The organism is Cryptosporangium arvum DSM 44712 (assembly GCF_000585375.1).
Classification (GTDB): Bacteria; Actinomycetota; Actinomycetes; order Mycobacteriales; family Cryptosporangiaceae; genus Cryptosporangium; species Cryptosporangium arvum.
Window position 1 is genome coordinate 5,476,067 of sequence record NZ_KK073874.1, and the last position, 56,445, is coordinate 5,532,511.

Consider the following 56,445-nt stretch of genomic DNA (forward strand, 5'->3'; position numbering starts at 1 on the left):
TCCGCCATCCGCCATCCGCCATCCGCGGTCACGATCGTCCGGATTGCGCTCGAGGCCGGGGACCGCGGCCGGGCGAGGCGTTGTGCGCGGCGCCGGGCTGCTCGCGGGCCCCGACCCGCGTGCGCGCTCGTCGCCGATCTCGTCGGCGGCGGGCTGCGCCGGAACCCCACCGCGCTTCGGCGGGCCGCCGCGTTCCACCAGCCCAGCCGCCGGCCCCGCAACCGCACCGGAGGACGCCGCGCGCCGCCGCCACCGGCTGGTTCTCCGAGGCGCCGACGATCACGGCGCCGCGCCCACCAGCGTCGGCTACACCAGCCGCGCGTGCCGGCCGCCACCACCGGGCCACCGCGGCGGCGCTCGAGCCCGAACAAGTTCGCGGTCACGCTGGCGAGCACCCCCTCGCAAACCACCGGCGGACGAGGGTGCGTCATGACGGCGCGGCCAAAAGGCTCGTCACCCCGGATCCGGACGGCGAGCCCACCTGGCGCACGGGCGTGGCCGCCACCGGCACATTCCACGAGGTCGCCGCACCCACCGCGCCCGCTCCATGCCGGCGGCGCTGATGCGCCACGAGGGCACCGACACGACGCAGCCCCACCCGCCCCAAATCGTGGCCACCCCCGGCCCGCCGTGCGGGAGAACCACTCGATAGTTCGCTCAGACGTCAGCGAGTGTTTGTCCGGTACACGCAGCACTTGCCCTTACTGTCCTCGGTGCACCTCCGTATCGCGTCGTGAAGGAGCTCCCCCCATGACCGAGGCAGTATCCCGCCGTTCCGCCCTGGCTCTGGGCACCGCCGGTGCCCTGGGCATCACGTTCGCCGGAAGCATCGACGCGATCGCGGGCACCGCTGCTACCGCCGCGGCGACGAGCCCGACCGGCACCGACGGCTACGGGCCGTTGGTAGCCGACCCGGCCGGCCTGCTGGCCCTGCCGAAGGGCTTCAAGTACACGATCGTCGCCGAGGCCGGGAAGACGAAGCTGGAGTCGGGTCAGCCGACGCCCAGCGACGCCGACGGCACCGCGAGTTTCCCCGGCCACCGCGGCCTGACGCTCGTCAACAACCACGAGAACGACGGCACCGAGCCCTACCCGGTGCCGGCGCTCGAGGGCCTCACGTACGACCCGGCGGCCAAGGGCGGCACGACGAACATCGACGTCGACCACCACGGCAAGCGGATCCGGGAGTACGTCAGCCTGGCCGGCACCCACAACAACTGCGCCGGCGGCAAGACGCCCTGGGGTACCTGGCTGACCTGTGAGGAGACCGAGCAGAAGGCGGTCGCCCCGTACACCAAGGACCACGGGTACGTCTTCGAGGTCGACCCGTTCGACCGGGCCGCCAACAAGAACCCGGTGCCGCTGAAGTTCCTCGGGCGGTACTCGCACGAGGCCGTCGCGGTCGACCCGCACAACCACACGATCTACCTCACCGAGGACGCGAACGAGCCGCACGGACTGTTCTACCGCTGGACCCCGCCGGAGGGCTTCCACGGCGGCAAGGGCGCGCTGCGCCGGCTGGCGGCCCGGGGCGACACCGCGGGTTCGCTCCGGGCGATGAGCTGCTCGCTGGACGGCAAACACGTCGCCGACCTGTCCCAGGCCACCAAGCCGGGCACGAAGTACAAGGTCACGTGGGTCGACGTTCCCGACCGGGACGCGAAGAGCGTGTCGGTGCGCAAGCAGTTCCGCGCCGGGCAGGTCACCGGTAGCCGCAAGCTCGAGGGCGCGTGGTGGGGCCACCACGGCGCGTACTTCGTCGCCAGCTACGCGCGGAAGACCGACGGCAGCGTCGCCGAGCACGACGGCCAGGTGTGGTTCTACGACCCGCGGTCGAGCACGGTGACGCTGGAGACGATCTTCGGGGTCAACAAGGCGCCGGAGAAGGACGGCGCGTTCGACGGGCCGGACAACATCACGGTGTCGCCCTACGGCGGCGTGATCATCGCCGAGGACGGCGAGGGCGTCCAGCACCTGGTCGGCGTCACCGACCGGGGTGCGTCGTACGCGCTGGCCCGCAACGACCTCAACGACAGCGAGTTCACCGGTCCGAACTTCAGCGCCGACGGCTCGATCCTGTTCGCGAACATCCAGTCGCCGGGCTACGTCCTGGCCATCACCGGCCCCTGGACCCGCGTCCGCTGATCCGAGCGGCCCGGCCGTCGTCGGACGGCCGGGCCGATCGGTCAGGGCCGGCCGGCGTGCGGGACGTCCACCGTGGTGGACAGGAGGACGGCTTCACGCACCGGCGCGCGCAGGTGCTCGTAGAAGTCCGGCGCCGCGCACATCAGCAGCGTCCGGCCGTCCTCCCCGCCGAGCATGCAGGCGTAGATGCCGAGCTCGTCCGGCGCGCGGATCTCGTCGACGATCGCCCCACCCGGCGCGACCCGGATCACCCGGCCGCCCACCGCGTCGGCGGCCCAGAGGTGGCCCTCGGCGTCCAGCGCGCACCCGTCGGGCGCCACGACGAGCTGCCCGAGCACCTCCTCGGTGGTGCTGCCGGTCGGTGCCGGCGCGAACGTGGCCCACTCGCGGCGGTTGCTCAGCGCTCCGTCGGCGGCCAGGTCGAACGCGGTGTAGCGGTTGCCGAGCGTCTCGCCGACGATGAGCGTCGAGCCGTCCGGCGTGATGACCGAGCCGTTCGGGAAGTACAGGCCGTCGGCGACGACGCTCACCGTGCCGTCGGGGTCGACGCGCTTGAGCCGCGCGGTCCGCAGGTCACCGCCGCCCATCAGGTCGAAGCCGAAGTCGCCGACGTAGATGCGCCCCGCCTCGTCGATCACCAGGTCGTTGAGGTGGCCGCCGCAGTGCGGGGACAGGTCGACGAGCTCGGTGAGCGCGCCGTCGGTCCACCGGAGGAGCCGCTGGTCCTTCATCGAGACGATGACCAGCGACCCGTCGGGCAACCAGCCCAGCCCGGACGGCTGCTGCTCCACCTCGGCGAGGACCGTTTCGTGTCCGTCCGGGGTGATCCGGCTGACCGTGTGCCGATAGAAGTCCGAGACCCACCAGGTGCCGTCACGCCACCTCGGCCCCTCGAAGAACCCGCCGCCGCTGAAGACCGTCCGAACGTCTCTGTCCGTCATGAGCAGCACGTTAACGGTGTGACTAGGTCGCGGCCAGAGTCAGCAGCAGTTCGTCGGCGATCGCCCGCATCCCGGCGGCGTTCGGGTGGAAGGCCGCCGACGAGCGCCGGAACCCGTTCACCCACTCCTCGGGCGTGCCGACGCCGTGGGCGGCGCTGAGCACCGACGCCTGGATCAGGTCGGCGCCGGTGTTCTGGGCGGCCAGCACGAACGCGCCGTTGACCCGGCGCCCGAGGGCTCGCAGCGCCCGGTGCTGGGCCTGGTCGAACGGCTCGGCGGTGATCTTCTCGTCGAAGATCGTGAGGTAGTCGACGAGCACCACCCGCGCCTCCGGGGCCCGGGCGCGGACGGCCTCCACGATCGCGCCGAGGCCGTCCACCACGACGTCGGTGTCGAGCACCGGCACCGGCCCGCGGGCGAGCCGGTTGCCCAGCGGCCGGGTCCACCAATGGCGCCGGAAGCGGTTCGCCCAGGCCAGCCGGAGCACGGACGCGAGATACCCGAGGTCGTTGCCGCCGGCGGTCAGGGTGACCAGGTCGGCGTCCGCCGGGACGCCGCTCACCTGCGGCGGATACGTCGTGCGGGCGACCCGCTGGGGCGTCTCGAGGATCGTCGCGGTGGTGGCGCCGGAGACCGTGAGGTCGGTCAGCCGCGCCCCCAGGCCCTCCGCGACGAGGTGGGCGTAGTTGTGGCCGGAGCGGCCCGCGACCCGGTCGACGACCGGCGGGATCCCCGGCCCGGCGGCGAACGAGCTGCCCAGCGCTACGACGTGTCGGTACGGCATGGGCCCCATCCGATCAGGTGCGGCCCGGTCACCGCACAGGAGGCCCCCGGTTGCGGGGCACGCGGCGACCTCATGCCGCAACCGAACGCGCCGACAGGACTCTCGTAGCCCACGAGACGAAAGGGGGCGCTTCAATGTCCCGTTCCACCGGCATGCTCCGTCGTAGCGTCCTCCTGCCCGCCGCCGCGCTCGTCGCGGCGATGATCGGCGGAGGGCTCGCGTCTCCGGCCGAGGCGGCCGCACCCACGGCCAACGCCACCGCGGTGTCGACGACCGGCATCAGCGTCTACGGCGCCGGCTTCGGTCACGGCCGGGGGCTGAGCCAGTACGGCGCGAAGGCCGCGGCCAAGCAGGGCCTCCCGGCGGCGAAGATCGCCGGCTTCTACTACCCCGGCGCGGCGCTGACCGCGAAGGGCAACCCGTCGCTGCGGGTCCGGCTCTCCGCGATCGACGGCGGGCACTTCACGTTCTCGCCCGTCACCGGCACGAGCGTGACCGGCGTCGTCGCCACCGCCGCGAACGGCAGGAAGGTGTCGCTCCCGGCGCAGCCCGGCTGGCACGTCGCCCGCAGCGGCGCGAACTACGTCGTCCAGAAGAAGGTCGGCACGGCCTGGAAGACCGCCTACACGCTCGCCGCCCCGGTGAGGTTCAGCGGGCCGAAGACGCTCAAGCTCACCTACAGCAAGGCCAAGTCCGACTGCCGCGGCGGGACGACGCTGACGTTCACCGGGTCGCTGACCGCGTCGGTGATCGAGGGTGCTCCGCGCTACGTCGCGACGATGCCGATGGACACCTACCTCCGTGGCGTGGTGGCGTCCGAGATGCCCTCCAGCTGGCCGGCCGCCGCCCTCCAGGCCCAGACGCTGTCCGCCCGCACCTACGCCACCGCGAAGATCTCCGCGTCGCGCTACTACGACGTCATCGACACCCAGCAGAACCAGTGCTGGGACGGCGCTCTCTCGGAGACCGCGGCCACCAACGCCGCGATCGCCGCGACCGCGGGCAAGGTGCTCACGGTCGGCGGCAAGGTCATCAGCGCCGAGTTCTCGTCCGACAGCGGCGGCTACACCGCCAGCGGCGGCGCCAGCTACCTGCCGACCAAGGCCGACCCGTTCTCCCTGGCCTCCGGTTCACCCGCGGTCAACTGGGTCAAGGCCGTCACCCCGGCGCAGCTGGCCGCGCTCGACGGCGCCGGTGGCCTGCTGAAGGTCACCGCGGTGAAGGTGACGAAGCGCTCGAGCGGCGGACGCTGGGGCGGACGCGTGGACTCGCTCGCGCTGACCGGAACGGTGGCCGGCGGCAAGACCAGGACGATCGCGATCACCGGCACCACGTTCCGCGTGAAGCTCGGCCTGAAGAGCACGTACCTCGGCTTCACGAAGTAGCCGAGCGCCTGCGACCGGTTCTCACCCCGGCTGGCTAGGGTGAGCAGACATGCGTGTTCCGTTGCGCGGGGTCTGGCGCCCCGTTCTGGTGGTCATCGTCCCGATCGCGCTGCTGACGATCGTCGGCATGGTGTTGCTCTGGCCATCGGGGGCGGGAACCGCCGCCGACGAGACGCAGTACGTGGACGCGACCGTGCGCACGGTCGTGCACGCACCCTGCGAGGCTTCCGACGAGGCGGCCCTGGCGGCGGGGCGGACCGACTGCGGCGCGGTCGTGCTCCGGGTCACCAGCGGCCCGGACGCCGGTCAGGACGTCACCACCGACGTCCCGGCCGGCCCCGGCGCACCGGAGGTCAGCGAGGGCGACGACGTCGTGCTGCTGTACCTGCCTGACACACCGGTGGGTGAGCCGTACCAGATCGCCGACCACCAGCGCGGCGACCAGCTCTGGGTGCTCGCGGCCGCGTTCGTGCTCGCGGTGGTCGCGTTCGGGCGCTGGCGCGGGCTGAGCGCGCTCGCCGGTCTCGCGGTGACGTTCGCGGTGCTGCTGCTGTTCGTGGTGCCGGCGATCCTGGACGGTCAGCCGCCGCTGCTGGTGGCGATCGTCGGTTCGGCGGCGATCATGCTCGCGGTGCTGTACCTGACCCACGGCGTCGGCACCTCCACGTCGGTGGCGGTGATCGGCACCCTGACCAGCCTCGCGCTCACCGGTGCGCTGTCCTGGCTCGCGGTGCGCGCGCTGCACCTGACCGGCGTCGCCGACGAGCAGGCCGGCTACCTCGGGGTCACCCACGACGTGAACCTCCAGGGGCTGCTGCTGGCCGGGATCCTGATCGGTTCGCTCGGCGTGCTCGACGACGTCACGGTGACCCAGGTGGCGACCGTCGACGAACTCGCGCGGGCCGACCCCGGGTACGGCTTCGCCCCGCTCTACCGGGCCGCGACCCGGGTCGGCCGGGCGCACATCGCCTCGGTCGTCAACACGATCATCCTGGCCTACGCCGGCGCGTCGCTGCCGCTGCTGATCCTGATCACCGACAGCGGCCAGAGCCTGGGGCGGGTGCTGACCAACCAGCTCGTCGCCCAGGAGCTGGTCCGCAGCGCGGTCGGCACGCTGGGCCTGATCTCGGCCGTGCCGATCACGACCGCGCTCGCCGCGCTCACCGCCCGCCGTCGCCACCCCACGGAACGACCCGAAAAGCCCGAAGCGCCCCCGGCGACGACGCCGAACACCGACCACCTCGCGGCCCTCGCGCGCGAAGACCACGACAGCGCGTGGTGACCCGCGTTAACCTGAGTCACAGTGGCGCCCCTCCTTCCCCGACGTAGTCCGAAATCGATGATGTGAGCATGAGACGTGTCCCCGCGGTGCTCGTACCGGTCTTCGCCGCTGCCTGCGGCCTGCCGGCCGCGTTCCGGCCGGGGAGTACGTTCGCCCACCTCTGCTATCTGATCGGTTTCGGCACGCTCGTCGCGCTCGGCTGGATGCGGCTGCGCACGCTCTCGGGGCCGCAGCGCCGGGGCTACGGGTACATCGTCGCCGCGCTGAGCGTCTGGCTCGTCGGGGACCTGCTGCAGGACCTGCTGCGGTGGATCTTCGACGGGACCAGGGACGTCTCCCCCGCCGATCTGCTGTGGATCAGCGGCTACCCGCTGCTCGGGATCGGGCTGCTGCGCCTGGTGCGGTTGCGCGCGCCCACCCGGTTACGCGAGGCCGTGCTCGACGCCCTGGCGATGGCCACCGTGATGGCCTGGCTGTGCTGGCAGTTCGTCATCCTGCCCGCGGTGGAGCACGAGCGGCTCTCACCGGCCGTCGTGGTCGGAGCGATCTATCCGCTGGGCGACGTCCTGCTGTTCGCCGCCGGTGCGATCCTGGTGCTGGCGCCCGGCTCGAAGCGCGGCCCCACGCGCTACCTGATCGCCGCGCTCGCGATCGCCCTGATCGGCGACATCGCGATCTCGATGCTCCCCACGCTCGTCGACGACCTGTCGCGGATCGTGCAGGCCGACCGCCTCGACGGCATCCTGCTGCTCTCGAACAGCCTCTACGTCGCCGCGGTGCTGCACCCCGACGCCGCGCGCATCGCCGAGCCCGACAGCTCCCGCGAGGAGCGGCTGCACCCGGCGCGCGTGATCTTCCTCGGCATCGCGCTGGCGGCGCTGCCGATGTTCGCCGGGCTCCAGGCGATCGACGGTGTCGCCGGGCGGGTGTCGCTGCTCGTCTCGATCGCCGTGCTGACCGCGTTGATCCTGGTCCGGTTCGTGCTCGTGGTCCGCGAGCAGGAGTCGGTCCGGGCGATGCTGGCCCATCAGGCCCACCACGACCAGCTCACCGGGCTGGCGAACCGGCAGGCTCTGCACGCCGCGCTCGACCTCGCGCTCAACCGGGCCCGCGACCTGCGCTCGCCCTACGCTCCGGTGCTGTTCTACCTCGACCTCGACGGGTTCAAGCAGGTCAACGACCGCTACGGCCACGCGGCCGGCGACTTCGTCCTGGCCGAGTTCGCCCGCCGGCTCAAAGGCGAACTGCGCACGGGCGACGTCGCGGCGCGGCTCGGCGGGGACGAGTTCGTCGTGCTCGCGGAGAACATCACCAGCGACGCCGAGGCGCAGGCGCTCGCCGACCGGCTGCGTGGCCTCACCGACGAGCCGGTGACCCGCTCGGACGACGAGGCGTACTCGATCGGGGTGAGCGTCGGCGTCGCCGCGGCGGGCACGGTCGACCCGGTGGACTCCGACACGCTGCTCGCCGCGGCCGACGGCAACATGTACACGCAGAAGAACCATCCCCGGCGCAGCTTCCCCCCGGATCTCGTGTCGGCCTGAGAACGGCGGTCACGATCCGCGCCCGGCCGGACATGGAGTAGTCGTGACCTCCGACGAGCGTTTCCGGCGGATCTACGCCGCGCACTTCGACGCGCTTCTCGCGTACGCGATCCGCCGCGTCGAGCAGCCCGAGGACGCGGCGGACGTCGTCGCCGAGGCATTCGTGGTGGTGTGGCGGCGCCGCGGCGACGTGCCACCGGACGACGAGGTGCGGATGTGGCTCTACGGGGTGGCCCGGCGGGTGCTGGCCAACCACCACCGGGGCCGGGCCCGCCGGGACCGTCTCGGCGAACGACTGCGCCAGCGGCTGCGTGCGGTCGTGCCCACCGACCCGGGGAGCGACGTGCCGCACCGCCTGGTGCTGCGGGCCGCGCTGGCGCGGCTGAGCGCGCTCGACCGCGAGGTCCTGATGCTGACGTTCTGGGAAGGGCTCGAGCCGCGCGAGATCGCCACCGTCCTGGGGCTGAGCGCGCCGACCGTGCGGGCGCGCCTGTCCCGGGCGCGTCGCCGGCTGCGCGAACTCGTCGGTCACGACCTCGGGCCACCCGGACATGAACTCGGTGTCAGGACAGGACGCACCCCCGAGGAGGGCAGATGACCGACGACCCGCTCGACCGGCTGATCCGCGACGCCGACCCCTACCGACCCGTCGCCGGTGAGCGGCTCGACGGGGCCGCGGAGGAACTTCTGGAGGAGATCGTGTCGGATCGAACCGTCCGGACCCGGCCCGCGCGGCGGCGGTTCGGGCCGCTGATCGGCGCCGGGGTCGCAGCGGCCGCGCTCGTCGGCGTCGTCGCGCTCACCGGCACGGACGCCCCGGAGCCCGCCGGCCGGCCGAGCGACGCCACGACGGTGACCTACTCGGCGCTGGCGTTGAAGGCGGCCGAGGAGAACCCGCGGCTGCTGATCGACGAGCCCGGCTGGACCGCGACCTACGTCAACGGCTTCGCCGCGAAGGAAGGGTCGATCACCTGGTCGAAGCAGGGCCGCGAGGTCGAGTTCACCTGGCGACCGGCGCAGTACTACGACTCCTACCAGCGGGACCGCGCGGACGTCAGCGCCGCGCAACCGGTCACGGTGGCCGGGCGGAGCGGGCAGCTGTTCACGTACGCCGCGAACGACTTCGCGGTGATGCTCCCGCCCAGCGGGTCGTCGTTCGTCGAGATGCGCGCCAGCGGTCCGTGGACGCGGGACACGTTCTCGGCGACGCTCGCGCACGTGGTCCAGGTCGGCGTTTCGCGGTGGTTGGCGGCGTTGCCGCCGGAGGTCGTGACGCCCGACCGGATCAGCGCGCGGGCCGAGGAGGTGCTGGCCGGGGTGCCGCTGCCGCCGGGGTTCGACCGGGCGGCGCTCGCCGGCCTCGGGACGAACGACGCGTACCAGTTCGGGGCGCAGGTGGCGTCCCGGGTCGGGTGCGGGTGGATCGCGGAGTGGGAGCGGGCCACCGGGGCCGGTGACACCGCGGCCGTCGCGCGTGCCGCCGACGCGTTGCGGGGCAGCCACGGGTGGAAGTTCCTGAACGACATGAACGCCGCCGGTGACTACCCGGAGGTGTTCTGGGAGATCGCCGACGAGGTCGTCGGGGGCTCGGTGCCCGAGGGGTACCGCGACTCGCTGGGCTGCTGATCCGCGGGGCCGCGCCCGGCCGATCGGCTGGGCGCGGCCCCGGGGCTCAGCCTGATCGGCGGCGCAGCAGGCGGAACAGCACCGCGAGCGCCACGACCACGGCCAGCGCCGGCTTCCAGTAGGCGCGGGCCAGCACCGGCAGCACGGTCGCCCCGAGGTCCAGGGCCTCCGGCTGCGGCGGAGCGGGCCGCACCGCCCGGGCCGGCGACTGCGACGCAGCCGCGGCCGGTGCGGCCGGTGCGGCCGCGGGTGCCGCCGCCGCCGGTGCAGCCGCGGGTGCCGCCGCCGCCGATCCGCCCCCGGCCGACACCGGGCCGTCCGACACCGGGCCGTCCGGCGCGGCACCGGCCGGGGCGCTCGGCGCGGACGACCCGGAGACCGGCGAAGCCGCCGGCTCCGGGGGCTCGTCGGCCTCGGGCCCGAGTTGCCGGCCCAGGCACTCGACGAACTGCCCCAGCAGCTTGTCGGACACGTCCTGGATCAGGCCGCGCCCGAACTGCGCCGGTTTCCCGGTGATGGCCAGGTCGGTCACCACCTCGACGTCGGTGCCGCCGCCCTCGGCCTCGGCCATCCGCAGCGTCGCGGTGGCCGATGCCGTGCCGTTGCCCCGTTTGTCCCGTCCCTTCGCTTCCACGACGAGCGTGTGCTTGCTCTCGTCACGCTGGGAGAACGAGCCGCTCCCGTTGTAGACGAGCGCGATCGGCCCGAGCTTCACCTTGCACGAGCCGGTGAACTCGTCCCCGTCGACCGACGTCACCTGCGCGCCGGGGAAGCACGTGGCCACTTCGGACACGTTCTGGAAGTGCGCCCAGGCCTCGTCGATCCCGGCGGGGACGTGGAAGTGGTGGGTCAGGTCCATCCGGTCACGCTCCCGCGGCGGCCAGCACAGCTCGCCTCGTGAGTACCCGCGCCAGGTGCTTGCGATACTCGGCGTCGCCGTTGAGATCCGACGGCGGGCTGGTGCCCTCCGCGGCCTGCTCGGCCGCCGCGCCCACCGCCTCGGCGGTGACCGCCGCTCCGGCCAGCGCGGACTCCACCGCGGACGCCCGCAGGGGCGTCGACCCCATGTTCGCCAGCGCGATCTTCGCTTCCTCGATGACGCCACCGGAGACCCGCACGGTCGCGGCCACCGCGACGATCGGCCACTGGTGCGCGATCCGCACGAACTTCGCGTGGTGGGCGCCCCAGCCGGTGTGCTTCGGGATCCGCACCTCGGTGAGGATCTCGTCGTCACCGATCGCGGTCTCGAACAGGCCGGTGAAGAACTCGGCGGCGGGTACCGTCCGGGTGCCGCCCGGCCCCGCGACGACGAACTCCCCGCCCAGCGCGAGCACCGGTCCGCCCAGGTCACCGGCCGGGTCGGCGTGGGCAAGCGCCCCGCCGAACGTTCCCCGGTGCCGGATCTGGGCGTCGGCCAGGTGCTCCACGGCCTTGCTGACGAGCCCCGCGTGTTCGGCCACCAGCGGGTCGGCGCCGACGACCGAGTGTTCGGTCATCGCCCCGATCACGATCGCGTCGCCCTCGTCGCGGACCCCGCGCAGCGACGGGATCTTGCCGAGGTCGATGAGCACCTCGGGAGCGTTCAGGCGCATCCGCAGGACCGGCAGCAGGCTCTGACCGCCGGCCAGGATCTTCGCGTCGTCGCCGTGCTGGGAGAGCGCGGCGACCGCTTCCTCCAGCGTGGCCGGTGCCAGGTAGTCGAACTGAACCGGAATCACTGGTCCACCCCTTCGGAAGCGTCGAAGTGCGGTGCCGCGGCTTCGACGGTCGGCGTGTGGGCCGACGCGCCGTTGATCGCCTTCCACACCCGCTCCGGCGTGCACGGCATCTGGATGTCGTGCACCCCGAGATGGCGCACGGCGTCGACCACCGCGTTCACCACCGCGGGCGTCGACGCGATCGTCCCGGCCTCGCCCACGCCCTTGGTGCCGAGCGTGTTGCTGGTCGCCGGCGTGATCGTGTGGTCGATGTCGAACGTGATCGTGTCCGCCGCGGTCGGCAGCAGGTAGTCGACGAACGAGCCGCTGACGAGCGTCCCGGCCTCGTCGTACACCGCCTCCTCCCAGAGCGCCTGGGCGATGCCCTGCACGAGCCCGCCGTGCACCTGCCCGGCGACGATCAGCGGGTTGATCACGGTGCCGATGTCGTCGCACGCGACGTACTTACGCATCTTCAGCGCACCGGTCTCGGTGTCGACCTCGATCGCGCACAGGTGGGTGCCGTGCGGGAAGCTGAAGTTGACCGGGTCGTAGGTCGCGTCGGAGTCCAGCGAGGGCTCGACGCCGTCCGGGAGGTTGTGCGCGGCGAACGTCGCCAGCGCCACCTCGGCGATCGAGACACCCTGGTCGGTGCCGCGGACCGAGAACCGGCCGCCGGTGAACTCCAGGTCGTCGGCCGAGGCCTCCAGCAGGTGCGCCGCGACGACCTTCGCCTTCTCGATCACCTTGTCGGCCGCGCGGACCACGGCCTCGCCGCCCACCACCAGCGACCGGGACCCGTAGGTGTCCAGCCCGCGGTGCGAGATCTGGGTGTCGCCGTGCAGCACCTCGATGTCGTCGAACGGCACCCCGAGACGGTCGGCGACGATCTGGCTGAACGCCGTCTCGTGGCCCTGCCCGTGCGGCGAGGCGCCGGTGACCACCTCCACCTTGCCGGTCGCGAGCATCCGCACCGACGCGTGTTCCCAGCCCCCGGCGCCGTAGTCGAGCGACCCCAGCACCCGGGAGGGTGCGAGCCCGCACATCTCGGTGAACGTCGAGATGCCGATGCCGAGCTGGACGGGGTCGTTCGACTCGCGTCGCTTGGCCTGTTCGGCACGTAGCTCGTCGTAGCCGAACATCTCCTTCGCGCGTGCGGTCGCGGCCTCGTAGTTGCCCGAGTCGTAGGTCAGCCCGGCCACCGTGGTGAACGGGAACTCCTCGTGGGTGATCCAGTTCTTCTCCCGGATCGCCAGCGGGTCGACGCCCACCTCGGCGGCGAGCTCGTCCATGATCCGCTCGATGCCGAACGTGGCCTCCGGGCGGCCGGCGCCGCGGTAGGCGTCGGTCCAGGTCTTGTTCGTGAGCACGGTCTGGCACGCGAAGTGGTACGCGGGGAACTTGTAGATCGCGTTGAACATGAACGCGCCCAGCACCGGCACGCCGCCGCCGACCAGCGCGACGTAGGAGCCGAGGTCGGCGAGCAGCTCGACCTTCAGCCCGGTCACGGTGCCGTCCGCGGTCGCCGCGAGCGTCAGCTTCTGCCACTGGTCGCGGCCGTGGTGGCCGGCGACGAGCGACTCCGAGCGCGTCTCGGTGTACTTCACCGGCTTGCCGAGCCGCCGGGCCAGCAGGAACGTGATGAACTCCTCCGGCGTCGACTGCAGCTTGCCGCCGAAGCCGCCGCCGACGTCGGGCGCGATCACCCGGACCTTCGACTCGGAGATGCCGGTCACCGCGGCCAGCAGGAACCGCAGGATGTGCGGGATCTGGGTGGCCGACCACATCGTGACCTGCTCGCCGGTGGGGTCGACGACGACCGACCGGGGCTCCATGAACGCCGGGATAAGCCGCTGCTGGCGGTACTCCCGCTCGAGCACGATGCCGCCGTCGCGGGCCGCGGCGATCGCGGCCTCCACGTCACCGCCGGTTCCGGCGGTGGCCGAGTCGAACACCCAGAGCGCCGACTTGTTCGTGCCGAGGTCGGGGTGGGCGAGGACGGCACCGTCCTCCACGGCCGCACGGAGGTCGAGCGCGGCCGGCAGCTCCTCGTACTCGACGTCGACGAGCTCGGCGGCGTCGCGGGCCGCCGCGGCCGTCCGGGCCGCCACGACCGCGACGACCTCGCCGGCGAACGTGGCCCGGTCGACCGCGATCGGCGGGTGCACCGGGGTGACCTGGTCGGGGGTGATCGGCCACGCGTTGGGCAGGCCGCCCTGCTCCTCGGCCACGTCCCGCCCGGTGATCACGCTGACGACGTTCGGCGCCCCGGCCGCCTCCGACGTGTCGACCGAGACGATCCGCGCGTGCGCGAACGGCGAGCGCACCATCGCCAGGTGCAGCATGCCGGGCAGCACGATGTTGTCGGTCCAGCGGGTACGGCCGGTGATCAGCCGCTGGTCTTCCTTCCGGCGCCGGTCACGTCCGATCTCGGCGGCGGGGGTGCTCGGGCGCTCCTCGACGGCGGTCACTTGTCACCACCGCCGTTGTCCGCCGCGTACTGCACGGCCTTCACGATGTTGTGGTAACCGGTGCAGCGGCAGAGGTTGCCCTCCAGCCCGAGGCGGATGTCCTCCTCGGTGGGGTTCGGGTTCTCACGCAGCAGGTCCACCGACTGCATGATCATTCCGGGCGTGCAGTAGCCGCACTGCAGGCCGTGGCACTCGCGGAAGGCCTCCTGGACCGGGTGCAGGCGCCCGTTCGTCGCCAGCCCCTCGATCGTCGTCACCTCGGAGCCGTCGGCCTGCACCGCGAGCACGTTGCAGGACTTCACGCTGCGGCCGTCGAGGTGGACCGTGCAGGCACCGCAGTTGCTCGTGTCGCAGCCGATGACGGTGCCGGTCTTGCCTAGCTGTTCGCGCAGGTAGTGCACCAGCAACGTACGGGGTTCGACATCGTCCGACACGTTCTGGCCGTCGACTTTGAGGCTGATCCGAGTCATCTGGAGAGCTCCCTCGGGTGTGGTGCGCATCACCCTAGGCACCGCGCGGTTGGCGGAAGGTTGGTAACAGTGTGACTACCGGCTCGCGACCGCCTGCCGCGCCTTGAGCAGCGGAATCGCCGGGTGCGGCGGCTCGAGCCGGTGCAGGCACGCGTCGACGACCTCCTGGTCGTAGGGCGCGAGCTCCTCGCTGTAGCGCAGCACGGCGTCGGGGCGCGGATCGGCGAGCAGGGCCTCGCGCAACGCGACCGCGACGTAGTCGGCGAGCTCGGAGAGCGCCGGGGAGTTCGTCCCCGGCAGCAGGTCTCCTCCGTACGCGTCGACGGCGGCCGAGACGTGGCCGGCGCGGATCAGCGAGAGCACGTGCTGGACGTCGGTCGCGGCCGGCATGAGCAGCCGGTACGGCCGGGACGCCAGCTGGCCGCCGAGCGCCCGGCGCAGGTGGCTGACCTCGGACTTCAGCGTCGAGAACGTGACGGCCTGGTCGCCGTAGACCATCGCGTGCAGCTGTTCGAGCGAGAGCCCCTCGGGGTGCAGGGCCAGCAGCGCGAGCACCTCGGTCTGGCGGCGGTTGAGCAGGAGCCGGTAGCCGTCGAGCCGGGTCTCGGCCGTGCCGAGCAGGGTCATGACCAGGCCGGGATCGTCGGTCTCGGGCTGCGCGGTCGGGTGCGACACCGAGTACGGGATGGCGGTCTCGATCAGCCGGGCCATCACCCGCGCGGTGGCCAGCCCGATCGGGTGCGTGCGGTCCCAGCTCGTCGAGAGGTCGAGCACCCCGAGCCGGCGGCCGGTGACCGGGTCGTGCACCGGCGCCGCCCAGCACACCCAGTCGGCGATCGTGCGCGCGTAGTGCTCGGCGCTGAACACCATCGACGGCGCGTCCATGCGGTTGGCCAGGTCGAGCGCGTTGGTGCCGACCGACTCGTCGTCCCAGCGGGCGCCGCGGACGAACGCCACCTGCTCGGCCTTGTTGCGCATGACCCGGCCACCGTAGGTCCACAGGATGCGGGTGTCGGCGTCGGTCACCGCGATCACCAGGTCGCCGTCCTCGGCGGTGCGGCGCAGCTCCGACTCGACCGACTCGACCGCGGCCTGCAGCGGCGTGTCCTGCCAGACCGCGTCGGTCTCGGACTCGTCGGTCATCGGCGCGGACTCGACCTCGGTGGAGACCTGGGCCTGCTGCGAGCGACCCCAGCTCAGCAGGATCTCCGGGCGCACTTCGGCCGCGACGTCACCGTGCTCGGTGAACATCGTCCATGCGCACATGGCTTCCACCCGGCGCGCCTGCAGGTCGTCTGCCATCCGGAACTCCAGTGTCCGCAGATCGGCCCACCGTAACTACGCGCGCGCGACGACGTCCAGCAACTCGGCGAACGCGGCCAGTGAGTGGCCGGCGACGAAGTCGTCGACATGTGGCAAAGCCGCTTGAATGCCCCCTTGGACCGGGGCGTAGCGCGGCTTGCCCCGGTGCGGGTTGACCCAGACGACCCGGTGCGCGATCCGGCGCAGCCGCGCCATCTGCTCACCGAGCAGCGCCGCGTCGCCCCGCTCCCAGCCGTCGGAGAACACGACGACGACCGCGCCCCTGGCCACTCCCCGGCGCCCCCAGCGGTCGAGGAACACCTTCAGCGTCTCGCCCAGCCGGGTGCCGCCGGACCAGTCCGGCACGGCCTCCCCGGCGGCGATCAGCGCCCGCTCGGCGTCGCGGGCACGCATCGCCCTGGTCAGCCGGGTCAGCCTGGTGCCGAGCGTGAACGTGTCGACCCCGGGGCCGCCGGTGCCGATGCGGTGGGCCAGGCGCAGCAGGGCGTCGGCGTAGGCGTTCATCGAGCCGGACACGTCGACGAGCAGCACCACCGGGCGCGGCCGGAGGGCGCGGCGGCGCCACTCGAGCTCGGCCGGCTCGCCCATCCGGCGCAGGCTGGAGCGCAGCGTGCGTGACGCGTCGAGGCTGCCGCGGTGCCAGGGACGCAGCCGCCCGGAACGGCGCACCGGCAGCCGGACGTCGAGCGTCGCGAACATCGCGGCCAAGCGAGCCTTCTCGTTGGCGCTGAGCAGCGCGATGTCCCGGTTGCGGAGCACCTCGGCGGCGCTGGCCTTCGCCTGCACGACGTCCTCGTCGGCGGCGTCGCCGGCACCCGCGGACTCGTTCTCGGGCAACGGCGAGTACGACGTGGTGGCGCTGGGCGGGGCCTGGCGACGCCGGGGCAGGCCGGCGCGGGGGTCGAAGTAGGCCTCGTAGACCTGGTCGTAGCGCTCGAGGTCGGCCGGGGAGCCGCAGAGTGTCGCCCGGCCGGCGTAGTAGGTGGCCCGCGCCTCCCCGGCCCCGGCCAGCGACGCGGCCTCGAGGAACGCCGACGCCCGGTCGTGGGTGACCGGCACCCCGGCGGCCCGGAGCGCGACCGTGAAGCCGAGCAGGATCTCGTCGGCGTCCCGTGGCGTCGTGGCCAGATCGGCGATCGCCGACAACTCCGTCATGCCGCGAGCAGGCGGTCCAGCGCGTGGCGCACCTTCTCGGCGTCCTCGCGGTACTTCACCAGCGCGCCGAGCGTGCTCGCCGCGGCCTCGAGGTCGAGCGTGGCGACGCCGAGCAGGTGCAGGGCGCGGGCCCAGTCGAGCGTCTCGGCCACGCCGGGCGGCTTCTGCAGATCGATCTCGCGCAGGGCCTGCACGACGGTGACCACCTGGCGGTTGAGCGCGGCCGAGACCTCCGGCGCCCGCGAGCGGACGATCTCGATCTCCCGGTCCATGCCCGGGTGGTCGATCCAGTGGTAGAGACAGCGCCGCTTGAGCGCGTCGTGCAGTTCCCGGGTGCGGTTGGACGTCAGCAGCACGATCGGCGGCGTCTCGGCGGTGACCGTGCCGAACTCCGGGATGCTCACCTGATAGGTGGAGAGCACCTCGAGCAGGAACGCCTCGAACTCGTCGTCGGCACGGTCGATCTCGTCGACGAGCAGCACGGCCGGCGCAGCGCGCAGCGCGGCCAGCACCGGACGGGCCAGCAGGAAACGCTCGTCGTAGAGCGACTTCTCGGCCTGCTCGGCGTCGACGCCGCCGGAGGCCTCGAGCGTGCGCAGGTGCAGGATCTGCCGGGGGAAGTCCCAGTCGTAGAGCGCCTGAGTGGCGTCGATGCCCTCGTAGCACTGCAGCCGGATCAGCGGCAGCGCGAGCGTCCGGGCGATCGCCTCGGCCAGCGCGGTCTTGCCGGTGCCCGGTTCGCCCTCCAGCAGCAGGGGCCGCCGCATCCCGAGCGCCAGGAACGTGACGGTGGCCAGGGCATCGTCGCACAGGTAGCCGGTCTCGCCGAGGCGGGCGGAGATGTCAGCGGCCGAACGGAGCTCCATGCTCCGAAGGCTACGTGGCGCGACGTTGGCCCGCGGTTGGCCGGTCAACCCAGCAGCGCGAGGACCCGGTCGGTGGCGTGACCGTCTTCGGCGTGACCGAACGTGGCCCGGAACCGCTCGTAGGCCGGCCGGTACGCCGCGACGACCGGGTCGAGGTCGGCCAGGGCGGCGAGCACCTGCTCCTCGGTACCCAGCACCGGGCCGGGCGGGTCCTCGGTCAGGTCGAAGTAGAACCCGCGCAGGCGGTCGCGGTAGTCGTCGAGGTCGTAGGCGTAGAACAGGATCGGCTTGCCGGTGACGGCGAAGTCGAACATCGTCGACGAGTAGTCGGTGACCATCACGTCGGCGGCCAGGTACAGCTCGGCGACGTCCGGGTAGTCGGACACGTCGACGAGCGGGCCGCCGTCCGCCGGGGCCAGGCGGTGGGTGACCAGGCTGTGGGTGCGCAGCAGGAGCGCGTGGTCGGGGCCGAGCGCGGCGGCGAAGCGGGCCGGGTCGATGGCCAGCGAGAAATCGGGGCCGTCGCCGCCGAACACCTGGTCGTCGCGCCAGGTCGGCGTGTAGAGAACCGCGGTGGTGGAATCGGCGATCCCCAGCGCGGCACGTACCTCCGACCGGACCTTGCTCGCGGCCGGTGCGTTGAGCACGTCGTTGCGCGGGTAGCCGGTCTCGTGGATCGGTCCGGTGAACTCGAACGCGCGACGCAGCCGGGGCGTGCTCACCCGGTTGGGCGAGAGCAGGTGGTCCCAGCGGGCGACGTCCTCGCTGAGGCGGTCCAGCCGTCCCGGCGGCGCCCACAGCACGTCGCGGTGGATGCGCTTGAGCGGTGTCCCGTGCCAGGTCTGCAGGTAGACGGTGCCGGGCCGCTTCTCCCAGTCCAGCGCGATGTGATCGTCGGAGATCACCAGGTCGGCGCCTTCCAGCGCGGCCACGCACTCCTCGCCGCCGAACGGCACGGTCGGCACCCCGGCGGGGAAGTCACCGAGCCGGGCCGGGGCGGCGAGCCACAGGTTCTCCCAGTCCGGCCGACTGCGCCGGACGCCCTCGAAGAGCGCCCGCGGGTTGCTGCTGTACCGCCCGGAGAACGAGGTGTAGACGACGCGCACTGAGAGCTCCCGACCCGGACCGTTTGGACCACTTGCTACCCCCATCCTGGCCGTCAGTAACGCAGACCGCCCAAACTGGTACGCACCGCGGCGGCGATCCCGGTGAGCCGCTCGGCGGTGTCGGCCGCGGTGGCCGCGCCGCGGGTGGTCTGCGCGGCGACGTCGGCGACGCCGGAGACGTTGTCGCTGATGTCGCGCGAACGGGTCGCAACCTCGTTGACGTTGCGGCTCATCTCGGTCGTCGTCGCCGACTGTTCCTCCACCGCGGCGGCGATCGTGCTCTGGGCGTCGTTGATCCGGTTGATGACGTCGGTGATCTCGGCGATCGCCTCCACGGCCGCGGCCGAGTCGCGCTGGATCGCCGCGACCCGGCCGGCGATGTCCTCGGTCGCCCTGGCGGTCTCCTGCGCGAGGTCCTTGACCTCGTTGGCCACGACCGCGAACCCCTTGCCGGCCTCCCCGGCCCTGGCCGCCTCGATCGTCGCGTTCAGCGCCAGCAGGTTGGTCTGCTCGGCGATCGAGGTGATCAGCCGGACGACCGTGTTGATCTCCTCGGAGGAATCGCCGAGCCGGCGCAGGACCGCCTCGGTGTGGGCGGCCGACTGCACGGCCTGCGACGCGACCGACGCCGCCTCGGTGGTGTTGCGGGCGATCTCGCCGATCGACGCGCCGATCTCGTCGGAGCCGGCCGCGACCGTGAGGATGTTCTGGGTGATCGTCGCGGACGCGTCGGACGCGGTCCCGGCCCGGGCGGCGGACTCGTCGGCGTTGCCGCGCAGCTGGGAGGCGACGCCGTTCAGCTCCTCGGACGCACCGGCCAGCGCGGTCACGTTGCTGTCGACGTCACGCAGCACCGCGCCGAGACGTTCGGTGGCGGTGTCGAGCGCCGCGCTCATCCGGCCGACCTCGTCCCGGCCGGCGACGTCGGTGCGCTGGTCCAGCCGGCCCTCGGCCATGCTCTCCAGCACCGCGACCGTGCGCCCCAGCCGCGCCGCGATCGAGCGTCCGACCAGCAGCGCGAGCGAGACCCCCAGCACGATGCCGAGCGCGATCAGGCCGGTGATCAGCAGCCGGGCCGACCCGTATGCGCTCTTCGCGGCGTTCATCGAGGCCGCGCCGGCGTCGTCCTCGATCGTCTTGAGGTCGGCCAGCGCGGCGGTCATCGCGTCGACGAGCGGCGTGGCCTTGGCGTTGCGCACCGCGACGAACGTCTGGTCGTCGTTCGCCATCGCCAGCGGTACGAGCTCGGTGTCACGGACCGTGCGGTACGACGCCAGCGCGGCCGCGAACCGGTCGCGCGCCTCCTCCCGGCCGGTCATGTCGGTCGCGACGTAGGCCTTCCACTGCGTGTCCAGGTCGGCGTCGGCCGTCTGCATCCGGGTCTTCGCGGTCGCGAGGTCGGCCGGCCGGGTCGCGATCAGGAGGTTCAGCACCTGCACCCGGATCTCGCCGACGTCCGCCTCGACGTCGCCGAGTTCGGCCACCGCCTGCAGCGAGTCGCGGTAGAGGCCCTGGATCCGGTCCTGGGCCCCACCGAGCTTGGACAGCCCCACGCTGCCGACCACCAGCAGCAACGCGCAGACCACCGAGACGACGAGCAGCAGCTTGCGGGACACCGGCAAGTCCGAGAAGACGCGCCGCACGAATTCCACCTCCGGCTCTCGTTCTTCCGTGACATCGGCGGCCCCGGCGCGCGGATGAGACGAACGCGACGAGCACCCGGGGCAGCTGCACCCTGGGACCGGGTGGGGAAAGATGGCAGCCATGGACCTGACGCCGGACCAGATTCGTGAGATCACCGCCCTCGGAGGGCTGGTCCTCGGCCAGGACGACCTGGTCGGCACGCTGCAGGAGATCACCAGGATCGCCTGCCGGCTGGTGCCCGGCGGCGAGGCCTGCTCGATCACCACGTTCCAGGACGGCCGGCCCGCCGCGCCGGCGTTCAGCGACGACTGGGCCAGGGAACTGGACGAGCTGCAGTTCACCGAGCGGGAAGGGCCCTGCCTGGACGCCAGCCGCACCGGGAACGTGTTCCGCAGCCGCGACCTGGCCGGTGAGGGCCGCTGGCCCGCCTACGCCGAGCGGGCCGCCGCCAACGGCGCCCGCAGCTCGCTGTCGGTTCCGCTGCACAGCGACGGCGTGACGTTCGGCGCGCTGAACATCTACTCCCGCAAGCCCGACGCGTTCTCCGGCGAGGCGGTCGCGCTCGGGCAGGTGCTCGCAGGGCTGGCCGGGCAGGCCAGCCAGGTCGCCGCCGCGTTCTTCCACCACCGCGATCTGGCCGAGCAGATGCGCGACGCGATGCGGTCCCGCTCGGTGATCGACCAGGCGATCGGCGTCCTGATAGCGCAGCGGAAAATCACCCCGGACGCGGCCTTCGACGTCCTCCGCGAGACGTCCCAACACTTGAACGTCAAACTGCGGCTCGTCGCGCGGGACGTCGTCGAAACCGGCGAACTTCCCTCCCGACGCGTTTAGGTCGCTTCCGCGGTGGCATGCTGGCGCGGTGGGCGTGCGCACCTGGATCGAGAGCTGGCCGGTCTACCGGCAGCTCACCGGAACCGACCCGTTGGGTCGCGGCGCCGCCACCCAGTCGGAACGCTCGGCGACGCTGACCCCGCGCACCACCGGGGCCGACCGCGTCGCGCACTCGGTCTGCCCATACTGCGCGGTCGGCTGCGCCCAGAACGTGTACGTCACCGACGACCGGGTCGTGCAGATCGAGGGCAACCCCGACTCGCCGCACAGCCGCGGGCGGCTCTGCCCGAAGGGCTCGGCCAGCAAGCAGCTGGTGACCGGCCCGCACCGCGAGCAGAAGGTGCTCTACCGCGCGCCGTACGCCACCGACTGGACCGAGCTCGAACTCGAGACCGCGATGGACATGGTCACCGACCGGTTCCTCGACGCTCGCGCGCGCGGCTGGCAGGACACCGACGAGAACGGCAACGTCGTCCGCCGGACCCTCGGCCTGGCCAGCCTCGGCGGCGCCACCCTGGACAACGAAGAGAACTACCTGATCAATAAGCTGTTCACGGCGGCCGGCGCGATCCAGATCGAGAACCAGGCCCGTATTTGACACTCCTCCACGGTTCCCGGTCTGGGGACCTCCTTCGGGCGCGGCGGCGCGACGAACACGCAGCAGGACCTGGCGAACGCTGACTGCATCGTCATCATGGGCTCGAACATGGCCGAGGCCCACCCGGTGGGTTTCCAGTGGGTGATCGAGGCCAAGAAGCGCGGCGCGCGGATCATCCACGTCGACCCGCGGTTCACCCGGACGAGCGCGCTGGCGCACCAGTACGTCTCGCTGCGCGCCGGGAGCGACGTCGTGTTCCTGGGCGGCGTGATCAACTACATCCTGAGCAACAACAAGGACTTCCGGGAGTACGTCGCGGCGTACACGAACGCGTCCTACCTGGTCGATGAGGAGTTCCAGGACACCGACGACCTCGACGGGCTGTTCAGCGGCTACGACCCGGCGACGGCCAGCTACGACATGACGTCCTGGCAGTACCAGGGCGCGGAGAAGTCCACCGAGAAGAAGCGGCAGAGCACCTCCGAGGCCAAGGAGCAGGCCACCGGGCTGCAGCACGAGTCAGGGGGCGCTCCGCTGCGGGGGCCGACCCATCCGCCGTCCGACCCGTCGCTGCAGGATCCGAACTGCGTCTTCCAGGTGCTCAAGCGGCACTTCGCGCGGTACACGCCGGAGCAGGTCGAGGAGATCTGCGGCGTCTCCCAGCGGGAGTTCCTGGACGTCTGCGAGGCGTGGACGGCGAACTCGGGGCGCGAGCGCACCACCGCGGTGGTCTACGCGGTGGGCTGGACCCAGCACACGCTCGGCGTGCAATTCATCCGGGCCTCGGCCATCATCCAGCTGCTGCTGGGCAACATGGGCCGGCCCGGCGGGGGCATCATGGCGATGCGCGGGCACGCCAGCATCCAGGGCTCCACCGACATCCCGACGCTGTTCAACCTGCTGCCGGGCTACCTGCCGATGCCCAGCGCGTCGACGCACACGGATCTCGCGACGTTCGTCGACGACATCGTCGGCGACAAGCAAAAAGGCTTCTGGGCCCACGCCGACGCGTACATTGTGTCGCTACTCAAGGAGTACTGGGGCGCGGCCGCGACGGCGGAGAACGACTACTGCTACGACTACCTCCCCCGGCTCACCGGCGACCACGGCACCTACCGCACGGCGATGGACATGGTGGACGGCAAGATCAGCGGGTACTTCCTGCTGGGCCAGAACCCAGCGGTCGGCTCCGCGCACGGCAAGCTCCAGCGTCTCGGGATGGCCAACCTGGACTGGCTGGTCGTCCGCGACCTCGCGATGATCGAGAGCGCCACGTTCTGGAAGGACTCGCCGGAGGTCGAGACCGGCGAGATCGTGCCGGAGGAGTGCCGCACCGAGGTGTTCTTCTTCCCCGCCGCGGCGCACACCGAGAAAGAAGGAACGTTCACCCAGACGCAACGCCTGCTGCAGTGGCGCGAGAAGGCGGTGTCGCCGCAGGGCGACCAGCGCTCCGAGCTGTGGTTCTTCTACCACCTGGGCCGGCGGTTGAAGGAGCGGCTGGCCGGCTCCACCGACCCGCGCGACCGCCCGCTGCAGGATCTGAACTGGAACTACGGCCTACGCGGCGACGAACCCGACGCCGAGTCGGTGCTCAAGGCGATCAACGGCTACGACCTGCGCACCGGTGAGCTGCTCGGCGGGTACACCGAGTTGAAGGCCGACGGCTCGACCGCGTGCGGGTGCTGGATCTACTCCGGGGTGTACGCCGGCGGTGTGAACCGGGCCGACCGTCGCGAGCCCAAGAGCGAGCACGAGTGGGGCTGGGCGTGGCCGGCCGACCGGCGCATCCTCTACAACCGCGCGTCGGCCGACCCCGAGGGACGCCCGTGGAGCGAGCGGAAGAAGTACGTCTGGTGGGACGAGGAGAAGGGCGAGTGGACCGGGAAGGACGTCCCGGACTTCGAAAAGACGAAGCCGCCGTCCTACCGGGCGCCGGACGGCGCGATCGGCGTCGACGCACTGCAGGGTGACGACCCGTTCATCATGCAGGCCGACGGGAAGGGCTGGCTGTTCGCGCCGAGCGGTCTGCAGGACGGGCCGCTGCCGACGCACTACGAGCCGCACGAGTCGCCGTTCGCCAACGCGCTGTACCACCAGGCCGCCAACCCGACCCGGAAGGTGTACGGCCGGGCCGACAACCCGTCCGACCCGTCGCCGCCCGAGCGGGGCTCCGAGGTGTTCCCGTTCGTGCTCACGACGTCGCGGCTGACCGAGCACCACACGGCCGGCGGGATGAGCCGCACGCTGCCGTACCTGGCGGAACTGCAGCCGGCGCTGACCGTCGAGGTCTCCCCCGCGCTCGCGGCCGAACGAGGGCTCGAGCACCTGGGCTGGGCCACGGTCGTGACGTCCCGGGCCGCGATCGAGGCCCGGGTGCTGGTGACCGAGCGGATGCGGCCGCTGCGTGTGCTCGACCGCACCGTGCACCAGGTCTGGCTGCCGTACCACTGGGGCAGCGCCGGGCTGGTCACCGGCGACTCGACGAACGACCTGTTCGGGGTGGCGCTGGACCCGAACGTGCTGATCCAGGAGACGAAGGTCGCGACCTGCGACGTGCGGCCGGGACGACGTCCCCGGGGCCCGGAACTGCTCGAGTTCGTGCGTGGGTACCGGGCTCGCGCGGGCATCACGGTCGAGACCGGAACGCACGTCCAGACCGGTGGTCCGGCTCATGTGGAGGAGGGCGAGCGGTGAACAGCTTCTACGGTCCGCTGGAGAATCCCGCCGCCGACGCGGGGTACGTCCAGCCGCCACCGCGTAAGGGATTCTTCACCGACACGTCGGTGTGCATCGGCTGCAAGGCGTGCGAGGTCGCCTGCAAGGAGTGGAACGGCGTCCCCGACGACGGGTTCAACCTGCTCGGCATGTCGTTCGACAACACCGGTGAGCTCGGCGCGAACACCTGGCGGCACGTCGCCTTCATCGAGCAGGCTCCCCCGGCCGCGCGCGAACCGGTGGAGCGCGGGCCGGTCGACATCGGCATGCCGGGGTCCGCGCTGCCGGGCGCGGGGTCCGGGGAGGAATCGCGGCAGGACTTCCGCTGGCTGATGTCGTCGGACGTCTGCAAGCACTGCACCCACGCCGGGTGCCTGGACGTCTGCCCGACCGGCGCGCTGTTCCGCACCGAGTTCGGCACGGTCGTCGTCCAGCAGGACATCTGCAACGGCTGCGGGTACTGCGTCTCCGGCTGCCCGTACGGGGTCATCGACCGCCGCGAGGACGACGGGCGCGCCTGGAAGTGCACGCTCTGTTACGACCGGCTGCGCGACGGCCAGGAGCCCGCGTGCGCGAAGGCCTGCCCCACCGACTCGATCCAATACGGCGACCTCGACGAACTGCGGGCCCGGGCCGCCGCGCGCCTCGAGGACCTGCACGCGGACGGCGTCGAGCAGGCGCGGTTGTACGGCGAGAGCCCCGACGACGGGGTGGGCGGCGACGGCGCGTTCTTCCTGCTGCTCGACGAGCCCGAGGTGTACGGCCTGCCACCGGACCCGCGCGTGCCGACCCGGGACGCCGGCCGGATGTGGGCGGCCGCGGGGCTGGCCGGGCTGAGCATGGTCGCCGGTGCGGTCGCCGCCTTCGTGGGGAGCCGGCGGTGAAGACCCGGGAACCGGAGTTCTCGTCGTACTACGGCCGGCAGATCCTGAAGACGCCGGTCTGGAAGGACGACATCGCCTACTACTTCTTCCTCGGCGGGCTCTCGGCCGGCTCGGCGCTGCTGGCCGCCGGGGGTGACCTCACCGGGCGGCCGGCGCTGCGGCGCGGCGGACGGCTCGGCGGGCTCCTCGCGCTCAGCGCGGGGACGTACTACCTGATCGTCGACCTGGGGCGGCCGGAGCGGTTCCACCACATGCTGCGGGTGGCGAAGCCGACGTCGCCGATGAGCATGGGCACGTGGGCGCTGTCGGTGTACGGCGGCGCGCTGGGGGCGGCCGCGGCGGCGGAGCTGGTGCCGCGGCGGTGGCGTCGGCTGCACCGGCTCGCGCACCGGGCCGCCCGGCCGGCGGGGCTGGCGGCGGCCGCGGTGGCGCCCGCGGTGGCCTCCTACACCGCGGTGCTGATCTCGCACACCGCGGTGCCGTTCTGGAACGCCGCGAAGGACGAGTTGCCGTTCGTGTTCGTCGGGAGCGCGGCGGCGAGTGGCGCCGGGCTCGGGTTGATCCTCGCTCCGCGTGCGCAGGCGTCGCCCGCGCGACGCCTGGCCGTCATCGGGGCCGGGATCGAGCTGCTCGCCTCGCACCGGATGGAGGGGCGGCTCGGGCTGATCGGGGACGTGCTGCACGAGGAGAAGCCGCGGCGGTACCTCACCGCGGCGAAGTGGCTCACGGCCGGCGGCGCGGTGGGCGCCGCGCTGTTCGCGCGTCGCTCACGCACCGCGGCCGTGGTGTCGGGGGTGGCGCTGCTGGCCGGGAGCCTCGGTCAGCGCCTGGGCATCTTCCACGCCGGGGTGGAATCCACCAAGGACCCGAAGTACGTGGTGGTCCCCCAGCGCGAACGCCTGGCCCGCGGGGTCACCGAACCCGCACCGTGACGCCGGGCTCGGCGGGCAGCAGGCGGCCGATCACCGGGTAGCCGGGGAGTTCACCGGCGACCAGGAGGCCACCGGAGGTCTGGGCGTCGGCCAGCAGCAGGGCCTCGTCCTCGGAGACCGCGCCGGCGTCGAGGTGGGGGCGCACCCAGTCGAGGTTGCGCCGGGTGCCGCCGCTGACGAAGCCGTCGCGCAACGCCTCGCGGGCGCCGTCCAGGTAGGGCACCGCGGCGGCCTCGAGCTCGGCGGTGACGCCGCTGGCCCGCGCCAGCTTGTGCAGGTGACCGAGCAGCCCGAACCCGGTCACGTCGGTGGCGGCCTTCGCCCCGGCCTCGAGCGCGGCCAGCGACGCCTTGTCGTTGAGGGTCGTCATCGCGTCGATGGCCTGCGGGAACACGTCGCCGGTCTGCTTGTGGCGAGAGTTCAGGACGCCGATGCCGAGCGGCTTGGTGAGCGTGAGCGGCACCCCGGGCGCTCCGGCGTCGTTGCGCAGCAGCCGGTCGGGGTCGACCAGCCCGGTCACCGCCATCCCGTACTTCGGCTCCGGATCGTCGACGCTGTGCCCGCCGGCGACGTGGCACCCGGCCGCGCGGCCCACGTCCAGCCCGCCGCGCAGCACCTCGCGCACCAGCTCGAACGGCAGCACGTCGCGCGGCCACCCGAGGAGGTTCACCGCGACGACCGGCGACCCGCCCATCGCGTACACGTCCGACAACGCGTTCGTCGCGGCGATCCGGCCCCAGTCGTACGGGTCGTCGACGACCGGCGTGAAGAAGTCCGCGGTGACCACGACCGCGCCGGCCGGGGTGCGTACCACCGCGGCGTCGTCGCCGTCGTCGAGCCCGACGAGCAGCTCGTGCTCCGACGGCACGTCGTCGCCGATCAGGCCCTTCACCGCGTCCTCGAGCTCACCGGGCGGGATCTTGCAGGCACAGCCGCCGCCGTGGGCGTACTGGGTCAACCGGAACGTGGTCATCACACAACCTATCCAGCTCGTAGGGAATGTCGGTCGGCCCCGCGCGGTTGGCGACAGGCATGACGACGATCGGATTCATCGGGAGCGGAAACATCGGCGGCACCCTGGCCCGGCTGGCCGTCGGCGCCGGTCACGACGTGGTGCTCAGCAACAGCCGCGGGCCGGAGACGCTGACCTCGCTGGTGTCCGAGCTCGGGCCGCGGGCCCGGGCGGCGACCGCGGCGTCCGCCGCCGAGGCCGGTGAGATCGTCGTCGTGACGGTCCCGTTGAAGGCGTACCGCGCGGTGCCGGTGGAACCGCTGCGGGGCAAGGTCGTCATCGACACCGACAACTACTACCCCGATCGCGACGGACGATTCGCGGAGCTCGACGACGAATCGACGACGACGAGCGAGCTGCTCCAGGCCCACCTGCCCGAGTCGCACGTGGTGAAGGCGTTCAACAACATCTACGTCACGCACCTGGCCGGGCTGGCCGGTCAGCCCGACCGCACGACGCTGCCGATCGCCGGGGACGACGCCGGCGCCAAGGCGACCGTCACCGCGTTCCTCGACTCGATCGGGTACGACGCGTACGACGCCGGGCCGCTCGCCGAGGGCTGGCGCTTCCAGCGCGACACCGCCGCGTACGTGCTCCCCTACGCCGGGCCCGAGGCGGACTTCACCGGCGGCGGCTACCGGGTCACCGCGGACGTGGTGAAGGCCAAGCTGGCCGAGGCGGTACGGTACCGGGACCAGTAGGTCTCCGGGGAGACGTTCGGGTGGCTGGTGCCCCCCGCGGTCTTCAAAACCGTAGTGGCCGAGGATCTCGGTCAGGCGGGTTCGATTCCCGTCCGTCTCCGCCATCCCGCCCGTCACCCGCGCGGCGGCCTAGAGTTCCGGTATGGATCCCCGGCGTCTGATCCCACGCACCGACGTGGCGCTGGCCGACCCGCGGCTGGCCGGCGACCTGGCCCGGCTCGGGCGCGCCCGGGTGAAGGCCGCCGTCGTCGAAGCGCAGGCCCGCGCGCGAGCCGGGACGCTGGCGCCCGACGAGGTCGTCGCGGCGGCGGCGGCGAGCCTGCCCCGGCGGGCCACGTCGCTGCGCCCGGTGCTCAACGCGACCGGCGTCGTGCTCCACACGAACCTCGGCCGGGCCGCGCTGTCCGACGCCGCGGTGGAGGCGCTGGGGGCGGCGGCCGGCGCGACCGACGTCGAGATGGACCTGGGGACCGGGCGGCGGGCCGCACGGGGACGGGCGACGCTGGCCGCGCTCGCCGCGGCGGTGCCCGACGCGGGCGGTGTGCACGTCGTGAACAACGGTGCGGCGGCGCTGGTGCTCGCGGCCACCGCGCTGGCCGCCGGGCGCGAGATCGTGGTCAGCCGGGGCGAGCTGGTCGAGATCGGGGACGGGTTCCGCCTTCCCGACCTGCTGGAGTCCACCGGCGCGCGGCTGCGTGAGGTGGGCACGACCAACCGCACCACGCTCGCCGACTACCGGGCCGCGATCGGTCCGGACACCGGGTTCGTGCTGAAGGTCCACCCGTCGAACTTCGTGGTCACCGGGTTCACCGCCGACGTCGCGGTGGCGTCGCTGGCGACGCTCGACGCGCCGGTCGTCGTCGACATCGGGTCGGGGCTGCTGGCGCCCTCGGAGGTACTGCCGGACGAGCCCGACGCGGCCACCGCGCTGCGTGCCGGGGCCGCCCTGGTCACCGCGAGCGGCGACAAGCTGCTCGGCGGACCGCAGGCGGGGCTGCTGCTCGGCACGGCCCCGCTGGTGGAGCGGCTACGGCGGCACCCGCTGGCCCGCGCGCTGCGGGTGGACAAGCTGACGCTGGCCGCGCTGGAGGCCACGCTCACCGGTCCGGACACGCCGACGCGGGTGGCGCTGGAGGCGGACGTGCCGTCGCTGCGTGAACGCTGCCGCGCGCTGGCGGCGGCGCTGCGGGCCGAGGGCGTCGCGGCCGACGCGGAGCCGAGCGACGGGGTGGTGGGTGGGGGCGGTGCGCCCGGGGTGGTGCTGCCCTCGTACGCGGTGACGCTGCCGGAGAGCTGGGCGGCGGCGCTGCGGGCGGGAGATCCGCCGGTGGTGGGCCGGGTGGAGCGGGGGGCGCTCCGGCTGGACCTGCGGTGCGTACCGCCGTCGGCCGACGCCTCGCTGCTGGCCGCCGTGCTCGACGCCGCCAGGAGTCCGGGCGGGGACGACGGATGCACGTCGTAGCCACGGCGGGGCACGTGGACCACGGGAAGTCGACGCTGGTCCGGGCCCTGACCGGGATGGAGCCCGACCGGTGGGCCGAGGAGCGCCGCCGGGGCATGACGATCGACCTCGGGTTCGCCTGGACGAGGTTGCCCGGCGGCGCCGAGGTGGCGTTCGTGGACGTGCCCGGACACGAGCGCTTCGTGCCGAACATGCTGGCGGGGGTCGGCCCGGTCCCGGCCGCGATGCTCGTCGTGGCCGCGGACTCCGGGTGGATGCCGCAGACCGCGGAGCACGTGGCGGCGCTGGACGCGCTCGGGGTCTCCCACGCGCTGCTGGCGGTGACGCGTTCGGACCTCGCCGATCCCGCGCCCGCGATCGCCACGGTACGCGACCGGCTCCGCGGGACCTCGCTCGACGGGCTGCCCGCGGTGGCGGTGAGCGGCGCGACCGGCGACGGGCTCGGCGCGCTGCGATCGCGGCTCGAGGAGCTGGTCGCGCGGTTGCCGGCCCCCGACGTCACCGCACCCGTGCGGCTGTGGGTGGACCGGTCGTTCACGATCCGCGGCAGCGGCACCGTGGTGACCGGCACGCTCAGTGCGGGCACCCTCCGCGTCGGTGACGAACTCACGCTCGGCGGGCGACGCGTGCACGTGCGCGGCCTGCAGGCGCTCGGCGTCGCCCACGACACCGTGGCCGCGGTGGCCCGGGTCGCCGTGAACCTGCGCAACGTCGACCGCGACGACGTCCACCGCGGCGACGCTCTCCGGACGCCGGGGGCGTGGACCTCCACCGGGCTCGTGGACGTCCGGGTCGACGGCGACGACCTCGACTCGGCCCCCACCACCCTCACCCTGCACGTCGGCTCGGCCGCCGTCCCGGTACGGGTCCGCCCGCTGCGCGGCCCTTCCGTTCCCCCGCCCGAGCCGGCGCCCGGCGCCGGAAGCGGCACGACGGCCGGATCCGGGTCCGCCGGTGGAAATTCTCCGGCGCGTCCGCCCGGAGGTCACGGGCAGTTCGCACGGCTCGCGCTGGCGGCGCCGCTGCCGCTGGTGGCGTCGGACCGGGCGCTGCTCCGCGACCCCGGTGCTCACCGGGTGATCGGGCGGATCACCGTTCTGGACACCGATCCTCCTCCCCTCACCCGCCGCGGCGCCGCGGCCGCCCGCGCCACCGCTCTGGCCGCCGTGAGCGGCGCTGCCGCCACCCAGGGCCGGGCCGGGAACGGCGCGGAGCAACTCGGACACCGGCTGTTGCGCGCGCGCACGGCACTGCGCGCCGCGGAGCTGCGTGGCCTCGGCGCCCTCCCGCCCCCCGACGCCCTCCGCGCCGGCGACTGGCTCCTCGACGCCGGCCACGCCACCGACCTGCGTGAACGACTCGCCGCCCTGCTCGCCGAGCACCGGGGCTCCGCCCGCCTCGACGCCGGCCCCACCGTCGAGGCGGCCCGGAACGCGCTCGATCTCCCCGATCGTGTCCTCCTGCTGGCTCTCGTCCAGCCGCCGCTCACCGTCCGCGACGGCCGGGTCGTCGACCGCGACGCTCCCCCGGCCCTGCCCGCCGCGGTCACCACGGCCCTCGAAACGCTCGCCGACGAGTTCGCCGCCCACCCGTTCCGCGCCCCGGAGGCCAACCGGCTCACCGCGCTCGGGCTCGGGCCGCGGGAGCTCGCCGCCGCCGAGCGGGCCGGGGCGGTGCTCCGCCTCGGCGACAACGTCGTCCTGCGGCCCGGCGCCGACGACCACGCGGTCCGGGTGCTGGACACGCTGGATCAGCCGTTCACCACGAGCCAGGCCCGACAGGCCCTGGACACCAGCCGCCGGGTGGTGCTCCCGCTGCTCGCGCTGCTCGATCGCCAGCTCCGCACCCGCCGGTTCCCCGACGACCGGCGCGAGGTCACGAGCACGTCGAACGCGCCCTGATACACGTCGAGACGAGGTTCACGATTCCCGCCGAACCCGGCCGCCGTCACTTACCGTGATCGGTATGGCTCCCCGCTTAACCGTCGCCGAGTTCGTGCGTGAGGTCCTCGACCAGCGCACCCCGCTGTTCTACGCGATCGCCGTGGTCCTCGGCGCCAGCCGGGCCGGCGACGTCTACGCGGCCACCGCGAACGTCCCCGAGGCGCTGCTGCTCGGCTCCGTGCTCGGCGGCGCGCTGTTCGTCCTCATGTGCGCGGTCACCTGGTTCGTACTCCGCATCCGCGGCGCCTGAGTCACCGCCGGACGTCGGCCGGACCCGTGGACACCGGCAGCCCGGCCCGCACCCACGCCTCGAACCCGCCGATCATGTCGGTCGCCCGCCACAGGCCCACCTCACGCAGGCTGGCCGCGGCCAGCCCGGAGCTGTATCCCTGCCGGCAGACGACCACCACCTCCAGGTCGTAGCTCACCGCCTCGGGAATGTTCACCCCGCTGGACGGGTCGAGCCGCCACTCCAGCACGGTCCGGTCGATCACGATCGCCCCGGGGAGCTCGCCCGCCTCGGCCCGCTGCGTCTCGGTGCGGGTGTCGACGAGCAGCGCGCCCCGCTCGGCGGCCGCACGCGCCTGCGCCGGTGTCACGCGGTGGAGCCCGGCGCGGGCCTTGGCGAGCACGGCCTCGACACCGCGCGGGGAATCCGGCACGACGCCTATCCTGCCTCACCGGCGAAGTACGGCGGACCGGCCAACGCATCCTGAGAATGTCCTAAACTGCTGACAAAAATCAGCTGGAGGGGCCAGGACATGGCAGCCGCTATCGACGGAACGCCGACGGCGCTCCCGGAGGACCTGTTCCTGGACGTCGACCGCTCCAGCGCGATCCCGCTCTACTTCCAGATCGCGACCCGCATCGAGCAGGCGATCGTCGACGGCCGGCTCGCTCCCGGCGCCCGGCTGGAGAACGAGGTCACGCTCGGGCAGCGGCTGAACATGTCCCGGCCGACGATCCGCCGCGCGATGCAGGAGCTGGTCAACAAGGGTCTGCTGGTGCGCCGCCGCGGCATCGGTACCCAGGTGGTGCACGGGCCGGTCACCCGCAAGGTCGAGCTGACCAGCCTCTACGACGACCTCGACCGGGGCGGTCAGCACCCGGCCACGAACCTGCTCGCGCACGAGATCGTGCCCGCCGACGACGTCGTGGCCGACCGGCTCTCGATCTCCGCGGGCGAGCCGGTGCTGCACGTCCGGCGGCTGCGCCTGTCCGACGGCGTCCCGCTGGCCGTGATGGAGAACTACCTGCCCGAGGACTACACCGACCTCACCGCCGACGCGCTGGCCAGCCGGGGGCTCTACCAGCTGCTGCGAGGCCGCGGGACGCAGATCCGGGTCGCGCAGCAGCGGATCGGCGCCCGCGCGGCCACGGCCGAGGAGAGCCGGCTGCTGGAGATCAAACGCAGCGGACCGGTGCTGACGATGGACCGCACGGCCTACGACACGTTCGGCAAGGCCGTCGAGTACGGGCACCACTGCTACCGCCCGGACAACTACGCGTTCGAGATCACGCTCGTCAACAACTGACCCCGTCGTGCACCAGCGCGGCGGCGACGTCGACCGCCCGGGTCACGTCGCCGTCGGGGGGATAGAGCAAGGTCCGGCCGACGACCAGGCCGTGGACGCCGGGGAGGGCCAGCGCACGGCCCCAGGAGGCGTAGGTGGCCTCGGGGTCGCCACCGCCCTCGCCGCCGAGCAGCAGCGTCGGGAGCGTCGCGGCTTCCAGCACGCGCTCCATGTCGTCGACGACGGGCAGTTTGAGCCAGCTGTAGGCGGACGAGCCGCCGAGCCCGGACGCGATCGCGACCGACGTGATCACCGCGTCCGTGGACAGGTCGTTGACGACGCGGTCGCCCTGCCGGACGCTGCGGAACGGCTCGAGCAGGAGCGGCAGCCGGGCGGCGGCCGCGGCCGTCACCGCGTGCGCGGTCGCTTCCAGCGTGCGGGCGGTGCCCGCGTCCGCGAGATCGATGCGGACGAGCAGCTTCGCGGCGTCGAGCCCGGCCGACACCATCGAGCCGACGTCGTGGCCGGTGAACCGGTCGTCCATCTCGAACACCGCGCCGCGTAGCCCCCCGCGGTTCATCGAGCCCACCGCGATCTTGCCGTCCAGCGCGCCGAGCAGCGCGAGGTCGTCGAGGACGTCGGGGGTGCCGAGCACGCCGTCGACGCCCGGCCGCGAGAGCGCGAGCACGAGGCGGCGCAACAGGTCGTAGCGGTTTCCCATCGCCATCGGGTCGGGGCCGACGCCCAGCGCACCCCGGGCCGGGTGGTCGGCCGCGACGATGAACAGCCGCCCGTCACCACGCACCAGCGGACGGCGCGCGCGGGCCGCGAAGGCGGCGGCGATCGCGTCGGGGTTCTCGAACCGGGTCCGGCGCAGCCGCCCGAAGTCGACGGCCGGAGCGGCCAGGTCAGGCCGGGACATGCTGCTCCACTTCGGCGGTGGTGGGCATCGCCGTGGAGCACTCGCGCCGGCCGGCCACGATCGCGCCGGCGACGTTCGCGAACCGCACGGTGCGCTCCAGCGACCAGCCCGCGAGCAGACCGTGGACGAGCGCGCCACCGAACCCGTCGCCGGCGCCGAGCCCGTTGACCACGTCGACGGGGTGCGGCGGCACCTCGACGCTCTCCTCGCGGGTCCTGGCCAGCACCCCGCGTGGACCCTGCTTGACGACCGCGAGCTCGATCCCCCGTTCCAGCAGCGCGTCGGCGGCGCGGTCCGGGTCGGTCTCGCCGACCGCGACCTCGCACTCCTCGCGGTTGCCGACCGCGGCCGTGACCTGCTCCAGCGCCTTCCCGACCTCGTCGCGGGCCGACTCCGGGGACGGCCAGAACATCGGGCGCCAGTCCAGGTCGAGCACGGTGAGCGGCGCCCGGCCGCGGGCCTGCCAGGCCGCGTGGTGGGTGGCCCGGCTCGGCTCGCGGGAGAGGCCGGTGACCGTGGCCCAGAAGACCCGCGCGTCCGCGACCGCGGCCTCGTCGACCGCGTCGATCATCAGGTCGGGCGCCACCGGCTCGCGGTAGAAGTAGAGCGGGAAGTGGTCCGGCGGGAAGATCTCGCAGAACGTGATCGGCGTCTTGAGGTGGCCGACCGTCGCCACCCAGCGATCGTCGACGCCGAGGCGGGTCAGCTCGCGGTGGGCGTACCGCCCGAACGGGTCGTCACCGACCGCGGTGATCACCACGGTCTTCCGGCCGTGGCGCGCGGCCGCGATCGCCACGTTCGTCGCGCTGCCGCCGAGGTACTTGCCGAACGTCTCGACGTCCTCGAGGCCGACACCGTCCTGCAGCGGATAGAGGTCGACGCCGATCCGGCCGATCGTGATCAGGTCGTACGGTGCGGACATCCCGGAGACCACCCTTCGTCTTTTTGTCAGGACAAACTATCAATGCCCGTAGGTGCCGACAAGGGGTCATGCGCTTGTTCCATTCCGTGACACTGGCTATCGTCGGTCCACAGTTGAGTCAGGGGTGGGCTGACTTGAGGGGGAACCGATGATCGTCGTGTTCGGCGGGCGCCGGACCAGCGGAGACAGGGGCGACTTCCCGGTCGCTCACGTCGACTACGTCGAGGAGCGCGTCAGGCGCCTGCTCACCGGACTCCAACCGGCCCACCTGATCGGCTCCGCCGCGGCCGGCAGCGACCTGATCTTTCTCCGGGCCGCGCTCGAACTGGGCATTCCGGCAACCGTCGTCCTGGCCGGCGACCAATCGACGTTCGCCGAGAAGAGCGTCGCCGACCAACCGGGATGGAAATCCGTGTTCGATCGGATCCTCGCATCCCGGCGGATCACCGTCCAGGAGACCGACCCGGCACGGTCGGATGACGAGACCTACCGCGCCGTGAACACGCAAATCGTCACAACGGCGTTGGCCATGAAGGATTCCCAGGCGGGCACGCAGATTCTCGGTGTACTGGTGAGCGCCGGAGGCACTAACCACACCGAAGATCTGGCCGAGGAACTCCGCGGAAATTCGATCGACGTACTCCGCGTCGACCCGTCGATTGATCGGAACGACACTCCGCTCGCCTTCGTCGCGATGCCTTTCGGAAACAAACTCGATCCCGACCGGCCGCACGAGAACTACCAGTCGAACGCCACCTGGGAACGTCTGCTGTTCCCAGCACTGACTGATGCCGGCTACCGAGCGGTGCGCGCGGACTCGAACCCGCAGCCCGCGGTCATCGACGCTCAAATGATCCGCGATCTGCTCCGCGCCGATCTGGTCGTCGCCGACCTCGCGACGCTCAACCCGAACGTGCTCTGGGAACTGGGGGTTCGGCACACCGCGCAGCGTCGGGGAACGATGGTGATCCACTCCCGGTACGCGCCGATTCCCTTCGATCTCAAGGGCATCTCGATTCGGCTGTACGAGCGCGCGATGGAGGCGATCACCGACCGACAGGTGTTGGACGGGCTGCGTGAGTTCCGCCAGGCGCTAACCGCGATTGCCGAGCACCGGAGCGACCTGGCACACACCGATAGCCCGGTCCACAGCACGGTTCCGACGTTGCGCGTCACCGGCTTGCCGGCGGCCGACAGCCGGAACGTCGACCTCACCGAGATGGTCAACGTCGCCCACGATCTTTCCGACATACCCGGACTGGTCCGAGCGGCGGAGGCGGCCAAGAACGCGGACATCGCCCAACACAACAGGGCCGCGCTCCAGCTGAAGGCGGCGGTTCTGATCGAGAAAGCGCGACCGGCGGCAGCGCTCACCATCTTGGAACCTCTCGCCATCGACGACAAGCACCACGACAACGAACGCCTGCAGCAGACGTACGTGCACGCCTTAGTGCGAGCCGAGCGGAGACCGGAGGACCTGGAGGCCGCGGGAGAACGACTCGCGGACCTCAACCGACGCCACCCGGGGTCAGCCGAGACGCTCGGGCTCATCGGAAGTGTCGCCAAAGTGCGCGCCACCCAGCACTTGGGGACCGGCCGGAACGCCCTTCGGGAGTTGCGGCGCGCCGCCAACGCCTATCAGCAGGGTTTTCTCCTGGTTCCGACCGACTACTATCCCGGCGTCAACGCGGTGACGCTCCTGCGCGTCCTCGCGGGCCATGCCGTCCACTCCGAGACCGCGGATCGGGACCGCACGGCGACCCTCCGCCTGCTGCCGGTCGTGCGTTTCATGGCTGAGCGCGCGTCGGCGACAGACATCTGGGCCCAGGCGACTCTCGCCGAACTAGCGCTGCAGGAGCACCTCCTCGGCAACCTTCCGCTCGGTAGAGCCACCGACCTGTACGCGTCGGCCGCCGCCGAGGCGACCGAGCAACAACGGACGAGCATGGCACGTCAGTTGCAGATGCTGCTCGCTTGGGGAGACCAGGCCGAGGTGATCAATCCTCTACTCGAGGTGATCACCTGATCTACTGTGGTGAGAGGCACCCGGGGACAAGGGGATTCGTGGGTCCGTTTCCTGAAGGTTCCGATCACTGGCTCACGGACGAGCACCTTCCGGGGTTGTTCCGGGCCGCTGATCGCGCGGCGACGGTGGGGCAGCGACACACGCTGATGTGGAATCAGGTGCGGCTCGCCGGCGCGGTGGTGGCGGCGGTCGGCGGGGCGTTCAGTTTCATGGCCGGGCGGTTCGACCTGTGGGGATTCGTCGGTCTCGCGGGCTTCGTGGCGGCGCTCGTGGCTGAGCTGGTGATGCTCGCGCAGCGCCCTGAGCAGGAGTGGTACGCCGGGCGCGCGATCGCGGAGTCGGCAAAGACGCTCGCCTGGAAATTCGCGGTCCGCGGCGCGCCGTTCGACGACTCGCTCCCCGATCGGGACGCGCGTTTGCTGCTGGCCGAACGGCTGCGTGAGATCACGGCCAAGGCGCAAGGGCGGGTCACCGTGCCCACCGGTCCGCACGCGCTCGTCACCGAAACCATGTTGGCGTTACGCGAGCAGGACCTGCCCACGCGCCGGGCGATCTACCTGCGTCACCGGGTGGACGACCAGCGTGCCTGGTACGAGCGTAAAGCCGAGGCTCACCGCCGCCGCGGCTCCTGGTGGCAGCTCACTCTCGTCGCGGGTGAGGTCGCGGCCATCCTGATCGCGGCCGGGCGCGCTTTTGGCATCTGGAAGGCCGACTGGTCCGGGATCATGGCCGCGCTGGTGGCGGCCGCCGCGGCCTGGCTGGTGCTCAAACAGCACTCGTCGCTCGCGTCGGCGTATGCGGTGACCACCAACGAGCTGGGCCTGGCCGCCGAGCAGCTGTCGACGGCGTCCGACCAGGACTGGCCCCAGGCGGTGGCCGACGCCGAAGAGGCCATCAGCCGCGAGCACACCATGTGGCTGGCCTCACGCAACGACCACAGCCACTAGATCGTGTCCTGCGAATCCATGCCCGGCTACGGCTCGCCCAGAACACCACCTAGAGCGAGGCCACCTCGGCGGCGGTCAGCGCGGAATCGTAGACCTTGACGTTGTCGATGTTGCCGCGGAACCAGTCGGCGTCGCGGCCGTTGAACTTCGCCCGGCCGACGGCGAACTCGCCCTTCGACGCGAACGCGGCCGCGTACTTCGCGGTGCCCTGCGGCGCCCCGTCGACGTACAGGCGTAGCTGAGCGGCTTTCGCGTCGAAGACGCCGACCAGGCGGACCCAGGTCATCGTCTTCGCCGGTGCGGTGGACAGGGCGCGGGTCCCGGCCGCGTTCGGCGTGTCCCCGGCCACCCGGGAGAAGGCCCACTTCTTCTCGGCCGACGAGTACTGGAGGAAGAACGCGCTGTTGACGGCGCCGTCCTGGCTCACCGCGGTCTGGTAACCCTCGGTGTTCACCAGGAACACCGAGGCCGCGACGGTGAAGCTGCTCCGCGGGGCGGTGTCGAGCACGGCGCCCGGCGTCGTCAGCTGACTGTTCCTGCCGTTGAAGGCGCCGGAGCCGCCGGCGGCGGTGACGTTCGACGCGGTGAGGTCGCGGCCGCCGGTCTCGGCGTCTCCCCGGCCCCCGTCGACGCTCCAGGCCGCGACCGGTCGCGGCCCGGCGGGAACCGGTGCGGCGGCGCTCGGGACGGCGGGGCTCGGGGCCGCGGCGCTCGGGGTGGCGCCGCTCGGGCCGGCCGGCGACACCGACGGCGAGGCCGCCGGGGACGCCGCGGACGGGGACGCCGACCCGCCGGACGCGGTGCGCTCCTCGCTCCCGAACACTCCGCTGACCAGCACGACCCCGCCCAGGACCGCGACCGCGAGCACGGCCGCCAGGGCGACGAGCACGCCCAGGCGCCGCTTCGACGCGGGGGCCTCCGGTGGCCCGTCGAAACTCGGCACCGCCGACGGGTCGGCCAGCACGAACGGCGCCGCGGCCGGTTGCCCCCACGGGTCCGACGTCACTTCGGTCGGCGCTTCCGCGCCGGTCGCAGCCGGTGCCCCGGCCGGGTCAGCCGGTGCCCCGGCCGGGTCGGCCGGGGAGTTCAGGAGGACGGTTTCCCGATCCAGCGAGACGGTTTCCTCGTGGTGTGACCCGGGCCTGTCCTGCGGCACGTCGGAACCCTTCTGAATCGATCGAAGGACCCCACTCTATCCACAGTGGTAACTCGGGCTTCAGCGGCCCGAGGTAGCGTCGGAGCCGTACGTCCCGAGTTCCTCTGGTACATCCCGAACGAGGTCACCGCCGGGCACCGCGGCGACGCCGTCGTGGGGAACCACAACAGCCTGGCGACGCTCACCGCGCACGCGCTGGCGATCGAGGCCCGCACGACCACGTTCCAGCCGCTGGTCGCCGTCCGGCCCGGCTATTGCCACCCGGCGCACTTCGTCGCGTCGGCGGCCACGCTCGACCCCCTGAGCGGCGGCCGGGTGCTCGTCAACGTCGTCTCCGGCCGGATGACCCGGCGGCCTACGGGGACACCGACGGTGATCAGGCCCAGCGCTACGCCCGCACGGCCGAGTTCCTGCGGATCGTGCGGGCGCTCTGGACGCGCGAGCGGGTGACGCTGCCCGGCGAGTTCTTCTCGGTCACCGACTCGACGCTCCGGCTGCGCCCGGTGGCCAGGGCCGGTCGCGCGCATCCTCGGCTTTACTTCGGCGGCGCCTCCGCGGCGGCCGAGCGGGTCGCCGCCGCCGAGGCCGACGTCCAGCTGTTCTGGGCGAGCCGCTGGACGGCATCCGGGACCGCATCGCGCGGCTCCGGCGGCTGAGCGCCGAGGTCGGCCGGGAACACGCCCCGCTGGAGTTCGGCCTCCGCGTCACCACGGTGGTGCGCGGCACCACCGGGCAGGCCTGGGCCGACGCGGAGGCCCGGGTGGCCGCGCTGGCCGACGGCCGGATCGCGGGCGGCCCGAACTGGGACGCCGCGGTCGGCCAGCAACGCCTGCAGGAGCTGTCCGCACGGGGCGACGTCCTCGACGACAACCTCGCACCGCCCCCGGCCGCTACGGCGCGGCCGGCGCGGGCACCACCTGGCTCGTCGGCTCAGCCGAGGACGCCGCGGCGCCGCTGCGCCGGTGCGCCGGTGCCGCGCACTCGGCGTCACCCACTTCGTCCTCTCCGACACGCCGTACCTACCGGAACTCGAGCGCCAGGGCCGCCAACTGCTCCCGCAGCTTGCCTCGGACTAGCTCGAGGCAGCCGACCCCTGCGAACATTTACCGGCGGATTATCTTCAGTGCGTTCTGAATTGCCAACGTCGTCTCGGGGTCGAGATCCACCAGGTCGGCCAGATCGTCCAATGCACCGCCGACGGACCTCATGACATCGGACCGGATTTCGGCCCGGAGATACTCGAAGCCTTCGGTGTAGACCTGCAGCCCCTCAGTAATCCGCCCGGTGAACAGCAGACAATCCCCGTAGTCGAAGAACCGGAACCCGGCTTCTATTTGCCGCTCCAGACTACTGCCCTGCTCCGCGGCTTGATCCTTCGCGTACTGAAGCTCGAACTGGCAGAGCGGGAGAGCTTTGCCGAATCGGGCCTTCGCATCCGTCAACGCAGAAGAGTCGAGCCCGCTCAACATCAGGCCGATGCGGGCGACGTTGAGAAGCGGGTAGACATCCCGCGGGGAGATCAAGGACGCTTTCTCATACAACTCCTTGGCCTCTTTCAAAGCCTCCCAGTCGACGTTCCCCGCACCCCCGCTGAGCGCTATACGGCGCTTCACCCCGCCGAGGACACTCATCGCATCGACGTCCGCGGGGGCAAGGTTGATGCCGCGCTTCAGTGCGGGAATGGCCGCATCCAGTTGTCCCGACTTGCTGAGCACGACACCCAGCTCCCGCCAATAATTCGAGGTTCGAGGTGAGAGCTCCGTAGCTTTCCGCAAATGCTGAACGGCGTCGTCGTCCGCGTCACCGGATTCGCGGAGCGCTCGTCCGAGCTGGAAGTGTCCCTCGGGGGTGAAGGGGTTCACTTCCACCGCGAGTTGGAGCAGGTGGATCTTCGTCTGCAGTGTCGAGGACCTGGCCGCCGCATCGAGATAGCTGTCTCCGTATTTCTGCTGAAGCTCCTCGATTCTGGACTCCAAAGCCTTTATCCGTGCGGACGGCACGGTGATGAACTCAGCACCGTCGCGAACCGGACTGTCGGTTTTCGCCACTTGTCGAGCTTTGAGACCAACCAGGACTGCATTGACGATTCGCTCGATAGAGCTCTCGAGCTGGTCGGGGTCGTTGGAATACGGCTGCGCGCGCGCGGCCACCACGTTGAACGGCAGATCCGCCGGGTCCTGGGCTATCAGTACGGTGACACCGTCACTCATGGCCCAGCGCACACCGAGTTCCAAGTAGACGTTCGCATTCGCACCGGTCAGGTCCACAAGATAGACATCAGCCAACCATGCTTCGCTGTACATGGACCGGTAGATCGATCCGGGCTGGTCTTTGTCCTTCTCGACTATGAGCTCGACCGGCCGATCAAGCCGCGCCTCCAGTTGTTCCCGAACCTTGCCGTAAAGGCGACGTTTGATCTGGTCGGGATTGGCCCAGCCCGCCCTGATGCCCATATCGGATCCGGGCATGGCGACGAAGACTCGCAGGATCGGACGGTCGCCCGGAGAGCTCACCTCACCTGGGGCCATACCGACCACGGTAGCAAAGCGGTTGCGACGTCCTCAGCGCTTCGGGCGTTCGTCGATTATCCGGCGCATCTTGCCGACCGAGCGCTCGATCCCGCCCGGCTCCACCACCTCGACGCTCACCGACACCCCGATCCGGTTCCTGATCGACCGCTCGAGGTGCTCCCCCGCGTCGCCCGCCGCCACGCCGTCGCGCCGTTCGACCCGGACGGTCATCGAGTCCAGGTGGCCGCTGCGGTCGAGGACGCACTGGAAGTGGGGGCTGAGCGGCGCGATGCCGAGGATCAGCTCCTCGATCTGGGTCGGGAACAGGTTGACCCCGCGCAGGATGATCATGTCGTCGGTACGGCCGGTGATCTTCTCGATCCGGCGCATCGACCGGGCGGTGCCGGGCAGCAGCCGGGTCAGGTCGCGGGTGCGGTAGCGGACGATCGGCATCGCCTGCTTGGTCAGCGAGGTGAACACGAGTTCGCCCTCCTCGCCGTCGGGCAGCACCTCGCCGGTGATCGGGTCGATCACCTCGGGGTAGAAGTGGTCCTCCCAGACGTGCAGGCCGTCCTTCGTCTCGACGCACTCGCTGGCGACGCCGGGGCCGATGACCTCGGACAACCCGTAGATGTCGACCGCGTGCATGTCGAGGCGCCGTTCGATCTCCCGGCGCATGTCGTTGGTCCACGGCTCGGCTCCGAAGATGCCGACCTGGAGCGACGTCGTAGCCGGGTCGACGCCCTGGCGCTCCAGCTCGTCGATCAGCGCGAGCATGTAGGAGGGGGTCACCATGATGATCTCGGGGCGGAAGTCCCGGATGAGCTGCACCTGACGCTCGGTCATGCCGCCCGAGACCGGCACGACCGTGCACCCGAGCCGCTCCGCGCCGGCGTGGGCGCCGAGACCGCCGGTGAACAGGCCGTAGCCGTAGGCGTTGTGCAGGATCATGCCGCGGCGGCCGCCGGCGGCGCGGATGCTGCGTGCCACCACGTCGGCCCACGTGTCGAGGTCGTCCCGGGTGTAACCGACGACGGTTGGGCGGCCGGTCGTGCCCGACGACGCGTGGATCCGGACGACGTCCTCGCGCGGCACCGCGAACAGGCCGAACGGGTAGTTGCGACGCAGGTCCTCCTTCGTGGTGAACGGCAGGAGAGCCAGGTCGTCCAGGGTCTTGACGTCGTCGGGGTGCGCGCCGGCGTCGTCGAACGCGGCCCGGTAGTGCGCGACGTTGTCGTAGGCGTGCCGGATCGTCCGGCGCAGGCGCCGGGTCTGCAGCGCGCGGAGCTCGTCGCGGGACGCGGTCTCGATCGGGTCCAGGTCGCCGGGCCGGGGGCTCAGATCCTTCACGGCGCCTCCCCGGTGAACGTGGGCTGCCGCTTGGCGAGGAACGCCTCCACCGCACCCTGGTGGTCCTTGGTCAGGCCGAGCCCGGCCTGCGCCCGCGCTTCGGCGGCCAGCACCGCGTCGAGCTGCTGGGCGAACAGATGCTTCGTCGCGACGTACGCCGCGGTCGGTCCCTGGGCGAGCGTGGCCACCAGCGCGCGGGCGGCGGCGGGCAGCTCGTCCCGGCCCACGGTCGTCGCCCCCAGGTCGGCGGGCGTGAACGGCGTGCCGAGCAGCACCAGCTCGCGGGCCCTGGCCACCCCGACCGCCGCCGACAGCGTCGCGGTCAGCCCCGAGTCGCAGGTGAGGCCGATCGCGGTGAACGCGGTGGCCAGCGTCGCGCCGTCGGCGAAGAGCCGGACGTCGCAGGCGAGCGCGAGCGCGAGGCCGGCGCCGACCGCGGTCCCGTTGACGCCGGCGACGACGGGCTTGTCCATCGTGGCCAGCAGGCGCACCACCGGCGCGTAGTCGCGCTCGACGGTGTCGAACGCCGAGCCCGCGTCCGCACGCAGCGTTTCGGCGTGTTCACCCAGGTCCTGGCCGACGCAGAACGCGGTGCCTGCGCCGGTGAGCAGCACCGCACGCACACCGTCGTCGGCGGCGACCTCCGCCAGCGCCGCGCGCAGGGCCGCCTTGGTGGCGGCGTCCAGCGCGTTGCGCCGCGCGGGCCGGTTGAGCGTGACGATCGCGGCCGCACCGTCGCGTTCGAGCAGCACCTCGCTCATTTCGCCACCAGCGTCAGCACGTCGTAGGTGGCGACCGGGGCGTCGTCCTGGTTGGTGACCACCGCGTCCCAGCGGACCTCGCCGTAGTCGGCGGTGGTGCGCGGCGAGATCTGCTTCACGGTCAGCGTCACGCCGATCGTGTCGCCGGCCTTCACCGGGGTGAGGAACCGCAGGCTGTCGACGCCGTAGTTGGCCAGCACGGGGCCCGGCGACGGCTCGACGAACAGCCCCGCGGCCAGCGACACGACCAGGTAGCCGTGCGCGACGATCCCGCCGAACAGCGGGTTCTTCGCGGCGGCCTCGGCGTCGGTGTGGGCGTAGAACGTGTCGCCGGTGAATTCGGCGAAGTGCTCGATGTCGGCGAGCGAGACGGTCCGGGTCGCCGAGCGGATCGTGTCGCCGACGCGCAGCGTGGCCAGGCTCTTGCGGAACGGGTGGACGTCCTCGTCGGTGCGCGCCGCGCCGGTCGTCCACTGACCGGTGATCGCGGTCAGCAGGTCCGGCGACGCCTGCACGGCGGTGCGCTGCATGTGGTGCAACACCGCCCGGATCCCGCCGAGCTCCTCGCCGCCACCGGCGCGACCGGGGCCGCCGTGCACGAGCACGGGCAGCGGCGAGCCGTGGCCGGTGGACTCCCCGGCGTCGTCGCGGTCGAGGACGAGCACGCGGCCGTGCCAGGGCGCGAGCCCGAGCACGACGCTGCGGGCCACCGCCGGGTCGTGGGTGACCACGGACGCGACCAGGCTGCCCTTGCCGCGGGCGGCGAGCGCGATCGCCTCGTCCATGCCGGAGTAGCCCAGGACCGTGCTGACCGGCCCGAACGGCTCGACGTCGTGCGGCTCGCGGGCGCCGGCGCGGGCCCGGAGCACGACCGGGTTCATGAACGCGCCCCGTTCCGGGGCGCTCTCCGGGTCCCCGACGACGACGTCGGCGGAGGCTCGCAGCGCCTCGACGGCTTTGCGGACCTCGTCCCGCTGGGCCAGGCTCGCCAGCGCGCCCATCCGGACGCCGGGGTCGCGCGGGTCGCCGACCGTGATCGTCGCCAGGCGGGCGCCCAGCGCCTCGATCACGGCGTCCTCGAGCGCCGACGGGACCAGCACCCGGCGGATCGCGGTGCACTTCTGGCCGGCCTTCACCGTCATCTCGGTGACGACGCCCTTCACGAACAGGTCGAACTCGGGGTCGTCGGGCCGCACGTCGGGGCCGAGGATCGAGCAGTTCAGCGAGTCGGCCTCGACGCCGAGCACGACTCCCCCGTCGACGACGTTCGGGTGCCGCCGCAGGATCCCCGCGGTGTGCGCGGACCCGGTGAACGCGACCGAGTCCTGCACGGTCAGCTCGTCGAGCAGGTTCCCGGCGCTGCCGGCGATCAGCTGCAGCGCGCCCTCGGGCAGGAGCCCGGACTCGACGATCCGGCGGACGACCAGCTCGGTGAGGTAGGCGGTCTGGCTGGCCGGCTTGACGATCGTCGGCAGCCCGGCGAGGAACGCCGGGGCGAGCTTCTCGAGCATGCCCCAGACCGGGAAGTTGAACGCGTTGATCTGCACCGCGACGCCGGGCCGCGACGTGTAGAGGTGCCGGCCGACGAACGTGCCGGCCTTGCCGAGCCGCTCGACGCCACCGTCCAGCACGATCGTGTCGTTGGGCAGCTCACGCGTGCCCTTGCTGGCGAAGCTGAACAGCGTGCCGATGCCGCCATCGACGTCGACCGCGGTGTCCCGGGTGGTGGCCCCGGTGTGCAGCGAGAGGGCGTAGAACTCGTCCTTCTGCGCGGTGAGGTGCTTGGCCAGGTTCTTGAGCGACGCCGCCCGCTGGTGGAACGTCAGCGCGGTGATCGCCGGGCCGCCGGTCTCGCGGGCGTGCCGGACCATCGCGCCGAGGTCCAGCCCGCGGCTGGAGATCCGGGTGACCTCCGCGCCGGTGACGGCGTCGAGCAGCGGCTCGCCCTCGTCCGGGGCGCGGTACCAGCGTCCGGCGGCGTAACTCTCGAGCACGGTGCCTCCTCGGGTGTTGCGAAGAGCGGCTTGTTCATGTCACGGTATTACAGACCGATCGTTAAGTAAATGCGCCGGAGGGGCCGATGGAGCTGCAGGAGAAGTTCGACGCCGTCATCGCCCATCACGACCGGATCGAGCCGCGCGACTGGATGCCCGACGGCTACCGCAGGACGCTGATCCGGCAGATCGCCCAGCACGCGCACTCCGAGATCATCGGCATGCAGCCGGAAGGCAACTGGATCGGGCGCGCGCCGTCACTGCGCCGCAAAGCGATCCTGCTGGCGAAGGTGCAGGACGAGGCCGGCCACGGCCTGTACCTGTACTCCGCGTGCGAGACGCTGGGCATCACCCGCGACGAGCTGGTCGAGCTGCTGCTCTCCGGCAAGCAGAAGTACTCGTCGATCTTCAACTACCCGACGCTGTCCTACGCCGACGTCGGCACGATCGGCTGGCTCGTCGACGGCGCCGCGATCTGCAACCAGGTGCCGCTCTGCCGCACGTCGTACGGGCCGTACGGGCGGGCGATGATCCGCATCTGCAAAGAGGAGTCGTTCCACCAGCGGCAGGGCTACGAACTGCTGCGGACGATGATGAGCGGCACCGACGAGCAGCGCGCGATGGTGCAGGAGTCGGTGGACCGGTTCTGGTGGCCGTCGCTGATGATGTTCGGCCCGCCGGACACCGAGTCGCCGAACAGCGCGCAGTCGATGGCCTGGGGCATCAAGCGCAACTCCAACGACGAGCTGCGCCAGAAGTTCGTCGACATGACCGTGCCGCAGGCCGACGCGCTCGGGGTGACGCTGCCCGACCCGGCCCTGACCTGGAACGACGACCGGGGACACTACGACTTCGGCGAACCCGACTGGGCCGAGCTCACCGCCGTGATCCGCGGCGACGGCCCCTGCAACGCCCAGCGTCTGGCCCACCGCCGCGCCGCCCACGACGAGGGCGCCTGGGTCCGGGAAGCCGCGGCGGCGTTCGGAGCCCGGTCGTGAACCGCGCCGAGTGGCCCCTCTACGAGGTGTTCGTCCGGGGCAAGCGCGGGCTGAACCACGTCCACGTCGGATCGCTGCACGCGCCCGACGACACGATGGCGCTCCGCCATGCGCGCGATGTGTACACGCGGCGCAACGAGGGCGTGAGCATCTGGGTGGTCAAAGCCGACGCGATCACCGCGTCCAGCCCGGACGAGAAGGACCCGCTGTTCGCGCCGAACGGCGACAAGGTCTACCGCCACCCCACGTTCTACGAGATCCCCGCCGACGTTCCGCACATGTGAGGCCGCGATGGACAACGTGTACGACGGGCTCCTCGAGGGCGACTCGTCGCAGTGGGCGTTCGGAACCGACTTCGAGGACCCGCTGGCCGGGGTCGACACCACGGTGCCGGCCGGAACCGACGGACCCGACCTCGCCACGTACTGCCTCATGCTCGGCGACGACGCGCTGATCCTGTCGCAGCGGCTGTCGGAGTGGTGCAGCCGCGCCCCGGAGCTCGAAGAGGACATCGCGCTCGCGAACATGGCGCTCGACCTGCTCGGTCAGGCGCGCCTGCTGCTGGCCCGCGCGGCCGCGGCCGACCCCGCGGTCGTGCCGCCGCTGCCCGACGGCTCACCCGTGCCCGCCGAGGACGCGCTCGCGTTCTTCCGCGACGCCGGGCAGTTCCGCAACGTGCGGCTGGCCGAGGTGCCCAACGGCGACTTCGCCCACGTCGTCGTGCGGCTGCTGCTGTTCTCGGTCGCCCGGCTGGCGGTTCTGGCCGCGCTGCGGGGCAGTGCGGACGCGGTCCTCGCCGCGGTCGCCGCGAAGGGCGTCAAGGAGCTGACCTACCACCGTGACTGGGCCGGTCGCTGGTTCGTGACCCTCGCACAGGGCACCGAGGAGTCCCGGCGGCGCCTGCTGGACGCGCTGGACTCGCTGTGGCCGCTGCGTGCCGAGCTGGTCACCGCGCACCCGGTCGAGCGCGCGCTCTCCGGCGTCGCCGCCGAGGTCGGCACGCTCGCCGACGAGGTCGACGTCGTCCTCGACCAGGTGTTCGCCGTCGCCGCGGTCGAGCGGCCCACCCGTGCGCCGCTGGCCGGCGTGGGCGGGCGCACCGGCCGGGACGGCCTGCACACCGAGCACTTCAGCCTCCTGCTGGCCGAGATGCAGTCGGTCGCGCGGGCCCACCCGCGGGGGCGCTGGTGATCGCGGCCGACCGGGCCGCCGCGGTGGCGGGTGAGGTCCGGGATCCCGAGATGCCGATGCTGACGCTCGTCGATCTGGGCGTGCTGCGCGACGTCGCGGTCGAGGGCGACACCGTCGTCGCGTCGATCACGCCGACGTACTCGGGGTGTCCGGCGATGGCGACGATGCGCGACGACCTCGTGCACCGGCTCACCGACGCGGGCTTCCCGCGCGTCGAGGTGCGGATCGTGCTCGAACCGGCCTGGTCCAGCGACTGGATCACCGACCGGGGCCGCGCCGCGCTGGCCGACGCGGGCCTCTCCGCGCCCGGCCCGGCCCGCCCCGCCGGCGGTCCGATCGCGCTGACGCTGGGCCGGGTCCGCCGCGCGCTGACCTGTCCCCGCTGCGGCAGCACCGCGACCGCGCTCGTCTCCGAGTTCGGCGCCACCGCCTGCAAGGCCCTCTACCGCTGCACCGACTGCCTCGAACCCTTCGACCACGTCAAGGAGATCTGATGACCGCGCCCGCGATGGTCCCGGCCCGGTCGGCGGTGTTCCACACGTTGACGGTTTCGGGCGTCGAGCGGCTGTGCGACGACGCGGTCGCGGTCACGTTCGCGGTGCCCGACGAGCTCCGCGACGCCTACGCGTTCCGTGCCGGGCAGTCGCTCACGCTGCGCCGTTTCGTCGGCGGCGTCGAGGAGCGCCGGTCGTACTCGATCTGCGCCCCGGTCGGCAGCGCGCCGGCGATCGGCGTCCGGGAGATCCCCGGCGGGCTGTTCTCCGGCTGGCTCGTCCGCGAGGTCCGGCCCGGCACCCGGATCGACGTGCAGACGCCCACCGGGGCCTGGAACGCCGACCCGGCCACCGGCGAGCGGCACCTGCTCGTCGCCGCCGGCTCCGGCATCACGCCGCTGCTCTCGATCGCCGGTACCGTCCTCACCCACCCCGGCGCCCAGGTCTCGCTGCTCTACGGCAACCGCACCAGCGCGACCGTGATGTTCACCGAGGAGCTCGGCGACCTGAAGAACCGGTACGGGCCCCGCCTGCAGATCGCGCACGTGCTCTCCCGCGAGCCCCGCGACGTCGAGCTCTGGGCCGGGCGCCTGGACCGCGACCGCCTGCGCCGGCTGCTCACCGACGTGATCCCGGCCGAGACCTTCGACCACGTCTGGCTCTGCGGCCCGCTGGCGATGGTCGAGGACGCCCGCGCGGTGCTCGCCGACTGCGGGATCGCACCGCAGCGCGTCCACGTCGAGCTGTTCTACGTCGACGCGCCGCCGCCGGAGCCCCGCCGGAGCAGGCCCGGGGTGGCCGGCGCCACGACCGCGCTGACCACCGTGCTCGACGGTCTGCGGGCCACCGCGGACGTCCCGCGCGACGGCACGATCCTGGACGGCGCCCAGCGGACCCGGGCCGACCTGCCGTTCGCCTGCAAGGGCGGCGTCTGCGGGACGTGCCGGGCGCTGGTGCGCGAGGGCGAGGTCGACATGCGACGCAACTACGCGCTGGAGCCGGCCGAGGTCGCGGCCGGGTTCGTGCTCACCTGCCAGACGTTCGGCCTCGGCGACGCGGTGACGGTGGACTTCGATGCCTGAGCCGCTGGTCGTCGAGGACGCCGGGGACCGGGTCGTGTGGCGGCTCAACCGGCCCGAGGTGCGCAACGCGATCGACCAGGAGCTGGTCACCGCGCTGCACGCGGCGTGCGCGGCGGTGGAGGCCGAGCCGCGGGTCGTGCTGATCGTCGGCGAGGGTGGCACGTTCGCGGCCGGGGCCGACATCGCGCAGCTGCGTGAACGGCGCCGCGACGACGCGCTGCGCGGTATCAACTCGTCGGTCTTCGACCGCGTCCACCGGCTACCGATGCCGACGATCGGGCTGGTCGACGGGTACGCGCTCGGCGGGGGCGCGGAGCTGGCGTACGCGTGCGACTTCCGGATCGGCACCCCGCGCACCCGGGTGGGCAACCCGGAGACCGGGCTCGGGATCCTCGCCGCGGCCGGGGCGGCGTGGCGGCTCTCGGCGCTGGTCGGCGAACCGCTGGCGAAGGAGATCCTGCTCGCCGGGCGGATCCTGGACGCGTCCGAGGCGCACGCGGTGCGGTTGCTGAACGAGGTCGTCGAACCGTCCGGGCTGATCGCGGCCGGGCACCGGCTGGCCGACCGCATCACCGCGAACGCGCCGCTCGCGACCCGCCTGTCCAAAGCCGTGTTCCACGCTCCGCGCGGCGCGCACCCGTTCGTGGACGACCTCGCGCAGGCCGTGCTGTTCGAGACCGAGGCGAAGGAGGCGCGGATGGCGGCGTTCCTGGAGCGCAAGGGGCGGCGGTCGTGAGCGTCGCCCCGGTCGACGTGGCGCGGCGCAGCGCGGAGGTGATGCTCGCCGCCGACCGGGCCAGCCGTTCGCTCGGGATCACGCTCGAGCACGTCGGCCCCGGCACCGCCGAGGTCTCGATGGTGGTCCGCGAGGACATGACGAACGGCTGGGAGCTGTGCCACGGCGGTCTCATCGCGACGCTCGCCGACACCGCGTTCGCGGTCGCGTGCAACTCGCACGGCGAGGTCACCGTGGCGGCCGGCTTCGACGTCACGTTCCTGGAGTCCGGCCGGGCCGGTGACCGGCTACGTGCCCACGCCGAGGAACGCTCCCGGCGCGGGCGCTCCGGGATCTACGACGTCACCGTCCGCCGCGACGACCCCGACGGCTCCCCCGGCGTCGTCATCGCCGAGTTCCGCGGCCGCAGCCGCTCGCTGGGCCGCCCGATCACGATCTGATTCGTGGGAGCACCGGCTCACGGACGGGCCAGGCCGTCGAAGGCCAGCTGGGTCAGCGCGTCGGCGACCGCGGCCGCGTCGTACGCCCCCTCGGCGCGGTACCACTCGACGAGCGAGTTCACCATGCCGAACAGCAACCGGCTGACGAGCTCGGCCGGGATGTCGTCGCGCAGGGCGCCCTCGGCCACCGCCGCCCGCACCAGCGCGGCGAGCCGGTCGTCGAGCCACCGCCGCCGCGCCAGCGCCTCGACCTCGACCGGTGTGTTGCCCCGCACCCGCAGCAGCAGCGTCACCGCGGGCTGGTGCGCGACCAGCACCTCCACCGAGCGCCGCACGACACCGCGCAGCCGGTCGTACGCGCTGGAGGATTCGGCGTCCTCGACCGCGCCGCCCACCACCGCGGTCAGCTCGTCGAGCGCGTCGTCGAGCGCGAGCCGGAGCAGGTCCTCCTTGCTCGTGAAGTGGTGGTAGATCGCGGGCTTGGTGACCCCGAGCTCCTTGGCCAGATCACCGATGCTGGTGGCGTCGTACCCCTTGCGGTTGAACAGTTCCACCGCGGTACGCAGGACCGCCGCCTGGTCGTAGCCGGGCCGGCCGCGGCCGCGGCGTGGGGCGGGGTCGGCTGCTGTCACCGCCGAAGCCTCTCACGACCCGATCCGCGCGGCGGCGCGCGCCACCAGCGGCTCGCGGGTGCGCCGGGTGTCGGCGAGGATGCGCTCGACCCGCGCCGGGTCCGCGTCCGGGCTGGTCGGTGACCCGGCGTCGAACGGCGGCCGCGGGTCGTACTCCATCGCGAGCTGCAGCTCGCGTGCGGTCGCGTCGTCGTAGAGCTCGGCGGCGACGGTGAGCGCGAAGTCGATGCCGCTGGTGACACCCCCGCCGGTGAACACGTTGCCGTCGCGGACGACGCGCGCCCGCTCGGGGACCGCGCCGAGCAGCTCCAGCAGCGGGTGCGACGCCCAGTGCGTGGTGGCGCGCTTGCTGCGCAGCAGCCCCGCCGCTCCGAGCACGAACGCGCCGGTGCACACGCTCGTGACGTACCGGGCCCCGGCGGCCTGCGCGCGGACGAAGTCGAGCGCGACGTCGTCCTCGAGGAGGTCGAACGCGCCGTGCCCGCCCGGCACCATCAGCACGTCGGCCGGCGGGGCGTCGGCGAAGCTCACCGTCGGGACGATCGAGAAGCCGGCGTCGGTCGGCACCGGAGCGACGTCGTGCCAGGCCAGGTCGATCGTCGCGCCGGGCAGCCGGGAGAACAGCTGCACCGGACCGGTGAGGTCGAGCTGGGTCACGCGCGGGAACAGCAGCGCCACGAATCGCACCATCCGACCCTAGCTCGGTGCCCGGTCAGGCCTCCGGGTCCAGGCGGTAGCCGGCGCCGCGCACGGTGCGGAGCGTGTCCCGGTCGAACGGGCGGTCGATCTTGTCACGTAGGTGCCGGACGTAGACGTCGACGACGTTCGAGCCGCCGTCGTAGGCGAAGTCCCAGACGTGCTCGATCAGGTGGGTGCGGCTGAGCGTCTCCCCCGGGTGGCGCAGGAACTCGTGCAGGAGGGCGAACTCGCGCGCGGAGAGGTCGAGCGGCGTCGTCCCCCGGTGCACCGCGCGTGTCGCCGGGTCGAGCGTCAGATCCGCGACACGCAGCAGCGTCGGGCGCGGGACCGGGCCGCGGCGGGTCAGCGCGCGGACGCGGGCGTAGAGCTCGTCGAGCGCGAACGGCTTGGTGAGGTAGTCGTCGGCACCGGCGTCCAGGCCCCGGACGCGGTCCTGGACGTGGTCACGCGCGGTCAGCATCAACACCGGCACCCAGACCCCGTCGGCCCGGATCCGGCGGACCACCTCGAAGCCGTCCGGGGGCGGGATCGTCGCGTCCAGCACGATCCCGTCGTACTCGGTCTCGGTGATCCGCCACAGCGCGTCGACGCCGTTCACGACCGTGTCCACCGCGTAGCCCGCGCGGCGCAGCCCCCGGTCGAGAAGCGCGGACATGGGCGGGTCGTCCTCGACGACCAGCAGCCTCATGGCCCCAGGATAGAGGTAGACATGTCGCGGAGCGTGAACGTCGGAGGAGGGGTGATGCGATGCGATCGCTGCGTAGCCGGCTCGTCGTCATCTTCGCGGTGGGGTCGGCGCTGACGCTGCTGCTCGGGCTGGGCGGGCTGTACGCGCTCGTCGACCTGCGCCTGCGCTCGGCGCTGGACACCGAGCTCAGCTACCGCAGCGCCGACCTCGCCGCGAGCATCTCCGTACGCGAGGGGCGGATCGTGCGCTCCGATCCGCTGGCGCAGCTCTACACCGCGGACGGGACGCTGCTCGCCGGGTCGCCGTCGCTGAGCGGGCACCGGCTGCTCAGCGAGGAACAGGTCCGGTTCACCGACCGGCCGTGGAGGACCGACACCGAGACGAGGATCGGGCACAGCACGGGCGCTGTTCCGCTGCGTGTGGAGGCCCGCCGGGTGGGCACGAGCGGTGAGGTGCTGGCGGTGGCGGCGTCGCGGCGGGTGATCGACCGCGCCAGCCTCAGCGCGCTGGTGGGCCTGGTCGCGGCCGCACCGCTGCTGATCGTGGCGTTGAGCGGCGCGGGCTGGCTGGTCGTCCGGGCCGCGTTGCGACCGGTGGACTCCCTCACCCGGGAGGCGGCCTCGATCTCGTCGTTCGACCACGACCGGAGGCTGCCGCGGGTCGCCGGCGACGACGAGATCGCCCGGCTCGCGGCCACGCTCAACGGCATGCTCGAGCGCCTGCACGTCGCGTTCGAGCGGGAGCGCGCGTTCGTCGACGACGCCAGCCACGAGCTGCGTACCCCGATCGCCGTGCTCCGCGGCGAGCTGGAACTGGCGCTGACCGCGCTCGACGACCCGGCCGAGGTCGAGCAGTCGCTGCGCGCGGCCCAGACGCAGGCGGTGCGGCTGACCCGCCTGGCCGAGGATCTGCTGCTGCTCGCCGACGACCCGGTCGCCGTCCGCGAGCCGGTCGACCTGCTCGCGTTCACGGCCGCCGAGACACCGGCGCTCGGCCGGGTGGTCGGCCTGCGGATCGAGACCACCGGCTCCCCCGTCGAGGCCTCGGTCGACGCCGACCGCCTCCGCCAGGTGTTCACGAACCTGGCCGGGAACAGCGCGGCGGCCGGCGCCGGCAACGTCCGGGTGACGATCGGCCACGACGACGCCGGGGCGCGGATCGAGTGGGCCGACGACGGTCCCGGTTTCCCACCGGCGCTGCTGGGCTCGGCGTTCGACCGGTTCGTGCGGGGCGACGCCGCCCGGGCACGGGGTACCGGCGCGGGCCTCGGGCTCTCGATCGTGCGGGCGATCGTGACCGCCCACGGGGGCACCGTGCAGGCCGGGAACGGCGCTCCGCTGGGTGGCGCGGTGGTCACGGTCCGCGTCTGACGTTTTCATCGTCGTGTCATCGGGCGCGGCGCATCGTGCGGTCATGAGCCTGATCGGACTGCCGCTCCTGCTGGTTCTGAGCGCGGCGCTACTGGTGGTGCTGGCCGTGACGCTCATCGGCTGGAACCGCTGGCCGCGCCTGGTGGCGTGGCCGGCCCGGGCGCTCTGCCTGCTGCTCGTCATGGTGCTGCCGGTCGCGGTGAGCGGCGACCTCATGAACCGCTACTACGGCTTCTACACGTCCTGGAGCGACCTGACCGGCGGCCCCGTCGACGTGCGGCTGACCACCGCGGCCGAACTCCACCACGAGCGCGTCTCCCCGTCGGACCTCGCCGACGGGCGGGCGGCGGCGGCGCACGGCCACGGGATCATGATCCCGTGGGCGATGCCGGGGGCACGGTCGAGGATCAACCGCAGCGGCTACGTGTACTTACCCGCGGCCTACTTCGACCGGGCGCGCTCCACCGAGCGGTTCCCGGTGATCGAACTGCTGCACGGCTACTCCGGCAGCCCGCACAACTGGGTGCACGCGCTGCCGATCGCGTCGATGCTCGACACCGAGATCGCGGCCGGGCGCATGGCGCCGGTGATCGCGGTCGCACCGTACGAGTACGACCGCAACGACGGCGAGTGCGTCAACGCGGTCCGCGGCGAGCAGAACGAGACCTACCTGGCGCGGGACGTCCCCGCCGACATCGCGAACGCCTTCCGCACCGCGACCGCGCCGGGCTCCTGGTCGACGCTCGGCTTCTCCACCGGCGGGTTCTGCGCGGTGGACATGGCGCTGCACGCCCCGGGGACCTACCGCGCCGCGGTGTCGCTGAGCGGCTACTTCAACGCGCTGACCGACGCCTCGACCGGAGACCTGTACCGCGGTGACCTGGCCGTGCGGCACTACGACTCGCCGGCGTGGTTCGTCCGGCACCGCCCGGTGCACCCCTCGCTCTACGTCTTCGCCAGCGGCGGGGACAAGGCGGCCATGCGGGAGATCGCGCCGTTCCGCCGGGCGGTGCCGGCCGGCACCGACCTGACCACGGTCACGGTGCCCACCGGCGGCCACAACACGACGGTGTGGAACGCCGCGCTGCCGCCGGCCCTGGACTGGCTGGGACACCGCCTGCCCGCGCCGACCACGACGCCGCTGGTCGCGAAATGAACGCGCACCTGGTCGCGACGGCGCTGGCCGCGACCGCCGCCGCCGGGTACGGGATCAGCTCCCTGCTGCAGGCGATCGGCGCCCGGCAGCCCGGCGGCACGCTGCGCCGCCCGGTGTACCTGGCCGGGCTCGGGCTGGACGGCCTCGCCTGGGTGGCGTCGCTGGCCGCGGTGCGCGGGTTGCCGCTGTACGCGGTGCAGGCCGTGCTGGCCGGGTCGGTGGCGGTCACCGCCGTCGCGGCGCGGGTCGTGCTCGGCACCCGGCTGCGCCGCGCCGACACCGGGGCACTCGTCGTCACCGTGGGCGCGTTGGCCGTGCTCGGCGGGAGTGCCGGGTCCGAGCACGCCGTCGCGCTGTCGCTCCCCGTCCGGTACGGCGTCCTCGCGGTCGCGCTGCTGCTGGCCGCGGCCGGCTGGGCCACGATCGGCCGGCTGACGTCCGCCCGGGCCTCGGCCGCACCGGCCACCGCCGGGTGGGCCGCGGTCGGTGCGGCGCTGGCCGGGGCCGCGTTCGGGGGCACCGCGCTCGCCGCCCGCGCCGTGAGCCTGCCGACGCCGTTCTCGCCGCTCGCGCTGGCCGCCGACCCCCTCGTCTGGGCGCTGGCCTGCTTCGGGGTCACCGGCACCCTCCTGTACGCCTCGGCCCTGGAACACGGCGACGCCGCCCGCGTCACCGCGCTGCTCTGGATCGTCGAGGTCCTGCTTCCCGCCGGGTTCGGCGTCGCCCTGCTCGGCGACACCGTCCGGCCGGGCTGGGGACCGGCCGCCCTGAGCGCCGTCCTCGCGTCGACCGCCGCCGCGGTCGTGCTCGCATCCCCTCAACCGGAAGTGGCCCGACGATGAACGAACAGCTCGTACCGGATCGGCTGACCCTCGAACTGCCCGCCGACGCGACCGTGCTGGTCTGCAGCGACCTGCACCTGCACCAGACCGCGACCCCCGCGACCGCCCGGATGGAGCAGGACGTCGTCGCGCGCCTCGAGAAGTGGGACGGGCCCGGCGTCGTCGTCCTCAACGGCGACGTCGTCGAGCTGTGGGGCGAACCGGAGGGCACGGTCGCCGGCGCGCTGGCGGCCCACCCGGCGCTCACCGCGGCCCTGCGCCGCTTCACCGACGAACCCGGCCGCACGCTCGTCGTCACGGTCGGCAACCACGACGCCGCGATCGCCTGGGACGAGGGCGCGGCGACCGCGCTCCGGGACACGATCGGCGCGCGCTGCGCCCTGCAGGTCGACCTGGCCTTCGCCACCCCCGCCGGGCGGCGCGTGGTGCGCTGCGAGCACGGCCACGCCTACGACCCCGCGAACGCGTTCGCCGACCCCCGGGATCCGCTCGACT

The 56,445-nt window shown here is 72.6% G+C and carries 51 protein-coding genes, 1 tRNA gene and 1 pseudogene (1 of these 53 running past the window's edge); 30 read left to right on the forward strand and 23 right to left on the reverse strand.

Annotation, left to right across the window (positions count from 1 at the left end):
* Positions 1 to 750 precede the first annotated feature (750 nt).
* Positions 751 to 2,145 (forward strand): alkaline phosphatase PhoX, encoded by a 1,395-nt coding sequence (locus CRYAR_RS24970; protein WP_035855561.1) that lies wholly within the window; start codon positions 751 to 753, stop codon positions 2,143 to 2,145.
* A gap of 41 nt (positions 2,146 to 2,186) precedes the next feature.
* On the opposite strand, the gene CRYAR_RS24975 is transcribed toward CRYAR_RS24970, so the two are convergent.
* On the reverse strand, positions 2,187 to 3,086 hold the full coding sequence (locus tag CRYAR_RS24975; RefSeq protein WP_035866259.1) for an SMP-30/gluconolactonase/LRE family protein: 900 nt from the start codon (positions 3,084 to 3,086) through the stop codon (positions 2,187 to 2,189).
* A gap of 22 nt (positions 3,087 to 3,108) precedes the next feature.
* Entirely contained in the window at positions 3,109 to 3,870 is a 762-nt protein-coding gene (locus tag CRYAR_RS24980) for an SGNH/GDSL hydrolase family protein (RefSeq protein ID WP_211247620.1), read from the reverse strand.
* Positions 3,871 to 4,004: 134 nt separating this feature from the next.
* Here CRYAR_RS24980 and CRYAR_RS43605 point away from each other — a divergent pair, with 134 nt between their 5' ends.
* The 5 genes from CRYAR_RS43605 (at position 4,005) to CRYAR_RS25005 (ending at position 9,707) form a co-directional block, all read left to right on the forward strand.
* Entirely contained in the window at positions 4,005 to 5,255 is a 1,251-nt protein-coding gene (locus tag CRYAR_RS43605; RefSeq protein ID WP_157018038.1) for a SpoIID/LytB domain-containing protein, read from the forward strand.
* A 49-nt stretch (positions 5,256 to 5,304) separates the two neighbouring features.
* The gene (locus tag CRYAR_RS24990; protein ID WP_084700920.1) at positions 5,305 to 6,537 is read left to right on the forward strand and encodes a YibE/F family protein; all 1,233 of its coding nucleotides are present in this window, start codon (positions 5,305 to 5,307) and stop codon (positions 6,535 to 6,537) included.
* A gap of 68 nt (positions 6,538 to 6,605) precedes the next feature.
* The gene (locus CRYAR_RS24995; protein ID WP_084700922.1) at positions 6,606 to 8,081 is read left to right on the forward strand and encodes a GGDEF domain-containing protein; all 1,476 of its coding nucleotides are present in this window, start codon (positions 6,606 to 6,608) and stop codon (positions 8,079 to 8,081) included.
* 43 nt (positions 8,082 to 8,124) lie between these two features.
* A complete protein-coding gene (locus CRYAR_RS25000) occupies positions 8,125 to 8,679 on the forward strand; it encodes an RNA polymerase sigma factor (RefSeq protein ID WP_035855563.1) in 555 nt (184 codons plus the stop codon).
* On the forward strand, positions 8,676 to 9,707 hold the full coding sequence (locus CRYAR_RS25005; RefSeq protein WP_035855565.1) for a hypothetical protein: 1,032 nt from the start codon (positions 8,676 to 8,678) through the stop codon (positions 9,705 to 9,707). The genes CRYAR_RS25000 and CRYAR_RS25005 overlap by 4 nt, the downstream gene beginning before the upstream one ends.
* A 46-nt stretch (positions 9,708 to 9,753) precedes the next feature.
* Here the strand turns inward: CRYAR_RS25005 and CRYAR_RS25010 are convergent, their stop codons facing one another.
* The 9 genes from CRYAR_RS25010 to CRYAR_RS25050 all read right to left on the reverse strand — a co-directional run bounded on the left by CRYAR_RS25010 (position 9,754) and on the right by CRYAR_RS25050 (position 20,438).
* Positions 9,754 to 10,566: an SRPBCC family protein gene (locus tag CRYAR_RS25010; protein ID WP_035855566.1), complete on the reverse strand. Its 813-nt coding sequence runs from the start codon at positions 10,564 to 10,566 to the stop codon at positions 9,754 to 9,756.
* Positions 10,567 to 10,570: 4 nt separating this feature from the next.
* Positions 10,571 to 11,425 carry an FAD binding domain-containing protein gene (locus CRYAR_RS25015; protein WP_035855567.1) on the reverse strand — a complete coding sequence of 285 codons (855 nt, stop codon included), beginning with the start codon at positions 11,423 to 11,425 and terminating at the stop codon, positions 10,571 to 10,573.
* The gene (locus CRYAR_RS25020) at positions 11,422 to 13,875 is read right to left on the reverse strand and encodes a xanthine dehydrogenase family protein molybdopterin-binding subunit (protein WP_035855568.1); all 2,454 of its coding nucleotides are present in this window, start codon (positions 13,873 to 13,875) and stop codon (positions 11,422 to 11,424) included. Before CRYAR_RS25020 ends, CRYAR_RS25015 begins: the two co-directional genes overlap by 4 nt.
* Positions 13,872 to 14,345 carry a (2Fe-2S)-binding protein gene (locus tag CRYAR_RS25025; RefSeq protein ID WP_035855569.1) on the reverse strand — a complete coding sequence of 158 codons (474 nt, stop codon included), beginning with the start codon at positions 14,343 to 14,345 and terminating at the stop codon, positions 13,872 to 13,874. Before CRYAR_RS25025 ends, CRYAR_RS25020 begins: the two co-directional genes overlap by 4 nt.
* A gap of 75 nt (positions 14,346 to 14,420) precedes the next feature.
* The gene (locus tag CRYAR_RS25030; protein WP_035855570.1) at positions 14,421 to 15,647 is read right to left on the reverse strand and encodes a helix-turn-helix domain-containing protein; all 1,227 of its coding nucleotides are present in this window, start codon (positions 15,645 to 15,647) and stop codon (positions 14,421 to 14,423) included.
* Positions 15,648 to 15,683: 36 nt separating this feature from the next.
* Positions 15,684 to 16,823, reverse strand: coding sequence for a vWA domain-containing protein (locus CRYAR_RS25035; RefSeq protein WP_051570923.1), 1,140 nt, complete (start codon positions 16,821 to 16,823; stop codon positions 15,684 to 15,686).
* Positions 16,820 to 17,689 (reverse strand): AAA family ATPase, encoded by an 870-nt coding sequence (locus CRYAR_RS25040; protein WP_035855572.1) that lies wholly within the window; start codon positions 17,687 to 17,689, stop codon positions 16,820 to 16,822. Before CRYAR_RS25040 ends, CRYAR_RS25035 begins: the two co-directional genes overlap by 4 nt.
* Before the next feature lie 44 nt (positions 17,690 to 17,733).
* Entirely contained in the window at positions 17,734 to 18,795 is a 1,062-nt protein-coding gene (locus CRYAR_RS25045) for a CDP-glycerol--glycerophosphate glycerophosphotransferase (RefSeq protein ID WP_035855573.1), read from the reverse strand.
* A 53-nt stretch (positions 18,796 to 18,848) separates the two neighbouring features.
* Complete coding sequence (locus CRYAR_RS25050) at positions 18,849 to 20,438, reverse strand: methyl-accepting chemotaxis protein (protein WP_063725933.1); 1,590 nt, start codon at positions 20,436 to 20,438, stop codon at positions 18,849 to 18,851.
* Between the two features lie 121 nt (positions 20,439 to 20,559).
* Here CRYAR_RS25050 and CRYAR_RS25055 point away from each other — a divergent pair, with 121 nt between their 5' ends.
* The 4 genes from CRYAR_RS25055 to nrfD are packed head-to-tail and all read left to right on the forward strand — an operon-like array spanning position 20,560 to position 26,402.
* Positions 20,560 to 21,273, forward strand: a complete 714-nt coding sequence (locus tag CRYAR_RS25055) for a GAF and ANTAR domain-containing protein (RefSeq protein ID WP_051570924.1) — start codon at positions 20,560 to 20,562, stop codon at positions 21,271 to 21,273.
* Between the two features lie 28 nt (positions 21,274 to 21,301).
* Entirely contained in the window at positions 21,302 to 24,565 is a 3,264-nt protein-coding gene (gene fdh, locus CRYAR_RS25065; RefSeq protein WP_281174626.1) for a formate dehydrogenase, read from the forward strand.
* Positions 24,562 to 25,470 (forward strand): 4Fe-4S dicluster domain-containing protein, encoded by a 909-nt coding sequence (locus CRYAR_RS25070; RefSeq protein ID WP_035855582.1) that lies wholly within the window; start codon positions 24,562 to 24,564, stop codon positions 25,468 to 25,470. Before fdh ends, CRYAR_RS25070 begins: the two co-directional genes overlap by 4 nt.
* The gene (gene nrfD, locus CRYAR_RS25075) at positions 25,467 to 26,402 is read left to right on the forward strand and encodes an NrfD/PsrC family molybdoenzyme membrane anchor subunit (protein ID WP_035855583.1); all 936 of its coding nucleotides are present in this window, start codon (positions 25,467 to 25,469) and stop codon (positions 26,400 to 26,402) included. Before CRYAR_RS25070 ends, nrfD begins: the two co-directional genes overlap by 4 nt.
* Here the strand turns inward: nrfD and selD are convergent.
* On the reverse strand, positions 26,383 to 27,375 hold the full coding sequence (selD, locus tag CRYAR_RS25080) for a selenide, water dikinase SelD (RefSeq protein ID WP_035855584.1): 993 nt from the start codon (positions 27,373 to 27,375) through the stop codon (positions 26,383 to 26,385). The genes nrfD and selD overlap by 20 nt on opposite strands.
* Positions 27,376 to 27,434: 59 nt before the next feature.
* On the opposite strand from selD, the gene CRYAR_RS25085 reads away from it, so the two are divergent.
* The 5 genes from CRYAR_RS25085 (at position 27,435) to CRYAR_RS25105 (ending at position 31,770) form a co-directional block, all read left to right on the forward strand.
* Positions 27,435 to 28,115, forward strand: a complete 681-nt coding sequence (locus tag CRYAR_RS25085) for an NADPH-dependent F420 reductase (RefSeq protein WP_035855585.1) — start codon at positions 27,435 to 27,437, stop codon at positions 28,113 to 28,115.
* An 8-nt stretch (positions 28,116 to 28,123) separates the two neighbouring features.
* Positions 28,124 to 28,219 (forward strand) — tRNA-Sec (locus CRYAR_RS25090).
* A 38-nt stretch (positions 28,220 to 28,257) separates the two neighbouring features.
* Positions 28,258 to 29,577 (forward strand): L-seryl-tRNA(Sec) selenium transferase, encoded by a 1,320-nt coding sequence (gene selA, locus CRYAR_RS25095; protein WP_035855586.1) that lies wholly within the window; start codon positions 28,258 to 28,260, stop codon positions 29,575 to 29,577.
* The gene (selB, locus tag CRYAR_RS25100; RefSeq protein WP_035855588.1) at positions 29,565 to 31,478 is read left to right on the forward strand and encodes a selenocysteine-specific translation elongation factor; all 1,914 of its coding nucleotides are present in this window, start codon (positions 29,565 to 29,567) and stop codon (positions 31,476 to 31,478) included. Before selA ends, selB begins: the two co-directional genes overlap by 13 nt.
* A 64-nt stretch (positions 31,479 to 31,542) precedes the next feature.
* On the forward strand, positions 31,543 to 31,770 hold the full coding sequence (locus tag CRYAR_RS25105) for a hypothetical protein (RefSeq protein WP_035855591.1): 228 nt from the start codon (positions 31,543 to 31,545) through the stop codon (positions 31,768 to 31,770).
* Position 31,771: 1 nt separating this feature from the next.
* On the opposite strand, the gene CRYAR_RS25110 is transcribed toward CRYAR_RS25105, so the two are convergent.
* Positions 31,772 to 32,182, reverse strand: a complete 411-nt coding sequence (locus CRYAR_RS25110; protein WP_035855592.1) for a rhodanese-like domain-containing protein — start codon at positions 32,180 to 32,182, stop codon at positions 31,772 to 31,774.
* A 99-nt stretch (positions 32,183 to 32,281) separates the two neighbouring features.
* Here CRYAR_RS25110 and CRYAR_RS25115 point away from each other — a divergent pair, with 99 nt between their 5' ends.
* The gene (locus CRYAR_RS25115; protein WP_051570925.1) at positions 32,282 to 33,055 is read left to right on the forward strand and encodes a GntR family transcriptional regulator; all 774 of its coding nucleotides are present in this window, start codon (positions 32,282 to 32,284) and stop codon (positions 33,053 to 33,055) included.
* Here CRYAR_RS25115 and CRYAR_RS25120 read toward each other — a convergent pair.
* Entirely contained in the window at positions 33,045 to 33,956 is a 912-nt protein-coding gene (locus CRYAR_RS25120; RefSeq protein ID WP_051570926.1) for a Cgl0159 family (beta/alpha)8-fold protein, read from the reverse strand. The two genes, CRYAR_RS25115 and CRYAR_RS25120, sit on opposite strands and share 11 nt — an antisense overlap.
* Positions 33,943 to 34,878, reverse strand: coding sequence for a 5-dehydro-2-deoxygluconokinase (gene iolC, locus CRYAR_RS25125; protein WP_035866276.1), 936 nt, complete (start codon positions 34,876 to 34,878; stop codon positions 33,943 to 33,945). The genes CRYAR_RS25120 and iolC overlap by 14 nt, the downstream gene beginning before the upstream one ends.
* Before the next feature lie 148 nt (positions 34,879 to 35,026).
* Here iolC and CRYAR_RS25130 point away from each other — a divergent pair, with 148 nt between their 5' ends.
* Positions 35,027 to 36,904: a TRAFs-binding domain-containing protein gene (locus tag CRYAR_RS25130; RefSeq protein ID WP_035855593.1), complete on the forward strand. Its 1,878-nt coding sequence runs from the start codon at positions 35,027 to 35,029 to the stop codon at positions 36,902 to 36,904.
* 38 nt (positions 36,905 to 36,942) lie between these two features.
* A complete protein-coding gene (locus CRYAR_RS25135; protein WP_035855594.1) occupies positions 36,943 to 37,851 on the forward strand; it encodes a DUF4231 domain-containing protein in 909 nt (302 codons plus the stop codon).
* A gap of 49 nt (positions 37,852 to 37,900) precedes the next feature.
* On the opposite strand, the gene CRYAR_RS43610 is transcribed toward CRYAR_RS25135, so the two are convergent.
* A complete protein-coding gene (locus CRYAR_RS43610) occupies positions 37,901 to 39,007 on the reverse strand; it encodes a LamG domain-containing protein (RefSeq protein WP_051570928.1) in 1,107 nt (368 codons plus the stop codon).
* A 45-nt stretch (positions 39,008 to 39,052) separates the two neighbouring features.
* Between CRYAR_RS43610 and CRYAR_RS50910 the strand changes: the two are divergent.
* A pseudogene (locus CRYAR_RS50910) lies at positions 39,053 to 40,083 on the forward strand (LLM class flavin-dependent oxidoreductase).
* Between the two features lie 27 nt (positions 40,084 to 40,110).
* Here the strand turns inward: CRYAR_RS50910 and CRYAR_RS25150 are convergent.
* The 4 genes from CRYAR_RS25150 to paaZ are packed head-to-tail and all read right to left on the reverse strand — an operon-like array spanning position 40,111 to position 45,622.
* Complete coding sequence (locus tag CRYAR_RS25150; RefSeq protein WP_157018042.1) at positions 40,111 to 41,535, reverse strand: tetratricopeptide repeat-containing protein; 1,425 nt, start codon at positions 41,533 to 41,535, stop codon at positions 40,111 to 40,113.
* 33 nt (positions 41,536 to 41,568) lie between these two features.
* Positions 41,569 to 42,867 carry a phenylacetate--CoA ligase PaaK gene (paaK, locus tag CRYAR_RS25155; protein WP_035855597.1) on the reverse strand — a complete coding sequence of 433 codons (1,299 nt, stop codon included), beginning with the start codon at positions 42,865 to 42,867 and terminating at the stop codon, positions 41,569 to 41,571.
* Positions 42,864 to 43,628: an enoyl-CoA hydratase/isomerase family protein gene (locus tag CRYAR_RS25160; RefSeq protein ID WP_035855598.1), complete on the reverse strand. Its 765-nt coding sequence runs from the start codon at positions 43,626 to 43,628 to the stop codon at positions 42,864 to 42,866. The genes paaK and CRYAR_RS25160 overlap by 4 nt, the downstream gene beginning before the upstream one ends.
* Positions 43,625 to 45,622 (reverse strand): phenylacetic acid degradation bifunctional protein PaaZ, encoded by a 1,998-nt coding sequence (gene paaZ, locus CRYAR_RS25165; RefSeq protein ID WP_035855599.1) that lies wholly within the window; start codon positions 45,620 to 45,622, stop codon positions 43,625 to 43,627. Before paaZ ends, CRYAR_RS25160 begins: the two co-directional genes overlap by 4 nt.
* Positions 45,623 to 45,708: 86 nt before the next feature.
* On the opposite strand from paaZ, the gene paaA reads away from it, so the two are divergent.
* From paaA to paaI, 7 genes are read left to right on the forward strand one after another with little or no spacing between them, the layout of a single operon-like run.
* On the forward strand, positions 45,709 to 46,620 hold the full coding sequence (gene paaA, locus CRYAR_RS25170; RefSeq protein ID WP_035855600.1) for a 1,2-phenylacetyl-CoA epoxidase subunit PaaA: 912 nt from the start codon (positions 45,709 to 45,711) through the stop codon (positions 46,618 to 46,620).
* On the forward strand, positions 46,617 to 46,904 hold the full coding sequence (gene paaB, locus CRYAR_RS25175; protein WP_035855601.1) for a 1,2-phenylacetyl-CoA epoxidase subunit PaaB: 288 nt from the start codon (positions 46,617 to 46,619) through the stop codon (positions 46,902 to 46,904). The genes paaA and paaB overlap by 4 nt, the downstream gene beginning before the upstream one ends.
* A 7-nt stretch (positions 46,905 to 46,911) precedes the next feature.
* Positions 46,912 to 47,811, forward strand: coding sequence for a 1,2-phenylacetyl-CoA epoxidase subunit PaaC (gene paaC, locus CRYAR_RS25180; protein ID WP_035855602.1), 900 nt, complete (start codon positions 46,912 to 46,914; stop codon positions 47,809 to 47,811).
* A complete protein-coding gene (gene paaD, locus CRYAR_RS25185) occupies positions 47,805 to 48,305 on the forward strand; it encodes a 1,2-phenylacetyl-CoA epoxidase subunit PaaD (RefSeq protein WP_035866281.1) in 501 nt (166 codons plus the stop codon). The genes paaC and paaD overlap by 7 nt, the downstream gene beginning before the upstream one ends.
* The gene (gene paaE, locus CRYAR_RS25190; protein WP_425389400.1) at positions 48,302 to 49,387 is read left to right on the forward strand and encodes a 1,2-phenylacetyl-CoA epoxidase subunit PaaE; all 1,086 of its coding nucleotides are present in this window, start codon (positions 48,302 to 48,304) and stop codon (positions 49,385 to 49,387) included. Before paaD ends, paaE begins: the two co-directional genes overlap by 4 nt.
* Complete coding sequence (locus CRYAR_RS25195) at positions 49,380 to 50,123, forward strand: enoyl-CoA hydratase/isomerase family protein (RefSeq protein WP_035855605.1); 744 nt, start codon at positions 49,380 to 49,382, stop codon at positions 50,121 to 50,123. Before paaE ends, CRYAR_RS25195 begins: the two co-directional genes overlap by 8 nt.
* Positions 50,124 to 50,164: 41 nt before the next feature.
* Positions 50,165 to 50,563, forward strand: a complete 399-nt coding sequence (gene paaI / locus CRYAR_RS25200) for a hydroxyphenylacetyl-CoA thioesterase PaaI (protein ID WP_035866284.1) — start codon at positions 50,165 to 50,167, stop codon at positions 50,561 to 50,563.
* Between the two features lie 17 nt (positions 50,564 to 50,580).
* Here the strand turns inward: paaI and CRYAR_RS25205 are convergent, their stop codons facing one another.
* From CRYAR_RS25205 to CRYAR_RS25215, 3 genes are read right to left on the reverse strand one after another with little or no spacing between them, the layout of a single operon-like run.
* Positions 50,581 to 51,195 carry a TetR/AcrR family transcriptional regulator gene (locus tag CRYAR_RS25205; RefSeq protein ID WP_035855606.1) on the reverse strand — a complete coding sequence of 205 codons (615 nt, stop codon included), beginning with the start codon at positions 51,193 to 51,195 and terminating at the stop codon, positions 50,581 to 50,583.
* Positions 51,196 to 51,207: 12 nt separating this feature from the next.
* On the reverse strand, positions 51,208 to 51,885 hold the full coding sequence (locus CRYAR_RS25210; protein WP_035855607.1) for a DJ-1/PfpI family protein: 678 nt from the start codon (positions 51,883 to 51,885) through the stop codon (positions 51,208 to 51,210).
* 22 nt (positions 51,886 to 51,907) lie between these two features.
* The gene (locus CRYAR_RS25215; protein WP_035855608.1) at positions 51,908 to 52,582 is read right to left on the reverse strand and encodes a response regulator transcription factor; all 675 of its coding nucleotides are present in this window, start codon (positions 52,580 to 52,582) and stop codon (positions 51,908 to 51,910) included.
* Between the two features lie 59 nt (positions 52,583 to 52,641).
* On the opposite strand from CRYAR_RS25215, the gene CRYAR_RS25220 reads away from it, so the two are divergent.
* The 4 genes in view from CRYAR_RS25220 to CRYAR_RS43615 are tightly spaced (at most 43 nt apart) and all read left to right on the forward strand, a layout consistent with a single transcriptional unit that may run on beyond the window.
* Positions 52,642 to 53,952 (forward strand): sensor histidine kinase, encoded by a 1,311-nt coding sequence (locus tag CRYAR_RS25220; protein WP_035855610.1) that lies wholly within the window; start codon positions 52,642 to 52,644, stop codon positions 53,950 to 53,952.
* Between the two features lie 43 nt (positions 53,953 to 53,995).
* Positions 53,996 to 55,108, forward strand: coding sequence for an alpha/beta hydrolase (locus CRYAR_RS25225; RefSeq protein ID WP_035855611.1), 1,113 nt, complete (start codon positions 53,996 to 53,998; stop codon positions 55,106 to 55,108).
* Positions 55,105 to 55,950 (forward strand): hypothetical protein, encoded by an 846-nt coding sequence (locus CRYAR_RS25230; protein ID WP_035855613.1) that lies wholly within the window; start codon positions 55,105 to 55,107, stop codon positions 55,948 to 55,950. The genes CRYAR_RS25225 and CRYAR_RS25230 overlap by 4 nt, the downstream gene beginning before the upstream one ends.
* On the forward strand, positions 55,947 to 56,445 hold the beginning of the coding sequence (locus CRYAR_RS43615) for a phosphatidylglycerol lysyltransferase domain-containing protein (RefSeq protein WP_051570929.1). 2,447 nt of this gene lie beyond the right edge of the window; only the first 499 of its 2,946 coding nucleotides appear in the window; it begins with the start codon at positions 55,947 to 55,949; its stop codon lies beyond the right edge, outside the window. The genes CRYAR_RS25230 and CRYAR_RS43615 overlap by 4 nt, the downstream gene beginning before the upstream one ends.

Coding starts and splice junctions, on each gene's coding strand:
- CRYAR_RS24970 (WP_035855561.1), top strand. CDS start 751: ATGACCGAGGCAGTATCCCGCCGTTCCGCCCTGGCTCTGGGCACCGCC.
- CRYAR_RS24975 (WP_035866259.1), bottom strand. CDS start 3,086: ATGACGGACAGAGACGTTCGGACGGTCTTCAGCGGCGGCGGGTTCTTC.
- CRYAR_RS24980 (WP_211247620.1), bottom strand. CDS start 3,870: ATGCCGTACCGACACGTCGTAGCGCTGGGCAGCTCGTTCGCCGCCGGG.
- CRYAR_RS43605 (WP_157018038.1), top strand. CDS start 4,005: ATGTCCCGTTCCACCGGCATGCTCCGTCGTAGCGTCCTCCTGCCCGCC.
- CRYAR_RS24990 (WP_084700920.1), top strand. CDS start 5,305: ATGCGTGTTCCGTTGCGCGGGGTCTGGCGCCCCGTTCTGGTGGTCATC.
- CRYAR_RS24995 (WP_084700922.1), top strand. CDS start 6,606: ATGAGACGTGTCCCCGCGGTGCTCGTACCGGTCTTCGCCGCTGCCTGC.
- CRYAR_RS25005 (WP_035855565.1), top strand. CDS start 8,676: ATGACCGACGACCCGCTCGACCGGCTGATCCGCGACGCCGACCCCTAC.
- CRYAR_RS25010 (WP_035855566.1), bottom strand. CDS start 10,566: ATGGACCTGACCCACCACTTCCACGTCCCCGCCGGGATCGACGAGGCC.
- CRYAR_RS25025 (WP_035855569.1), bottom strand. CDS start 14,345: ATGACTCGGATCAGCCTCAAAGTCGACGGCCAGAACGTGTCGGACGAT.
- CRYAR_RS25030 (WP_035855570.1), bottom strand. CDS start 15,647: ATGGCAGACGACCTGCAGGCGCGCCGGGTGGAAGCCATGTGCGCATGG.
- CRYAR_RS25035 (WP_051570923.1), bottom strand. CDS start 16,823: ATGACGGAGTTGTCGGCGATCGCCGATCTGGCCACGACGCCACGGGAC.
- CRYAR_RS25040 (WP_035855572.1), bottom strand. CDS start 17,689: ATGGAGCTCCGTTCGGCCGCTGACATCTCCGCCCGCCTCGGCGAGACC.
- CRYAR_RS25055 (WP_051570924.1), top strand. CDS start 20,560: ATGGACCTGACGCCGGACCAGATTCGTGAGATCACCGCCCTCGGAGGG.
- selD (WP_035855584.1), bottom strand. CDS start 27,375: ATGACCACGTTCCGGTTGACCCAGTACGCCCACGGCGGCGGCTGTGCC.
- CRYAR_RS25085 (WP_035855585.1), top strand. CDS start 27,435: ATGACGACGATCGGATTCATCGGGAGCGGAAACATCGGCGGCACCCTG.
- selA (WP_035855586.1), top strand. CDS start 28,258: ATGGATCCCCGGCGTCTGATCCCACGCACCGACGTGGCGCTGGCCGAC.
- selB (WP_035855588.1), top strand. CDS start 29,565: ATGCACGTCGTAGCCACGGCGGGGCACGTGGACCACGGGAAGTCGACG.
- CRYAR_RS25105 (WP_035855591.1), top strand. CDS start 31,543: ATGGCTCCCCGCTTAACCGTCGCCGAGTTCGTGCGTGAGGTCCTCGAC.
- CRYAR_RS25115 (WP_051570925.1), top strand. CDS start 32,282: ATGGCAGCCGCTATCGACGGAACGCCGACGGCGCTCCCGGAGGACCTG.
- CRYAR_RS25120 (WP_051570926.1), bottom strand. CDS start 33,956: ATGTCCCGGCCTGACCTGGCCGCTCCGGCCGTCGACTTCGGGCGGCTG.
- iolC (WP_035866276.1), bottom strand. CDS start 34,878: ATGTCCGCACCGTACGACCTGATCACGATCGGCCGGATCGGCGTCGAC.
- CRYAR_RS25130 (WP_035855593.1), top strand. CDS start 35,027: ATGATCGTCGTGTTCGGCGGGCGCCGGACCAGCGGAGACAGGGGCGAC.
- CRYAR_RS25150 (WP_157018042.1), bottom strand. CDS start 41,535: ATGGCCCCAGGTGAGGTGAGCTCTCCGGGCGACCGTCCGATCCTGCGA.
- CRYAR_RS25160 (WP_035855598.1), bottom strand. CDS start 43,628: ATGAGCGAGGTGCTGCTCGAACGCGACGGTGCGGCCGCGATCGTCACG.
- paaA (WP_035855600.1), top strand. CDS start 45,709: ATGGAGCTGCAGGAGAAGTTCGACGCCGTCATCGCCCATCACGACCGG.
- paaC (WP_035855602.1), top strand. CDS start 46,912: ATGGACAACGTGTACGACGGGCTCCTCGAGGGCGACTCGTCGCAGTGG.
- CRYAR_RS25195 (WP_035855605.1), top strand. CDS start 49,380: ATGCCTGAGCCGCTGGTCGTCGAGGACGCCGGGGACCGGGTCGTGTGG.
- paaI (WP_035866284.1), top strand. CDS start 50,165: ATGCTCGCCGCCGACCGGGCCAGCCGTTCGCTCGGGATCACGCTCGAG.
- CRYAR_RS25210 (WP_035855607.1), bottom strand. CDS start 51,885: ATGGTGCGATTCGTGGCGCTGCTGTTCCCGCGCGTGACCCAGCTCGAC.
- CRYAR_RS25215 (WP_035855608.1), bottom strand. CDS start 52,582: ATGAGGCTGCTGGTCGTCGAGGACGACCCGCCCATGTCCGCGCTTCTC.
- CRYAR_RS25220 (WP_035855610.1), top strand. CDS start 52,642: ATGCGATCGCTGCGTAGCCGGCTCGTCGTCATCTTCGCGGTGGGGTCG.
- CRYAR_RS25225 (WP_035855611.1), top strand. CDS start 53,996: ATGAGCCTGATCGGACTGCCGCTCCTGCTGGTTCTGAGCGCGGCGCTA.
- CRYAR_RS25230 (WP_035855613.1), top strand. CDS start 55,105: ATGAACGCGCACCTGGTCGCGACGGCGCTGGCCGCGACCGCCGCCGCC.